The sequence below is a fragment of the Pseudanabaena sp. PCC 9330 genome, assembly GCF_055795045.1.
On the sequence record NZ_JAYFES010000118.1, the window covers coordinates 57043 to 99875 of the forward strand.

Below are 42833 nucleotides of genomic sequence, written 5' to 3' on the forward strand. Positions count from 1 at the left end.
GCGCTGCTGCGGCTGGTGCCCGCCATGGGCGGCAAGATCTGGTTTGAGGGGCGCGATGTACTGGGGCTAGGAGCTTCCCAGCTGCGGCAGCTGCGCCGCGACATGCAAATTGTTTTCCAAGATCCCTACAGCTCCCTCGACCCGCGCATGAGCATTGGGGCCGCGATCGCCGAACCCCTCAAAATTCACGGCGTAGTCAAAAGTGCCCAAAATCAACGAGAGCGAGTGGCCTACCTGCTCGATCGCGTCGGTCTGCCCAGCAGCTGTATCAATCGCTATCCCCACGAGTTTTCCGGTGGGCAGCGGCAGCGGGTGTGCATTGCCCGCGCCCTGGCCCTCAACCCTAAGTTCATTATTTGTGACGAGTCGGTGTCGGCCCTCGACGTGTCGGTGCAGGCCCAGGTGCTCAACCTGCTAAAAGAGCTGCAAGCCGAGTTTGACCTCACCTACATCTTCATCTCCCACGACCTGGCCGTGGTGAAATTTATGAGCGATCGCATCATGGTGATGAACCAGGGCCGGGTCGAAGAGATTGGCCCCGCCGAACAGGTCTATCGCCAACCCCAGACCCCCTACACCCAGCAGTTGATCAACGCCATTCCGGTGGGCACCCTCGATCGCATTCAAGAGCTACAGCGCGATCGCACCCAGGTCGCTTAGGGGCTGTCATCAATTCACCGCTGATGGGTGCAGTCTTTTGACCAAAAATGATGCCCCCCTCAGGTAATCTACCGATGGCGATCGCCCCCTAGACTGGGCAAACCACCAGGTGGTGACAAAGTCTTTATAAAAAACATGAAACTACATCCACAGTCTCCGTAGGTTTGCGTAAACTGCGGCGCTATCTGGTTGATTACCCCCTAAATTGCAGATTTAACCTCCGTTTTTTCTCGGTTTAGCCCTCAATCTGGGGATGCGATTATAGCGGCATCGGTTAAGCGCATGCACCTGACAACAGTTCTGTCGCTTACTCTAGGCCACCACGCTAGGGGTAGCCAACTCGATAACTGCCACAGGCCCAGGTAGGCGACTGGGGCAGAAGTGAGACTCTATTATCAAGTTCCCATCTAGCCCCCAGGCTCATTAGCTCCAGACTGGTCAGCAGGTGCTGGTCGTCATTGGCATTGTTTATTGCGGGGCTAGCGCCACGGTTTATGAGCACACCAAACCTTACAGGGACACAACCATGCACATCTACCGCCCTCACCAACCGGCTGTTTGCCTACTCCCACCAAAGAATGTGCCCTCCCCTGGGCCATCTGCTGACCATGCTGATTTAGCCCAGACGCCCTGGTCGACGCCAGAGGGTATCGCCACCGCTGACGATACTCTGACCCGCTTAGCTACAGCGGCGGTTGGGCTTCAGCAATACCCCCAGGCGCTCCAGCTTTTGACCACGCTAATTGACCACCAGCCCGAGAATGCCGCCCACTACAGCAATCGCGGTCTCGTTCACCTGCGGCTAGGCCAAGTCTGGGCCGCCTTGGCCGACTGCGACCAGGCGGTAGATCTAGCCCCAAATCTTGACCAGGCCTACAACAACCGCGCCCTGTGTCACTCGGCCTTAGGCGACTGGGCCGCTGCTCTCGATGACTACGAACGCGCCATCGATCTAAACCCCTTCAACAGCCGCGCCCGAATCAATCTCGGCGTCACCCTCAGGCAAATGGGTCACTTCGATCGCGCCATCGACTGTTTAGAAGAAGCCTTGATGTTTCGCCATCTGCCCGAGTTTGTCTATGCTGAATTGGGCCGCACCTATCATCTGCGCGGCGATTGGAACTGTGCCCTAGCCAACTACCACAGGTCTCTAGACACCGCTACCCTAGGCATAGACAAGGGCGCAAGACCAACAGCTCAGATTCAGAGTCTGGTAGATCGGGTCAAGGCCTGGGTCAATGAACTAGTGCCCCAGGCAATCTAGGGGCTGTCATCAATGAGTCGCGTATAGCCCAAAGATCAGAGGTTCCAGCCCCTAGCCTGCTGTTTGGGACGGGCGTGGCAGGGATTGCTCCACAAGGGTATCGATTGGAATTGATGACACGCCCTAGCACTCAGCGGGTGGTTTTACCCGGTTAGTCTATAGCGTCAATCAATGGCAATACTCTGAGGCGCACTGCCATTGCGGGAGTTGGTGCCGGTAGTAGCTCCGCCAAACCCCGAGAGGTCGGCACCCTGGGTGTTTAACCAGCCTTTGACCGGGTCATCGGCGAGGTTGAGTCGCAGTAGGCCAGAGGCTAACCCACCGAGAAAAGCCGCCGGATGGGTCGTCAGCTCTTGGATAAATGGCGTTAGTTCGTCTAAAAACATAGGTTGATGGCGTTACAAACAGTAGTGAGATCCCAGGCGCTGATCGATAAACCCTATCCAAGCCCAAGCATGGCCAGTCCAGAAGTGGAGTTTTGCCTGTAGGAAAACCACAGCTCCCGAGTTTAACTCGGTGCAGCACTGAGCCTATCCTCAAGGACATTCTAATTTTGGGTTCAGCCGTATTCTAGTCTAATTCTTAGTCGGTCTGGCGTTTGGTCGGTCTGGCGTGATCTCTCTAGTCTCGACCGCTCAAGGCGCGATCGGTTTCGCGTTTTTCTTGTTTGCGCTTGAGGCTCTCCCGCTTGTCGTGGAGTTTTTTGCCCTTCGCCAGGGCAATGGTGGCCTTGACCCAGCCCCGCTGGAGGTAGAGCTTGAGCGGTACCAGGGTCAGCCCCTTTTGCTCAACTTTGCCAATCAGCTTGCGAATCTCATCGCGGTGTAACAACAGCTTGCGGGTGCGCTTGGCCTCGTGGTTATAGGCCTTGTTGGTCATGGTATGGGGAGAAATGTGCACGTTGTGCAACCAGAGCTCCCCATTTTGGATCAACGCGTAGCCGTCGCGCAGGTTGACCTTACCCTGGCGAATTGACTTGACCTCAGAGCCCATAAGCTCTAAGCCCGCCTCATAGGTTTCGAGAATTTCGTACTCGTGGCGGGCCTGGCGATTATCGCTGACAATTTTGTATCCATCACTTGAGTCAGCCACAGCGCATTCTCCCTATTCGACCCTTTGACCCTATTCAACCACCACCCGCCATTCGTGCAGCTCGTACTCGACGCAGTGGTTGGTAATCAGCGGGTCGGCAGCTACAATGGCGCGGGCTTCTTCCATAGAACTAGCCCAAAACACTAGCATACCACCCCCATATTCGGCCCAGTAGCCAGTTTTAGCTCGGTGACCCTGGGCGATCAGGCCTTTGACGTAGGTCATGTGGGCGGGCACAAACTGGTCAAAGGCGGCTTTATCGACAACGCCTTTCTCAATTTTGACAAACCAGGGCATAGAAGCGCGATCGCAGAAAAGTCAGCACTACTAGCCTAGAGTAAATCAGCCTGCAAGTCTTCATCGCTGCCGATGTGAGTGGTTTTGACCCAGCGCAGCCGTTTGGGCCGCACCGCCAGCCGCATCGTCATGGTTGCAATCACCACCAGCCAGTGGAGCATATAGACATTGCCCCACAGCGTTTGTAGCCCGCTCACCCAGACCGACTGCTGCCGAGTGCGCCGCAGTCCGCAGAACATGCCCACTATCGACAGGGTCAACGCCAAGCTCGACACTGGCCAAAACAGCGGCAGGCGATGGCGCCACACCGCCATGACAAAGTCTGGCAGGGCCACCGTGGGCAAACCGTACTGAATCATCCAAAACGCCGCCATGTCAAAGGTTTTGCCCGGCGTCATGCGATGTTGGGCAATCAGCCGCCAGTAGTCAAGGTAGCGCTGGTAGCCTCCTTCGGCCCAGCGGTTGCGCTGGTGCCAGAGGGCCAGGGGCCGCTCAACTCCCTCTTCGCCCACGGCAGGGCTGAGCAAAAACTGAATTTCCCAACCGCTAAAGTGCAGGCGCAGGGTGAGGTCAAGATCATCGGTGATGGTTTCCTCATTCCAGCCGCCACACTGGGCTAGGGCCGTGCGGCGCACAAACTGCCCGTTGCCTCGCAGTTCGCCCACGCCCCCCAGACTGATGCGCTGCTGTTGAAAGTAGCTGTCGAGGGCCATCTCGGCCTGTTGGCCCCGGGTCCAAAGATTTTTGGCCCGATTGACTATGGCCTTTTGCATCTGCACAGCCCCCACCTCGACCTGGGAAAACATGGGTACTACGTGGCGCAGCACGTCTCGGGGTACCCTGGCATCGGCATCAAACACGCCAATCAGGTCGCCTTTAGTGTCAGGCCATACCTGGTTGAGCGCCCCCGACTTGCCGCCGCTGGCCCCGGCACTGCGCCGCAGCACCCGCAACTGCGGAAACCGATGGGTCAAAGCCTCTAGCCGCTGACTGGTGCCATCGGTGCTGTTGTCGTCAATAATCCAAACCTCGTAGCGGCTGGTGGGATAGTCGATTTGGCAGAGAGCTGTGACCAGGGGCTCGATGACGGCCTCTTCATTCTTGGCGGCCACCAGCAGCGACACGTAGGGCCATCCCGCCCCTGACGGCGAGGGCGGGGTTCCTTCCCCGGTGGGTAGAGCCTGGAGTGGCAGCAGCGGACGGGCCAGCAAAATTCGCAGAGCATAGGTGGCGAGCACCGCTGTCAGGCCCAGCACTAGCCAACTGCCCCACGACACCAAATGCAGTAGCACCGTTCCTCCCCAAAGCATTGACAAGGTTAAGGCGGCCTTAGCCCGACGGTTTGCAAACCCTGGATAGTCTTCGATTTCTAGCTCAGCTAGAGGGGTGTAAAAACGTCTAGGAGGCAATGGGTCAGGATAATCAGCCATGAACTGGGGAGAGGCACAATAAAAAACAGGGACGACTGGATTGCCAGCTCGGAGAAGCAGCACTGTCTAAGCGTGCCCCCCGGCCTAGGTCTATCATCGTTGATTTTGTAGATTTTTTTGGTGATGCTCCTGAGACTCTCCTGGGGAATGCTAGCCCTATGGAGAAATTATCGGCTAACTAGGTTGCTAAGTTGGATATCTTATATCCTTAGCGACTAGCTCCGATGATCGCCCCCACGATCCCAAAACCGATCGTTTGTGGAAACTCGACCTAAGGCCAGACCCATGAGTTTGACGTTTGAGGCAATCCAGCCCGCAGGCAAGCAGGATATCAGTGTTTACATGCCTTACTACCAGGGCAACAAAAAGAACGCCCTGCCCTACGCGATCGCTCTATATAAAGAGGGCAATTTGGAGGGAGCACGGCAGATTGAGGGGGCCGATAGCATCTCCTTTGTGGCGACCTGGAATGTGTCGATGCTGCCCGCCGACCTAACCCGCTGTCGGATGCAGTTTGAGGGTGACACCGATCTCAGCTATGAGATCACCATGGCGACCTTTGAGTTTGTCGACTTTTTGTTTGATGTGATTGTGGCCCTGCGCCACAAGCGACCGGCAGACTTTTCCCAGAGTTTTTATCGCAAGCTGCTGCGCCTAGACGATTGAGTCTGTAGACGGTTATGGATATTCCTGGTAGGTAAGTTCTCAGCGACTGGAGCCGCTGTAGGGTAGGCACTGCCCACGCTTGGGGAAACTATTTGCTGTCAGAAGACGCCTAGGACATTGAGTAGAGTTGACCTGGGCAGAGGGTGAGGAGCGGAATGGGGGTGGTATTTTGTCCACTGGTGGCTGTTTACTGGTAGCTATAGCAACATCAGGTTCCGCCGCAATTTGGAAGTCTGGATGTAAGCTATCAGTGCATTACCCCCACGGAGGATTTGCAGCGTGCCCAGTTCAGCAAAGCGGTTAGTGATTGGTTCAACCGAGGCCTATAGCGGCAAATCGGCGGTTTTGCTGGGTATTGGGCTCCAGCTCCAGAAGGCTGGAATGGATATTGGCTTTGGCAAGCCCCTGGGGAGCGCCATCAACGGCGACGGTAAAGACCCTGACCTAGACTTTATTGTTGAAACGTTCCATTTGCCTGCCTCGCGGTACTACCCTCCCTCGGTGTCGCTGACCGAAGCTACGGTGGCCGATCGCCTGATGGCCCATGGCCAAGCGCCGAGCCAACACAGCCTACAGGCCTACACTGAGCACAGCGGCGAAACGCTCGTGCTGCTGGAGGGGCCGGGCAATCTGACCGAGGGCACGTTGCTCAATCTGTCGGTCGCCGATATGGCGGTAGATATTGACGCTGCGGTGCTGCTGGTCACTCGCTATGATTCGCTGCTGGTGGTCGATCGTCTGCTGGCGGCAAAGGCTCAGCTGGGGTCGCGCTTGATCGGGGTGATCATCAACGATGTGCCCCCCGATGCGGTGGAGGTCTGTAGTGATTTGGCCCGTCCCTTTTTGGAGAGCAGAGGCATTCCGGTGCTGGCGCTGCTGCCGCGATCGCCCATTATGCGCAGCATTACCGTGCGAGAGATTGTGGCTCGCCTCAATGCCGAGGTGCTGTGCTGCAAAAACCGCCTCGACCTGATGGTCGAAACCCTCACCATTGGCGCGATGAACGTCAACTCGGCCCTGCGCTACTTTCGCAAGGCGACAAATATGGCAGTGGTGACCGGGGGCGATCGCACCGACATTCAGTTTGCCGCCCTAGAGACCTCCACTCAGTGCCTGGTGCTGACCGGGCAAATTCCGCCCACGCCTGAAATTTTGGAGCGGGCCACCGACCTAGAGGTGCCCATTGTCTCGGTCGACTCTGACACCCTCTCTACGGTCGAGCGCATCGATGAGCTGTTTGGTCAGGTACGGCTCCATGAGCCGATTAAGGTGCGGTGTATTCAAGAGCTGATTGCCGCCCACTTTGACATGGATCGGCTGCTCAGCCTGCTAGATCTGGGCCTGCCGGTGTCGACCAGCTAGCGAGGCTACTCCGGTAGCCGCCGCGAGGCTTTACCTGAGGCATCTGATATCCTCGCCTTCTGATACAATAAAGCGCGTTATTCTCGCATTCGGTGCAGCCTTTGAGTCAGTCCATTGAAGCGCTCGAATCCTCTAAAGTCGACACGTTTTTGCAGGAACTCGCGGCTATTCAACAGTCGGGGTCTAAGCGTGTGGCCATCTTGGGGTCGCGCCATGTGCCCATTACCCACCAGCAGCTGATTGAGCTGATGACCTACGCTCTGGCCCTGGGGGGCAACCGCATCATCACCTCTGGAGCAACGGGCACCAACTTTGCCGCCATCAAGGGGGCTATGAAGGCCGACCCCAACCTGCTCACGGTGATTTTGCCCCAGAGCCTGGCCCGCCAGCCCCAGGAGTCGCGTGACCAGCTTGAGCAGGTCATGCATCTAGTAGAGAACCCCGCCAACGACACCCTGTCTCTGGCGGAGGCCAGCTCAGTGTGTAATCAGGAAATCATCTCTCGCTGTCAGCAGCTGATCTGTTTTGCCTTCCATGACAGCACCACCCTGCTCAAAACCTGCCAAGATGCCGAAGACCAGCGCAAAATTGTGACGCTGTTTTACTTCGATTAGGCTTGGGGGTTGGCTGAGGGAGGGCTCTGGCTGCTGTGCCCAAGGATTTGTCCCCGCCATGAACCCATAGTTAGACAGATTTTTTATCAGGTTTTGCCATGGCGTCTTTGCTTACTATGCCGGGGTTTTTGCTCGTCAGCATTGGGCTGGCTGCAGTGTTGGTATATTTGCCCTTTTTTGCCGTGGGCTACGGGCGCTTTATGGTGGGCTACGATCAGGCCGCGCCTCGGGCTATGTTGTCTAAGCTGCCACCCTACGCCCAGCGGGCTACCTGGGCCCATGAGAATGCCTTTGAGTCGATGATTTTGTATGCTCCGGCAGCGCTGATGGCCTACGTCACCCAGCAGCAGTCGGGGCTGGCGCTGGGGGCTGCGATCGCCTATCTGACCGCCCGCACCCTGTACCCAGTGGCCTATATTCTCAATGTGCCAATTGGGCGATCGCTGATGTTTGCCGTCGCCAACCTGAGCACCTTTACCCTTTATTTCTTGAGCTGCCGGTCGGCCTTGATGTAGTCTATTGGTGCGCAGATACTCGATGGCACCCATGGCTTCTAGCTTCTCCTTTGATATCGTCAGCGACTTCGACCGCCAAGAATTGGTCAACGCCCTCGACCAAACCCGGCGGGACGTCACCAGCCGCTACGACCTCAAAGACACCAAAACCACCATCGACTTGGCAGACAGCACCATTACTATTGAGACCGCCAGCGACATGACCCTGGACGCGGTCAAAGATCTGCTGCATCAAAAGGCAGCCAAGCGCAATCTATCGCTGAAAATTTTTGAGTACGGTGAGGTAGAAGCCGCCAGCGGCACCCGCGTACGCCAGGTCGTCACCCTCAGAAAGGGCATCGAGCAAGAGATGGGCAAACAGATCACCAAACTCATTCGCGACAACTTGAAGAAGGTGACTGCCGCTATTCAAGGCGATGCCGTACGAGTAACGGGCAAGTCTAAGGATGATTTACAGCAAGCAATGCAGCTGATCAAGCAGGAAGATTGGCCCGTGGCAGTGCAGTTTACCAACTATCGTTAGGCTGCCCCATCTGGGGCTGGCTGTAGGGTGCTGGCAGGAGGCCGTTTGACTGTATGGAATTCAGATTCGGTGTCATGCCCAAAAAATTTCTGGGTCTTACCAAGAACCGGAGATTTGCGGCCCTAAACCTCTACCCTTTACGCTGCCGACACCCAGCCTTTGACTAGCGCCGTCGGGATACTGATGTAAGGATTTTGGGTAAATACCCGCAGCAGCTCACCGCTGCCTGCCTCGATCGCCGCCCGCAGCCGAGTTTTAAACTCCGGGCTGAGCCGAGCCTTTTTTTGAATCGCCTTGGCAACCACCTGGGGGCGCTGGTGGGCAGGCACCTGGGGGGCCTGGGTCGCCAGCTGTTTTAGCAGCTCTTCCATCTGCACCACAATATCCCAGTCAGAGACCGTATCCATCCCGTGATCATTGTGCTGCACTGCCTTTTGCTGACCACCCGCTTCAATGGTGTCGGCAAAGTTGCCAATGTTGGCACCGCGTAGGTCGTACTTAGATGCACCCGTCATGATGTTGTTCTCCAAAACAGAAACTGATTGCACGTAAACGTTTTTACGGCTCATGGCTTTGAGCAGCTCTAGCAGCTCATCGTTTTGTCGCTGCACCGTGGCGATTTGCTTTTCTCTCATCTGCAGCTGGTGGCGATAGTAGTCGCCCCGCCCCAGGGTGCTAAAGAGCTGCTGTACATGGCGCTTTTCAAGCGGTATCTCGGGTTGAGCTTGCAGGCTGGGTACTCCCACCCTGACCAGCAGGTCGCCGTTGTCTTGGCGCTCGACCGATTGCAGATAGATATCTGGCCCTGGAGCCACACTTGTGGAGGGCCAGCTAACGCGATAAATTTGCAGGCTGTCATCGTCACAGGCGGTGACAAGACGCTCGTAAAACAAATGTAGCGCCGACCGAAAGCAGGTGGTGTAGGTGTTGGCTGGTTTGGCGCAAGGGTCAGCCTGCTTGACACACGATCGCACGTAGATATGGTCGCAAGTCACCCGTTGCAGAGTAGCAATTAAGCCAATATCAAGGTCGGTAACCATAATGCCAGTCAGATTGGCACCGGTCAGGCGGGCCTGGGTGAGGTTGGCCTCCGTCAGTTTGGCACCTTTGAGGTTGGCACCAGTGAGGTCAGCCCCGGCAAGGTCAGCCCCAGTGAGATTGGTCATGCTGAGGTTAGCGCCGTGTAGATTGGCCTGTCGCAGGTCGGCCTGGGTAAGATTGGCGCTGAGCAGATCGGCTTCGGCCAAGTTTGCCCCCACCAAATTGGCATTGCAGAGATTGGCGCTGCTGAGGTGAGCCTCTCGCCCATCGGCCAGGCTCAGATCGGCCCCCCATAGATCGGCGGAGTACAAATCGGCCCGGTGCAGATTGGCTGCGCTGAGGTTAGCCGCACTGAGGGCAGCAGCACACAGAAAAGCTTCACTTAAGTCGGGCTGAATATGAGGATTTTCACTACGCCAGCGGTTCCAATTTTCGATGTTTTGCTTTAGATGCATGAGGTGGGTTGGGCTGCCCATGAGACACACCTCCCCTTTTTTACTAAAAAGCCCTGATGGTGAGAGTGGGTGGTCGACACCCTAGACTCGATGCAGTGGAATGAGATGCAGTGGACTTGGACGTTGGTAGAATGAATCGGGGGTAGGGCAATAAATTAAATCATGAAGTTGTGAGTTTTACCCTGCTGCCCACTCCTTACTGATCAACTTGGCAAAGCTACCCGTACAATGGTCTGCTGGCCAGGAATGCTTTCGATGATCACCTCCCCCCGGTTGATCTCGACGAGGCGTTTGGCGATCGCCAGCCCTAGCCCCGTGCCGGAGGCCTCGGCCTCTGGATCAAACTGGAGATAGGCACCGATTTGGGCAATCTGGTCGGCGGTCATGCCCTGGCCATAGTCGATCACATAGAAGGTCACCTTGCCATCGGCATAGGAGCCAAACACCTTCACCGGGGTGCCCATGGGGGAAAACTTGAAGGCATTGTCAATGAGCTCTTCGCAGACCTTGCGCAGCTGCGCCTCAGACATCGGTACAGTCAGCGAATCTAGGGAGATCTCTAGGTCATCGTCGCGCAGATACTCAGCGGCCAGGGCTTCGGCGATCGCAATAATGACCTCGTCGGCACCCTCAGTGTGCTGGCGGTGGCCCTCGGCAGCGGTCTCGGGGTTGAGTCGAGCCAGCTTGGCAAACAGCATCACGTTTTGGGTTAGTCGGTTTGCCCGTTGGGCATTGCGCTGAACTGCCTTGACCAGGGTAATCACCTGCTCAGGGGCAAGGTGGTAGGCCTGCTCGATCAGCGTCGTTGAGAGCGTGATCACTTCACGCATGGGCCCCCCCAGCTCCCGGGGCAGGGCGGTGCTGATGCTGTCGCGGAGGGCGCTAAGCTGCTGCTGGGTCTGCTGCTTGACGGCGCTCTGGGCCCCCAGGCGAGTGTGAATCATACGCAGCAGGTCGTCGTGAGTAAAGGGTTTGGTCAGATAGTCATCGGCACCCAGATCCATGCCGCGACGAAAGTCGGTGCGATCGGCCTTAGCGCTGAGAAACACAAAGGGCAGGGTGGCGATCGCCGCATCTTGCCGCACTTGCTCCAGCACACCGTAGCCGTCGAGCATCGGCATCATGATGTCGCAGATTACCAGGTCGGGGTGAAAGTCGCGAATCTGTCGCAGCCCCTCTTTGCCGTTGGCAGCGCTGTCGACGATAAAGTCTTCGGCGTTGAGCAGATCGACGATGCTATCGCGCACCCCGGCTTCATCTTCGATCACCAATATCTTGGCCATGACGCTCACTCCAAATTTAGCCAGAACTTAATTACCCAGAATTGACTAGCTAGAACCTAACCTCAACGAGGCCAGTGGACTACTAATGCGCCTTACCCTCAATCTACGGGTGTCAGCCTAGGTCTGAATCGGCAAAATACCTGAGGTTACTCAAGAGATTTGGCCCTACTCGCCATAGCAGCTCAGCTAAGTAGGCATAAACACTGAATTGACTAACAAGTTATGTTGCGCGCCCCTGGCGAGGGGAAGTTTTTTCGGTAATTTCCCGGCGGACAGGGGGCTTTGGAGGGGCTAGATGCTCTGATTTGCCCGGAGCTGGCTGACCACCCTGCCGAAGTCGCCAGATTGGGTATCCTTATGGAGCCTACCGTCACTGCATTTGGTATGAGTTTATCTGGCCCGACCCAAGAAGTTCAGTCTCTCCGCAGCCGGTTGCTCAACCTCATTAATCTCAGGCCTGGGGAGGAAGAGCGCACCCTGCTCATGTTTGCCTCCTACACCGCTACCTCCATGGGCATTTTGTGGCTGGAGGTGAGTTCGGCAGCGCTATTTTTGGGCGAGTACGGGGCGGCTAGTTTGCCCTGGATTTATATTTTCAGCGCCGGGGTGGGCCTGGGGCTGAGCGTGGTGTACTCCTGGTTGCAGCGGCTGTTTCCGCTGCGGCGGGTGATTGTGATCATTGCGCTGCTAATGGCGGTGCCAATTTTGGGGTTTCGCTGGGGGCTGTCGGTGGAGTGGTTAATGGCTCCCATGGTGTTTTCGATGCGGCTGTGGATTGAGGCGATCTACGGGCTCAACGACCTCAACCTGTCGGTGACCGCCAACCAGCTGTTTAACATTCGCGAGATCAAGCGGGCCTTTCCCATTATTAGCAGCGGCAATCTGGTGGCCGATGTGATCAGCGGTTTTTCGGTGTATGTGCTGCTGCGGCTGGTGGGGCTGCCCAACGTGCTGCTGCTGTCGTTTGTGGTGATGGTGATCGGGGCGGTTATTTTGTACCACCTCAGCCGCAACTATGAGCATGCCTTTCCTGACTCGCCCCGTCGCCAGGCAGAAGATGCGGAGTCGACGGAGAGCTTTCGATCGCGCCAGCGTCTTCAGGGGCCAATTCGGCAGTACGTGGTGCTGCTGTTTTCGTTTTTTGTGCTGGCCCAGATGCTGCTGTTTTCCATTGAGTTTCAATTTTTTAGCCAGCTAGAGACCAGTCTGGATGTAGAAACCATTGCCGTTTTTTTGGGGGTGTTTAGCGGTCTGTTGGGGCTGATCGAGCTCTGCACCCAGTGGTTTACCTCTAGCCGCCTGATCGAGCGAGAGGGGGTGTTTAAGGTGGCCCTGATTTTGCCCTCGATCATTGTCGTTATCGGGCTGACCACATTGATCAGCAGCTATCCGGTCCGCATGGGGGCGACAGCCATATTTTTTGGCCTGGTGGTGCTGAAATTCTTTGATGAATGGCTGCGCTACACCCTGGTGGCGACGGTACGACCTATTTTGTTTCAGCCGATTCCTGACCGGGTGCGCAGCATGGTGCAGTCGTGGGTAGGTGGCATTGCCGAACCCCTGGCTATGGGGGGTACAGGGGTGGCGATTTTGTTCACCATTGCGCTTTGCAATCGCCTGGGCATGACCGAAAAACTGACCCAGGCGCGGCTATTTTTGCTGGGCACAATAGTGGCGGCGGTGGTGTGGTTTGGCATTTTGGCGATGCTGCGATCGCGCTATCTAAACCTGCTAGTGCAGGGGGCAGAGCGCGGTCTGCTGGGCTTTTCTGACGCCAACCTGCGGGTGCTCAAGCGGGCCTTTGTCGAGCAGCTAGAGCAGCCGGGGCTAGAGGCCGACAAGCGATCGTGCATTGAGCTGCTCAGCCACATTGACCCCAAAAATCTGGGCGAAATTTTGGCTCCCCGCCTGGGAGAGCTTTCCCCAGGGCTGCAGCGGCAGAGTCTGGAGGCCATGCTAGAGCACCCCAACAGCAGCTATATCGAACCGGTGCAGGAATTGCTCAGGGTGCCCCACCAGTCACCGGATATTTTGGCTCTGGCCCTACGCTACGTCTGGCTTTCTCAGGCGCAGTTTAACATTGACGACCTGCGCCCCTACCTACAGCCCGAGGTCGATGCGGTGGTGCGGGGCACGGCGGCATCGCTGATGCTGCGCAAGGGCAACAGCCAGGAGCGGGCCGAGGCCACGGCGACCCTGCGCAAGATGCTGGTGCACGATGAAGAGCGGGAGCGGGTGATGGGCTGCCGTGCCCTCGGCGAGGCCGACTACATGGAGTCGCTGAGCATCTACATTGACGACCTGCTGCAAGACCCATCACTGCGGGTGCGGCGAGCTATTTTAGAGGCGATCGCCGCCACTCAGTACAAAAAGTACTACCCTTCGCTGCTGCGGGCATTGCAGTATAAATCGACCCGCGAAGCTGCCGTGGGTGCCCTCACCCGCTTGGGCAATGAGGCGCTGCCGATGCTTCAGGATCTAGCTCTAGATGGCTACCGGCCCGAGGGGCTGCGCAACCAAGCCTGGCAAGTCATCGGCAACATTGGCACCCTGCCCGCCCTAGAGTTTTTAATCGAGAACCTGGTCACCACCTGGGGCAACACCCGCCGCCACATACTGCGCATTTTGCTCAGCCTCTACCAAGAGACCGGGGTCAAGCGATCGCCGCTGATCGACGGTGCCCTCGATCGCATGCTGGGCCGCAGCGGCATTGAGAGCCTGCTCAACACCGAGTTGGCCTTCGCCGGACAGCTCTTGGCCGCCCAGATCGATCTAGGTCCGAGCCAGGTGGTCGGCACCGAGGCTGACCTGCTGCGAGAGGCCCTCATCGATCTACAGAACGACGCTACCGAGCGCCTGTTTATGCTGCTGCGCTTTATCTCACCGGCCAACGCTGTGCAGGCCGCCCAGGTCAGCCTCAACGGGCCGGTGTCGAGCTGGGCGCGGGGGGTCGAGATTCTAGACAACGTGCTCGATGTCGCCTGTAAACGGTCGATCTTAATTTTGGTCGATCGCCGCCCCGCCGCCGATAAGCTCAAACTGTTATCCACTTCTACAGAGCTAATTTCTTACACACCGCTGCCCGCCCGCGATCGTCTGCGCCAGCTGCTCGACCTGCGCTATTTCATGTCTGACTGGGCGATCGCCTGCTGTTTTCATCTGGCGCGGGTGCAGCGGTGGAACCTCACCGCCGAGCACACCCTCGCCCTGGTGCAGCACCCCACAGGGTTTGTGCGCGAGGCGGTGATCGCCTACCTATCGGTGGCCTCGCCCCGCGCCCTGCGAGAGCTGCTGCCCCTAATGCGGCAAGACACCGATCGCCTGGTGCTAGCCCAGGTTAAACAACTGATCTCCGTCTATAATTTGGAGCCGAGCTTCCCCCGCTAGCCCGGCCCATTGACCGCGCCGGGGCCAGTGTTTCTACCGCCTTTCTCAGCTCAACAGCAGCTATGCTCAACAGCGTCGAACGACTACTCTTTGTCCGCAATGTGCCCATCTTTAAAGAGCTGCGGGATGACTTTTTGGTGCGCCTGGCCTCGGTGATGGAAGAGGTGTTCTACGATGCTCGCTACACCATCATCACCCAGGGGCGAGAGGGGCGATCGATGTACATTATGGTGTCGGGGCGAGTCAGCGTCCGCCTCGGCGAACAGGAAGTCGCCCAACTCAGCAAAGACGACTGTTTTGGCGAAATGTCGGTGTTTGACGCCGAGCCGCGTTCGGCCTCGGTCACCACCCTAGAGCCCTGCACCTGTCTGGTGTTGACCCAGCAGCAGCTCTACGATGCGATCGACGAAACCCCCGGCATTGCCGTCAACGTCATTCGCATGCTGTCCCGCCGCATTCGCGAACTCAATCAAGACCTCAACCAGGTCAAGCAGCAGCTGGCCCAAGCGCCCGTGCCCCAGCCCCTTCAGCCCCAGGTGTATCGTCCTTCCGCCTACACGCCGCCCTATAGCCCGTCCCCTGCTCAGCCTGGCTACGGCCTGGCCAGCGACCTTTCCCAGTTCTAGCCGTGGCGTGACCAGGGGGCTCAACTGTCTTTTACGGTAGTTTTACGGTGAAGTTTACGCTATGGCTGGGACCATCTGCTAGGGGCTTTTCTGAGCGAATAGCCCCTAGCAGATGGGGGGCAGGCCCAGTGAGGGTGATGGGATAACGCCTGCTGGACTGGGAAGCTTAAAGGAAGCATCTCCCGGAGCCGCTACCCATGACCGCTGAAATCGGCAAAACCGAACTGGGCACCCTGGGCGAAACCCTAGTGGCCAACTGGCTGGAGAGTCAGGGCTGGCGACAGTGCGATCGCCAGTGGCACTGCCGCTGGGGCGAGCTAGATTTAGTCATGGCCCAAGGCCCTGCTAACGGGAGCGGCCAGCTTGCCTTTGTGGAGGTTAAAACCCGCAGCCAGGGCAACTGGGATGCCTACGGTCTGATGGCCATCACCCGTAGCAAACAGACCAAGCTCTGGAAAGCGGCCCAGCTCTATTTGTTAAAGCAGCCCCAGTGGGCCGAGGCTACCTGCCGTTTTGATGTGGCCCTAGTGGCTTGCCATCGCCGAGGGCAAGCGTCGGCTACCAGGGCAGCAAGCCTAGCTCTGGAGGATGGTCGCCACCTGGTGCTGCAAGACTATATCGAACGAGCCTTTGACGCGCCCCAGCGATAGAGAGGGGCAAATTCTTAAGTAAATAATAACGCCCTATTAACAGCAATCGGGAATTCATCGCCTAAGCTGCTATGTAGAGGTGTAGTTGTCGTCCTGCCTCTATCCCTAGCGTCTGTTATCTGGCCAGGGGGCTAGAGTAGGTACGCTGCCGTACTCCTAGCTCGTTGTTTCTCTGGGAATACCCAATGACCAAATTTGCAATTTACGCCTGTCCGACCGGAAGCCTGGCCGAACAGATCAAGCGGTTCCTGGCTGATCACCGAGAAACAGCAGCCCCGATCGATCAAGGCCCAGACGCCTGCTGCATGCTGATCGACGGCTTTGAAGAGCAGTCTGGAGCCGCCCCGATCTACACCCGCAGCCTCGATCGCGCCTACAACCGGGGCCTCAAAGCCCGCCCCTCGCCGGTGGTCACCCTAGAGGGCATGGTCACCAAGCCCGAGTGGAGCGGCCTGGCCCTGACCTCTCCCTGGCTAAAGCAGGTGATGGTGAACTTTGCCTGTACCATCAAGTCGCCCACCCGCAAGACGCCCCTCCGCATTCAAGACGAACTGGGCTTGCCCCTAGTCTACGGATCTAACCGCAAGCAAGCCAAGGCCGTATTTGCCGAGGCCAAATCCACCATTGACTGGACTACCCCCACCCAGTGGGAACTGCGGTTTTATCAGCAGCTCACCAACCAAAGCTGGAAATGCCACAGCAGCTGGGATCTAGGCGAAGGCCAGCCCGCCCTGGTCGAGGCATCGGTAAACTAGGGTTTGCAGTTTCTGGCGCTGACCGTTGGCGATCGCCCCTGACCGGCCCATTCCCCACGTCACTCTGGTGCTGGCCATGAGCCTGGATGGCAAAATTGCCGATGTCCAGCGCGGGGCCGCTCGGTTTTCGTCACCGACCGACCTAGCTCACCTAGAGCGGCAGGTAGCGGCGGTCGATGGTGTATTGTTTGGCGGTGGTACTCTGCGGGCCTACGGCACGACCCTCTCTGTGCGTGCCCCAGACCTGCTGGCCCAGCGGCGGGGGCAAGGCCGGCCCGATCAGCCGATTCAGATCGTCTGGTCGCCCTCAGGGAATCTCGATCCGGGGTGTCGGTATTTTCAGCAGCCGGTGCCTCGGGGGTTGGTGACGACCCAGACTAATGCTCCGCGATGGATAGCATCGGATTTATTCAGCAGGGTTTGGGCGATGCCTGAAGCTAAAACTCAGCCCTGGGATTGGCCCTGGATTTTGCATCAGTTTTACCAGCAGGGCATACATACTCTGGCTCTGCTGGGGGGCGGCGGGCTGACCGCAGAGCTGATGCGCTGGGGCTGCATCGACGAAATTTTTATCACCTTGTGCCCGCTTATCTTGGGCGGTGCCCCAGCGCCAACCCCGGTGGATGGCGAGGGTTTTTTGGCGGCGGCAGCTCCTCGGTTGCAGCTCTTGTCTCATCGGGCGATCGCAGATGAGGTGTTTTTGCACTATCGGGTGCTGCCTTTGCCGCCCTTTGGCTCTGAGAAGAGCGCCATTGCTCCAGAGATGTAGAGCATTTCCTCACCGTTCTGGCGATACCGTTCTGGCAATGACGGCAACGGCTAAAACCTACGTCAGGCCCTGCACCCGAGAATAAATTCCTCTACCCTGGAGAATAACCGTTCTCTACTAACTGACCCCCATGGGCTACCCCGCTGTGCCAACCCTGACCGCCACCTGGATTCGCCACATTGAGGAGGTGCCCGAGGCAGTGTGGGATGAGCTGGCCCAGCCCTTAGCGACGCCATTTTTAGAATGGATCTGGCTGCACAATATGGAGCGATCGGGCAGCGTCGGGGCCAATACGGGCTGGCTGCCCTGCCATCTGACGGTGCATCGTGGCACCACCCTGGTGGGGGCGGCCCCGATGTACCTCAAGGGCCACAGCTACGGCGAGTTTGTGTTTGACCACCAGTGGGCCGACCTGGCGGAGCGTCTGGGTGTGCAGTACTACCCCAAGCTGCTGGGCATGGCTCCCTTTACCCCGGCGGAGGGCTACCAGTTTTTGATTGCCCCGGGCGAAGACGAGCGGGCGGTAACCATGGCCATGGTGGAGGCGATCGATGCTTTCTGCGATCGCAACGGCATCTCGGGCTGCCACTTTCTCTACGTTGACCCCCAGTGGCGGGCCACCATGACCCAGCTGGGGTTTTCGGAGTGGCTGCACCACGGCTACGTGTGGCAAAACCACAATTTCCAGAGCTTTGACGACTACTTAGGCATGTTTAACGCCAACCAGCGGCGCAACATCAAACGCGAGCGCAAGTCAATGGAAACGGCGGGGCTGCGGCTAGATGCGCTGACCGGCGACGCCATCAGCAGGCCCCTGTGCGACTTGATGTACGACTTCTATGCCGACACCTGCGACAAGTTTGGCTGGTGGGGCAGCAAGTATCTGACCCGCAAGTTTTTTCAGCTGATTCACCACGACTACCGCCACCGCACGGTGTTTTTTGCCGCCTACCGTGAAGATAATGCTAATCATGACAACAGCCACCCAGTGGGCATGTCGTTTTGTCTAACTAAGGGCGATCGCCTCTACGGTCGCTACTGGGGATCGACCCTAGAAATGAACAATCTGCACTTCAACGCCTGCTACTATGCGCCGATCGAGTGGGCGATCGACCACGGCATTACCCTCTTTGACCCCGGTGCCGGGGGCCGCCACAAAAAGCGACGGGGCTTTCCGGCCTTGGGCAACTATAGTCTGCACCGTTTCTACGAGCCCCGCCTACAAACCCTGCTGACTCGCTACATCAGGGAGGTCAATGAGCTAGAACAAAAAGAGATCGACGCCATCAACGCTGACCTCCCCCTAAAATTGCCCTAGATTTGGGCGAACCGGGCTACGGTGGGCAATTCAGGTGATTAGGGCTGACCGGTCGCGCTAGGATAGGAGACCCTGTGTCTTTCCAGGGGTCGATCGTTGCCCTGTTTTTGCTATGACTCTACCCGCCAGCCCCACCCCTGCCAGCGCCCAACCTATGGATAAAGCCCAGCGCCAAGCCCTAGACGACCAGCTCTCAAAGCGCTACATCGAGCTCGACCCCAGCGGCTATTTTTTGATTTACCTCGACACCGAGCAGGGGCTGATCTGCGCCAAGCACTTCGCCAACATCATCAATGACAAAGGCCTAGCCTGCGATCCAGTTACCGGCAAACCTTTGCCCGTGCGCGGCATTGTTGAGCGTGTGCCCACCCTTACCTATAGCGGGCGTACCGCTAAAGAGATCTGTATGGCCATTTTTGAAGACCCTGCCAACCCCTGTCCCATTAGCTATCTCGACCATGCGGCCTACCTGGGGCGAGAGTTTATGCGAGCCGAAGCGGCGCTTAGCGCGGGCGAGCCCTATGTTCAAGATTAGCAAGCCAGATTAGCGTGAAAGACGATAGATCTGCCTTGGGCTCAAGCCTTGGCCTCAGGTCTAGTGCACCCGCGAAGCCAGGAGCTGCTCCTCAAGGGCTGCAATGCGGTTGTAGGCAGCGGTAAGCTGAGCCGTCAGCCGCTGAATTTGCACATCGGGAGAAAAGTTGGTTTCAGTACTTTGGCGGTCTAAGTCGAGATAGCTGCTGTCGAGCAGAATATCTTTGTGCTCACAGACGCTATCTAACCTGCTAAAGCTTTGCCGGGGGGCATTACCATAGGCAAAGCGCGCGACTTTGGGTTCTTTTTCATCAATATCGCAAGCTTGAGTGGCAATTAGCGCAGCAACCTGATCATTGACTTGATCAATCATCTGATGCAGGGCGTCAATCTTATTCGTCAAAAGAATGACTTGGGTTTTGATAGAGTCCATGTGACGCCTGAGTTTTTAATTTTCATCATTATCCTAGACTCAAGCCAATAGATTACTACCGGTCTACGGAATCACTTAACGTTTATTTGTCTGCATTTTTACGCGGTTACCAGCCCTAGAGCACGGGGAAACCTCGCTACGAAACAGGTTGAAGAGCCCATTGCCGCTGTAAACTTCTGCGTCAGATTGGGTACATTGAGGAACCAAAACTGTGGGCTGACTTGATTGCAGTCAGCCTATTTTTTCGCTGGGGAAAGGTATTTTCTCGCATGCAGCTCAGGTGCAGTCAGAATGGGGCCACCCCCAGGCGTAGCGCCACTAACCCCAGCAAGCACCCGACGGCGGCGATCGCAGCGACCTGCTGCACCACTCGCTTAGCTCGGGGAGACAACGGCAGCTGCGGCTCAGGGGGGAATAACATTGGACACATCGTATTGGGAATTGTGCTCATTAAACTACATTTGGCTATCGAGCCAGATGGCCTTAAGGAAAACCAAAGATTCACGGCTTTGATCTCGGCCTGATGGGCCGCTAAACCATGCCCGACAACGAACGACTCCCGCCCCTAGATTAGGGCCGGGAGTCATTCTCATATAAACAGTTCAGCTAGAAGGTGGGGGTCTGTATAGAAGGTTATGTTAGGGGATGGGCTTGCCCGGTTACGACTTGCCCTGCATAAGATTCCCATGTCTCGGCCCAAATTCCGTAGGAAATTAAAAGAAAATCTAAAACTTTATCGACTCTTGATCAATCTTTGCCGACTTTCTATCCCAGGAGGGGAACTCACCTCTGGGGGCAGGGCGGTAGAGGAAAAGCGTAGCCGTTATGGGTCGACGGGGACAACTCTGGCACGGTGCACCAGGCGATCGCCTTGGCGGTAGCCCACATGACTCACTCGTACCCGCTGGCCTGGGGCCACACCGCCGGCTTTGGGCTGGTGAATCTGAGGGTTAAAGGGCACCTCAGCGCCGACGGCTTCGATGGGCACCACGCCCCAGCGATCGATCAGCTCTTCTATAGGGCGCACCAGGGGCAGCAGCCGATGGGCGGGCAAATCGTCGCGCTGGGCAGCGGCGTGGGCGGCAGTGGGCCACTGCACTAGCCAAGACTCTAGCTGGGCGATCGCCTCTTGCTGCACCTGCTGACGCACGGTTTTAGCCTGGGTGGCGAGCTGGTGTTGGAGGCGATCGCACTCTTGACGCAGGGCGTCTACCGGGTCGGTCGAGCCTCGGTCATTTGGGTCTTCAGCCCCAGGGCCAAACCGATTGATTAGCGTTTCGAGGGAGATGCCCAGAGCTTGGCTCAGCCGTTGGAGGGTAGTCAGTCGCAGTTGCCCCACCTGCCCCCGACGTAGGGCATCAATGGCCGATCTGGAGCTGCCGCTAACCTGGCTGAGCGATCGGTAGCTGGCAATGTTGGCCTGGGTCATCAGCGATCGCAGGGCAGCACTATAGTCAGCCCCAGGAGATCTAGCGTCAGACGCTTTACTTACCATCGCCCTGCCTTCTTAAGGGTACTGCCGTCTAAAACTGCAAATCTAGCTCCTCTGGAGGACGGTTTTGCAGATCTGAGAGGCCACCCTCGGAGGCACCCTGACCGCGCAGGCCTTCGCCCAGCGGATCACGGGGGCGCGGGGCGGGGGTCGCGGGGGCGGGGGTCGCGGGGGTCGCGGGGGCGGCAGGGCGGCTGCCAGCACCATTCTCTGGGCTGATGATGATTGGCTGGTTGGGCCGGGGGTTGAAGGTTTCAAAGGTGACGGCTCTGACCAGGGGAGGATTTTGGCCATCGGTGACCCGCAGCGTCACTGTGGTAGTGCCCGCTGGGCTGAGGGGCATGGCTAGCGATCCCTGCAATCCTACGGTGCCGGGCGAGGGCAACAGCTCAACTTTAGCCGTCGACCCGCCCTCTACGCGCCAGGCCACCTGAAACCCCGGAATCGGCTGCCCTGGCTCTACGGGTACCAGATATTTGGGGTTAGCCTCGCGCCCGTTGATCGTGAAAGCGGCAATGCGTACCGGGCGCGGCTCAATGGTGACTACCTCACTTTGCTTGGCTGCTGGCAGTTCGCCATCCCCCAGATTGATCGGCACAGCGGTCAGCTCAAACTGATACAGGCCGACATCGAGCATGCCGCTGGGCACCCCCTGACAGATCAACCGCTCTTGCATCTGACAGAAGGGCTGGAGCGCCTCTGGGAGGGTCACCTGGCTCGGGTTGGCCGGGTCGCGCAGGGTGAAGCGACGCCCCCCCAGGGTGCTGCCGTCGGGGCGTTTAACCACCAGCAGCAGATCTTGCAGACCTTCAGGGTGGGTCACAATCCAGCTGACCCGAATGCCAGCCTCGGTCACCGCCGGGGCCATGTCAGCGGTGCGGGCCGAGAGCTGAGTGCCTGCCTCAGAAAAAATTACCTGGTCAGGAGCCAACTCAACTACCGTGGGCCGGGCAGGCCCCGCCAGGGTAACCAGACTGCTGCTGGCCTGCACTGGCGGCAAATTCAGCGTCAGCCGAGGCATTAGGGTGAGCTCAAAACGGTACTGGCCAGGCTCTCTCAGGTCGAGGCTGACGTCTCGACAGGTGAGCAACTGAGGCGTTTGGTCGCAGTAGGGCAGCAGGTTGACCGGCAGCCCCTCAGATAGGTCGTAGCTTTCTGGGCCGTAGGTGAGGGTGCCGTCGGGGGCGTAGCCGCGCAGCACCATCGACTGTAGCTGGCGGGGCTGACTCACCTGCCAGCTCAGCAGCGGGGTTTCACCCTGGGCGATCGCATACTCACTCTGCCCCGGTGAAATATCGACGATGTGGGGCTGGGCCGGAGTCCGCAACGCCAGCCACAGCAGACCGCCCAACCCACCTAGAGCACCGATTCCAGCGGCGATCGCCAACCGTCGCTGCCAGCGGGGGCGAGGTAGTGGTGGGGGCAGCGGAGCCAGGGTAATGGCGGCCGCTGTCGCCGCTGGCTCTACCGACGGGTGGCCCTGGAGTTCTGGCTCATTCCACTGTTCGATCTGAGACCCTGCCATAGCCGTTTTTGTCCTCACATTCCAGGGCAGCATAGCGACTTAGCTGCACCACTGCCAACTGCCTCGGTTCTGCCGCCAATGGAGACATTCTATCTAGCCCCGACCGCGATCGAGGTATATCGCCAACGATGCCTTGGGGCTACTCGTCATCGCCACTCACTACCAAAACTGTAGCTACAGCGATCAGGTAGCGGGCTTGGTCACACCCATGCGAATCTCTGAACAAAATGAGGCGACTTGCTCCCGATCGCCCACCTTGACTACGCTGGTGCGCATGCGCAGGTTGGGGTTTACAAACCACAGTCGCTCTTCTATCTGCCCTGTCTCGGTGGGAGTGATAATCGTCAGCACCTCGTCTTCAACCCGGTAGCTTCCCTGGAGCGCCGTTGGCCCACTAGCCTGCACCAAAACCCCTTCGCTAGCGTCGGTGGGGGCCATGAACACGATGAGCGCAGTGCCCTGGATCTTTTGGGCTTGCCCTTCAATTTGACCGTCTTGGTGAACCCGCAGACCGCACACAATTTGACTGCGATCGTGACCAAATGGAGCGCAGGTCTGGGCTAGTTCGTCATCGCTGGCGGGCAGCAAATCAATCTGCAAATTCGACTGTCCTGCCTGCGAACTCTGCACTGCCAGATTGTGGATAGTGCGCTGAGAAAACCACTTGCCGGTCAGCGACTCAAAAAAGTTCACAATGTCCATTGGATATAGTTTGCGTTTTGCCAAGCTGTCACAATCTCTAATTCTACGGCGAAGCGTTCCTTTTTCTAGGGCAGATACCCAGCAATACTATGGCAAACGCATTCTTAATAGGCATTGAAGTTGGTCGAAACTTGTTTGGTTGTATCGGGCGTAGCGTTTGCCAGTAGATAGTCTCGAATGGCGATACCTTGCGCTGACTCGTGAGCTCGCATCTCTCCCAAAACAGAAACGGCGAGTGCTGCACTTATGCGCTGCACTCACCGTCGGTCGGGGCCTCTGGGGGCTGAATCTAGCGGTTTACCGTAAAGGCGACACCCGGATTCGAACCGGGGGTGGAAGTTTTGCAGACCTCTATAAACCACCGATTTGCAGTACTTTCAGCCGAGTGCTTCTACAATTTACCCCAATGGCAGATCGGCCCCCGAAAGCGCCCTCGGTTAATTTTCTTGTCGCTGGTGGGGAGTGATGGGGGTAGGGTGATGGGTAAATGGCCGGGCTCCAGGCTGAGAGCCTATGGAGTCAACCAATGGGCGATCGACAACTGGGTAAATATTTGACGCTGACGGAGTTCTGCACCTGCACGCAGACCTACCAGCGGTTTCCCGATCAGATTGATCCGTTCCCCAAGAATTTGGAGGAGACGCTGCCAGCCCTAGAGGCATTGTGTCAGTACATTGTTGATCCAGTGATTGAGGCGTTTGGGCGCGATCGCTTTTTGCTCACCTATGGCTTTTGCTCGGTGGATCTGAAGCGGTGGCTGGCGAAGAAAGACCCAGCAACAGGGAAAAAGCACGGTATTGCTACCCCAATCCTGGATCAGCACATGGCCCACGAGGTGAATCGGAATGGGCGATACTACTGCGATCGCCTGGGGGCATCCTGTGATTTCCGCATCCTCGGCCTAGCTGGTAATGAACTGGTGAGTTGGATCATGGCTCAAGGACTGCCATTTGACTCGCTGTATTTTTATGGGCGCAATCGCCCTATCCACATCAGCTATGGCCCCCAGCAGAAGCGTGCTATCTGGGCGTTTACTGAGACGGGAGTACCGATCAAACGAAATCTAGATGAAATTCTAATCTAAAGGATCAATATAATTGAAGTAGCCAATGCCACTTCAAACATCTCACACAAATGTCAGATCAGCCAGCATTATTGTCTGAAGAAGATATCAGAACAAAGGTTGTATATACCTGGTTAGTAGATCATGGCTTTACGCCTGAAAGCATTTCGGTTGAATTTTCGTTTGAGATTCGTCTTGGAAGAGGGATTTATTCTGTTAGCAACAATTCTCCTCACTCGCCAATTTTCAGACCCCGTGCAGATATCTTGGTGCGTAGCTCTGATGGAAGAAATCTTCTAATTATTGAAGTTAAGGCACCTGATGAAGAGCTAGACAATGATGCAAAGGAGCAAGGCATCTCATATGCTCGTCTTCTCAAGACTGGGGGCATTGCTCCATTTGTTATAGTCACGAATGGATTTCAAACACAAATCTTTGACAGTATAACTGAAGAATCTATAGAAGATTCATATATCCCCCAAAATCATCAATATGTCCAGAACGGATTTCGTGTGTGCGTTGATGATATTGCATTACGTTCAGAAGCTTTAAGAAAATTTATTGCCCTCTCTTTTGATAACTTGCTGGCATTCTGCAACTCGCAAGTTTCACATCGGATGAGTTTACTAAAGAGCGAAGATCTTTTTAGCGGAAACAAGTATATTCCCCAGCTATACATAGAAAGACAAGATGAAAAACGACATTTAAAGCAGCTGCTATTAAGACAAGATTGTTCATCAGTTATTGTCTTTGGTCATCCTCAAGTAGGAAAGACAAACTTTATTTGCAACTTCATTGAAGAGAGGCTACAAAACGGTTATCCATGTCTATTTTATCCAGCTATTGGCATGAGAAAAGGGGTTTTAGAGGAAATTAGGGATGATTTTGGATGGGATTTATATGAACCAAATTCTCATCATGAAATGATCAAGAATATTTCACATATTCTAGAAAAAAATCAGCAAAGACTTGTAATTTTTATTGATGGATGGAATGAAGCGAACGAACTTATCGCAAAATCTATTGACCTAGATAGCCTAAGGATATTCGACTACAATTTTCAGATCGTCATAAGCATTACAGCTAATTCTGCAAAGAGGTTGCTGATTGACAATGCAGGCAATCCTTCTAATATCGCAGATAGCTCTTTTCTAACAAGTAACTCAATTCCTCTATTAGAGAGTAACCCAAATTTACTGTCTTCTAAGTGCAGTGTTTTAGAAATAAAAAAGTATGGGCGAAGAGAAGCTGAGGAAGCTTATAAGGTTTATAGTCAAGCTTACGAAGTGAGGATTCCTAATGGGCATGAACAGGTTTATGATCCGTTTCTTTTAAGAATTGCAATGGAGCATCACGCTGAATTAGAGTTGCCAGAAAGGTTGGATGAGGATTCTTTACAAGAGAGAAGTATTGTTTCAAAAATTAGAAGAGCAAAAGGAATTAGCGAGGAGGATGCAATTGTTCTTTTGACGGAACTTGCTAAAGAGATGGCTGAAAACGGATCTCCTATTAGCCAGATCAGAATTAGAGAAATTTGGAGGATTTCTGCTGCCGATAAGATCCCAGAAGGTTTTTTTGAATCCGCTCTTTTAGCAAAAGTTAGAAACATTGACGGGTTTCCATCTCTAGATTTTTATTATGAAAGAGAAAGAAGCTTTATTGTATCCACATGGGTAATGGGTTGGAGAAGGAGTTCTCCATCAGCTTTTCGAGATTCTTGGGCTAATGCTTCAATTTCAAATTCTAGCCTTGTAAAGCTTGAGGCTCTTGATTGGTTTTTAAGGCAAAAGTCAAGTATCTCATATCTAAAGGAATTAGCCGCCAATATCAATTTTTCCCAAGAAAAACATTTCCGAAAAAAGGTGCTATCCGCAATACGACAAAATCCAGAATGCTGGATAAATGAAAATGAGAATTGGGTTGACGAAGTTGCAGAGACGGCGATTCTTGATTCTGAATTAGAGGTGAGAGTAGAAGCTGCAAAATTGTTTTTACTGTTTAAGGAAGACAGCGATCGATTAAGAAGCATTTTCATTGACGAGGAGTGCCGAGAAGAATTTATTAGAGCTTTGTTAGAGACTGATTCAGAATATTGTTTTAAGATAGGAGGTATTGGGCAAGTTACACTAGAAGTACTGAATGAAGTTCACTTTGAATTTGGTGTGGGAGATGATTCTGAAGTAACTGATATTTTAAAAAGAATTCTTCTGGTTGAGCATGGAAGTCTTAGAAATTCAGCTGCCAAAGTCTTTGGCCATATCGCTCCTGCATCATTCTTTAGAGTTCTGCTTCAGCTAATTCAATTTCCAAGTTTGAAGCAAGTTTCCACCGAAGATTTCATCGAAGGTGTTGAGCTGGCATTTGATGCACTCATGGATATATATCATGGTTACATGTGTCCAGGTTATCTTGAAAGCTTCGAGGATGCTCCCAGAGAACATGTTGAGCATTTTCTTGAAATTCGCAAAATCTGTATTCCTATAATAAATTTTTATTCGCCAAAATCATGCTCTCATAATTTACTAGACTTTCTTAAATCTATATCACCATCAGATAGAGTTCTGGCTTTTTACACAGATGAAAAGGATGAAATTGACAACGAGATATGGTTGTCAAAGTTCAAGCATCAGGATCCAGGCATTACTCAGCTAAACCTTTTTGAGAATGCTATAAATGAAGATGATTTAAATTGAAACGGTTTTTGCTTTAAGTTTGAAGTTAAATTGGCTTGGTGGCTACATTATTTAAAGTAAACATGCATTCTTTCCTAACCTTTTACGTTTTGTCCCAATAGTCGTTGTTATTCTTTCGTTTAACTACACGGTGCCCACGTAACTCGGCTTCATGCTCTTTCAGGCAATACTCCCACCCCCGACGGTCAAAGATGGCTTTTACATCGTCCAGTAGACCCCACTTTTGCTCTTGCTGGCTGAGCTTGGCAAACTTGGCGTGGTTCGGATAGCCGGAGGCTAGAGTCTGGTCTTTTTGGTGGAGCAGCGGCGGGTTGTCGGGATCGTAGTCGCGATAGCGAACATAGAGATCCTGAAGGGTGATCGCCATGCTGGTTTTCAACGCCGGGTGCGGTTCCTTATCAAATTCTGGAAACACCAGGTAGGTAATCTGTGGTTTCTGAACATGGAACTTGACCACGGTAGCTTCTTCAGGTCGTCCAATGGTGCGGGAGGCACACCCTTCGTAGAGGCGCAGTAATGGATCGAGTTGGTCTAGAGCAGAGACATGCACCCAGAGGGAGTTGGGCCGCTGCTGGCCGATCGCACTCTGCCGACAGCGCTGCTCGATCATCTCCGTGCGGCCTAGGGCCATGAGCATCAGGTCGGCGGCGGTGCAGGCTTGTTGGTAGCTGCCGAACAGAGCCTTAATATCGGCCTGCACCGAGGGCGAGAGGTCTTTGAACTTGGGGCGGTGGCCAAAGTGGCTGAGTGCCAGGTACACCAGCAGGTCATTGCGGCGCTTGTCGGCGATCGCATCCCACTCCCCTGCATCCGTGGCTTGCAAGACAACGGTGAACGCCCGCCGAATGCTGCCAAAGGTTTCCTGGAGGGGGGATAAGGTGTCGATGCCCAGTTCTTCCACCGTGGGCAGGCGACCGCGATTAGTGTAGAAATCCATTAGGGGTTGGAGGCGATCGCGGTATTCCTCAAACTTACTGACCTTGAGGCGAATGCGGGGAGCCGTGGCGCGGGAGCGATAGCGGGAGGCGCGGAAGGCTTCGGCCTGGGCCTCGTCGCGGAAGACGAAGTAAATGCCTAGAGCGATGGGGATCGCGTCTACGCCAAGCACCTGGTCGATGTAGGCTTTGAGTTCTTCCTGCTCGTAATATTTCTGGAATGTGTTGCGGCTAGTGATGATGCCGTCGCCGTAAGCGATGACGCCTCGGGTGCGATCGTCGATCAGCACTTGGGCAGCGACGATAAGTACCGTCTGGGCCAGACCCCAGGCGTTGATCAGGGCTTCCCTACGCTCGACGGTGTCTTCGATGACGTTGATGACGTAGCCCAGGTTGACCACGTCGGCTGGTATATGGGGAATATCGGGGCGAAAGTGAGGATCCCAACCGGTGCTGGTGAGGCCCAGTCGGTGGATGTATTCGATGTCGGCCCCGTGGCCGCAGCCGTAGTCGAAGTAGGTGGTGTCAGTGGGGAAGAGACCAGCTTCCACAGCGAGGCGGACGGGTTTGGAGGCGGCGACGCGGGCGATCGCAGCTTTATGCCGCTGAATCTTCGGCTTGGCCTGTTGAGCAGACTTGATTGGGCAAGCCAGGGCATGGTTATGGATTTCGATGCCCTGCTGAGAGAGGCGACGTTCCCAGTTGAGTTGGGTGCCAATTTCGCGGGAGTTATCTAGCAGACCCATGGCCACCTGCTGCTGGGTCAGATGGGCGAAGCGGCTGTAGTAGGGATGATCAGCGGTAATGAAGGTTTCTTTGCGGTGAAGCAGCGGCGGGTTGGGGGCATCGCTATAGTCGCGGGTTTCGACGGTGCCCGTAGCCCAATCCACAATAGTGCTGGTACGCAGTAGGGGGTGGGGTTCGGTGTCGAACTCGGGGTAGTAGAGGTAGGAGAGTTTGGGCTGGTCGAAGTGGAACTTGACCAGGGTGAAGGGCAGTTCCTTTTTCAGCAGGTTGCAGGCGCACTGTTCTTGGTGCCGCAGGGCGTCAGCTAGAGATGGCAGGGCCGATTGGTGAATATAGAACGCATTGGGAAGACACTTGCCGATGGGGCTGCCCTGACAGTGCTTGACCAGCTCCGCTTGGGGTAGGCTAGTGGCGGGTTGCAGCGCAGTATCAACACTTTGAGTCATTTTTAGTACACTTGTATAACGCCCTAACAGTCATTCCCTAACCACCACTGGATTAAAAGCACTAGATGGCGAAAGAAAACCCTATATATAGCGTTTGACTCCCCCTTTGCCGGTAGAATGACGCTACCCAGAGTTTATCGCTGCTGTAATGCTTGGCCTAAATGAGAACGCTCAGCCTATTTGAGAATGACCGCCTCTCCCTCGATCGCAGCATTGAGCTATCGGCTGAGTCGTTGCGCCACTATGGTTCTTTGTATAAGCATTGGGCGATCGCGTTCTCGGGTGGCAAAGATTCTTCAGCCACCGTTACATTAGTTGCCGATTTGATCGAGCGGGGGCTGGTGCCTCAACCCGAGAGTACCACTGTGCTCTATGCCGATACCCGCCAGGAGCTGCCGCCGCTGCACAATGCTGCTATGGCGCTGCTAGACAAACTTAAAGAGCGGGGCTTTGATACCCGCGTGGTGCTTCCCAAGCTCGATCACCGCTACTTTGTCTATATGCTGGGGCGGGGTGTGCCGCCGCCGTCAAATACCTTCCGCTGGTGTACGCCTAAGCTCAAGGTCATGAGTATGGAACAGGAGCTAGAGACCCTGCGCCAAGAGCGGGGCGAAAAGTTTCTGATGCTGACGGGGGTGCGGGTGGGCGAATCTGCCGCCCGCGACCAGCGCATCGCTATGAGCTGTAGCCGCGATGGCGGCGAGTGCGGCCAGGGCTGGTTTCAGCAGACCACCTCTAACGCCGTGGCCGATACCCTGGCCCCGCTGCTGCACTGGCGGATCTGCCATGTGTGGGACTGGCTGGTGCAGGCGGACGTGGAGCTGGGCTACCCCACCTTCGATATTGCCGAGGTCTACGGCCACGCCCCCCAAGATGACCTAGGCGAAACCGAGTCAATCAACGCCCGTACAGGCTGTATTGGTTGCCCTTTAGTTGAAGAAGATGCTGCTCTGGAAAGGGTATTGGCAAACCCCAAGTGGGCCTATCTAGCCCCACTACGGCAGTTGCGCCCGCTGTATTGGGAGGTCAAGAAGCCACAATACCGCCTACGGAAGCATGGGGAAACTAATTTTGGCGGCGAGTTATCAAGAAAGCAAGGGCGGCTGGGGCCTTTACATATGAAAGCTCGGCGTTTTTTGCTGGAGGAGGTTCAGAAGATTGAGGCAGACGTTAATCGGGCTGCTAAAGCTCTAAACAAGCCGGAAATCAGCCTGATCAACGAGCAAGAGCTTCAACGTATTGAAGAGCTTATTGCGGCAAACACTTGGCCCGAACGATGGGATGGCACTGAACCCACAGGCGACCAGCTACTTCCGAAAATTAGCTCAGATGGCAGTGTTCAACCAATATTTTTGCGTGGCAAAGAGCAATCTCTGCCGGAGGTAATTATTGATCTAATGCGATCGCACCCCGATCCAATGACGGCTCAACAAATCTATCAAGCACTACTAGAGTCCGACAACTATCGGTTTTCAGCCTATGATCCGGTTCAAGTTGTGCGGAGTGTTGTGAGACGGCACTGCGAAAATCTAGAACTTAACTATGCAAAAAAATTAAAGAAGTATTTTGTAATGGCCGAGCCCGGCTATTACACACTGATAGACAGTATGAAGATCACTGAGCATCACCAGAACTAGCTCTCACAGAAAAAGATATCATGCTTTCGATGTTCTTTAGACCAGAATTGCTAGCGAGATAGCCAATTCCCCTATGTAGGTGCAGGCGAAATTGTTGAGCTAAGGTTTCGCGGCTAGTGTCTAAATTATCGTCATGGCAGCGCTGTTTGAGAGCGAGGATAAGTTCATCTGCTATTGCACCCCCAAAAACCTGCCAGGTCATTTCTATGTTGCTATCGGTGGTAACCATAACTAAGGATGGCTTAGATGGCTCTGCCAGCGAACAACAAAAAGCCCAGCGACAGAGGATGTTCCACTGATCAATTTTGGTGGTGCGTTTAAGTTTAGTGAGTTGGTCTTTTGCAGATTCAGAAACTCGCACGCGCTCGACTGGAGGTTCTATCACCAGAAGTACCCCGCTTTGATTTTGGTTTGACGATTGGCTGCATCATATACCAGCATAAACTCTTGGGCAACGACGTTGTTAGTGCGGAGGGTAGCAACTTCGGCTTGGCCAATTTCAGTATCGGTAGAAAGTAAAATTACTTGATGACTAGCATCGGGGAAGTACCGCTCCAATAGATTTTCACGGTGAGATGAGTCGAGCCGACCGAGAGGCGTATCAATCGCAATCGGCAGACGCCGCCCCGAGGCCCTTGCCAACCCCCACAAAATGGCAACCGCTAAAATTTGCTTTTCCCCCGCTGAGAGGCGCTGTTTTGGGACAGGTTTACCTCCGTCGCCGTAGAGGGATAAACTGAAGGTTTCTGGATCAATGACAATTTGCTGTACCAAATTGTTTTTATGAAGCAGATAGAGAAAACAGTCTCGAATACTGTTTTCTAGATCAGCGAGTTTGCGTAGAGTTAGATTCTGGCGAAACTGGGCCAGGGTAGTTTGGGCTTTACTGACTGTATCCAGAAAATGAGCGATCGCCTGTCGGTTCAAAATCTGGTCGCTGTATTTAGTTAGGTCCTTATGAGTAGAAATAATTTCTTTTTCTAGCTCGTCGCATTTCTTTTCACACAATCTTGACTGTTCTTGAAAGACATCGAGATTGGCTTGGGCTGTAGCAATATCAGTTTTGAGTTGAGTATAGACCTCTGGTGAGGCAGCTTTGGCCAACAGGCGCTCAGTGTTATCAAGATTGGTCAAGGTTTGCTCAAGGGTTTTGAGTTGCTTCTGGGCGGTTTGCTGCTGGTTGGGCAGTAACGTGTTCAGTAGCAGACTGATGTGGTTGATAGTGTTGGCGTCTACCCCTAGCCAAACATTACTAGATTGAATGGCTTGTTCTAAAGAAGTATTTTCCTGACTCAAAAAGGCTTGAACGGATTGTATCTGTTTAGAACTCAGGCCAGCCGTTGCTAAGACATCCAACAGCTTTTGATCGCGTTCAGCAATAAGGTCTTGAGACATTTCAATTTGCTGTCGGCGCAGTTCCTTTTGGCCTTGAGCTTGGGCTTTTTGCAACAGGGGCTGAATCAGCAGCAAAGGCAATTCGGCACTGGCCTGGTGGCGGAGCTGAGTACGAATATCGTCGGCAGTGCGTTGTAGAGAGGCGAGCTTGGCTTCTAATTGGGGGCGATCGCTGGCAATGTCTCCCCCCTGAGTTCTAAAGTTGGCTTCAGCGGCTTGTAGGTCGGTTACAGCCTGTTCGACTTGCATTTTGAGGTGTCCAAGGCGAGTTGCTGCTGCCTCCTGGGCGGCTTTTTGCTCGGCAAGGCGGTGTTCAATTCGTTCTAGGTCGTGGAGTTCTTGGGTGTTAGCGAGAGATTTTTGTTTGCGCTGGGTGAGTACATCCAAGTCTAGGGCCAGACGATCGGCCAGTTCTAGACCTAGCATGGCGCGAATAGCCTCTACCACCGGGGCCGGAGGCATAGCTTGTTCGGCTAGTTCTTTAATTTGCTCACCATCAAAAAGAAAGAGACTAGAAATGCCTAGGGGCAAGACGGTTTCAATCCATTCGTCCCAGGTTTGAACCAACACATCGTCAGCCCAGTCATCGACAGAAACATCTAAAGTGTCTTTGCCACCTTTGGGTTGGCGGCTCCAAGTGCGCTGCACTCGAATGGTTTTGGGAATACCGTTGAGAATGTACTCAAAGGCGAGTTCAACGCCAGCAATTGCATCTTCAGGGGCCGCATAGTGAACGCACTGGCTGAGGAAGTCGCTGTAGCTGAGGTTGCGCCGAGTGGAACACTGCGATCGCGCCCCGTATAGCGCCAACCGTAGCGCATCGAGAAGAGTGGTCTTGCCGCCCCCATTCATGCCGCCAATTAAGATAATGGAGCGATCGCTGGCATCAGCCTGAGCCGGGCTAAGGTTGAGGGTCTGTCGCCCTCGATAGGAGCCAAAGTTTTGCAGAACAAGCTCAAGCAGAATCATGGGGTCAATACAACGGGGCTTGACAGGGGGAGGAAACTCAACCCTTAAGACGATTGGGACAGCGCTCAGCGCTGTGGGCCGGGTTGCGATTCTAAATTTCGACTAAGTTGTGGCACGTGGAACCCGTAGGCTAGGGCGTGTCATCAATTGTGGCCAAAAGCACGGTATATCAAGCCTTGCCACGCCCGACCCCAAGAACAGGCTAGGGGCTGTAAACCTTGATTTTGGGCATTTGGCAGCTAATTGATGACAGCCCCTAGTGCTAACCCTACTCATAATCTGGGGGTGGGATTTCGGCAGCCTTTGGCGTGGCGAATTTGACTGAGGCCCAGTCGGTAAGGGTTTTAATCTGCTGCACGTCGCCTGCCTGAGCAGCGGTTTTGAGATCATGGCGATGGTGGGCCTGGGCGATTGCATCGTCGCGAGGTCGCGAGCTGCTGTCAAAGCACTTTTCGAGCGCTTCAAAAATGCCGACTCGGCGGCCCATGGTGGCGTACTGCCGTTCCGTGTCGAGCAATTTGGTCATCAACTCTAGGTGCATGGAGTCCTCCTGACAGAGGTCTTCCAGCACACTCCATTCGTCGCTGCCTAGCAGGCTTTGGTCGGCCCCAGGGCGGGGATCTTTGAAAATTTCCCCAGTAACCTGGCGGTAAATGCGGGGTAGCGAGTCGTCAAACTCGTGTTTGTCTTCACGCCAGATGCGGCGAATTTCGCTAAGCTCGGCGGGGGTGATCAGGGTGATATCGTTCATGCCCTCGGGGGCCTGGGCGCGAGCAATTTTCTGGGCGGTGAGTAATTTTTCGAGCCATTGCTCGCGCCAGTAGCGGGTGTAGGGACCGGGGATGGGCAGGGTTTCGTTGGTGCTATGGCGCTGAAAGAGTTGCACTTTTCCGGACATGCGGCGAAAGTCGCGCCGATAATGATCGTCATATTCATCTAGCTCGTTACGCAGATCGAGCAGGGGTTGCATCCAGGTTTTTTCGTCGTCATTGAGGATCATCGCTTCCATAGAATGATCACGGCTGACCAGGGTACACACCCAGCAGCCAAAGCGAGAATCGCCGCAGCTAGGGGTCGAGCCATCGACCACAAAGGCACATTCGTTATCTGGGGTGGCCCCCTGGTACATCTCAAACAGGGCTTTGTTGCTGTAGCCCCAAGGGTTGGCGTACTGCATTAGGTACAGCCACACTTCGTCGTCGCGCCAGTCTTCAATGGGGCTGTAAATGAGGGTGTTGGGCAGGTTGCCCCGGTACAGCAGCGATTGCACCTGACTGTGGGGCAGGTGGTCGCCCACGTTGCCGACGACGTGCTGAGCCATGACGTTGGCGCGGCGAGGGCTTTCGGCTTTGCGAGTGCCCAGTACCAGCAGCACTTCGCCATTGGCCCGCACGACGTCTTTAATAAAGCGGTTGGCGGGCCAAATTTTTAGCCGCTCGGTACACCAGCGAAACATGTGGCGCGGGGCCGGATACCCTTTGCCGATGAGGTTGACCCAAAAGGTGTCTTTGACCTCGGGCTGTAGCAGGTGCGCTTCGAAGGGTAGCCCCTGGGCTGGGGCGGTGGTGTTGATGCGATCTAGGGACTGGCGCACCCAGGCGGCCACGATGGGGTTTTCGACCAGGGTGTCGGTGGAGCAGATGTAGACAGGTTTGGTGAGCTGGTCGGGCGGCAGGGCGGCGAGGGCGTTCCACACCAGTTGCACTACGCAGGTGCTGTCTTTGCCGCCCGAGTAGCCAATCACCCAGGGCAGGGAGTTGAGTCGGTAGAGTTCCTGAATTTCGGCGGTTAAGGCTCGAATATGCTCAATCAGCTCAGGAACCGTTCGCTGAGTCGAAGGTGTTGCGGGGCTGGGCAAAACAAGAACGGGCAAATGAACCTCCACTTGCCGGAACAGGTTCACTCGCTCCTTGGCATGTATTTCACCAGTGCTTTCATTACTTCATGGGGCTGGAACTGCAATGGCCTATCGGCATTGGGAGCGCTGAGGAAGTCTGTCCACTCGAAAATCTCGGCAAAGCCAAGCTGGTGCAGAGCGACGACAATGGAGCTGACAGACTGCTTGCTGCCAATGACAAGGATTTTGACGGGTTCGCGGTCTGGATGGGGGTAGCTGTGGAGTTTGAGGGTGAGTTCGAGGTGAACTGGCCCAGCAGATTCGGGGTTGAGGATGCGGGCACTGTAGCGGGCTGTGGGTGCTTGGTCTTGCATAGTCTTGTCAACCACTAGGACGTTGCAAGGCAGCTTATCCTGCCTAAAGGTTGACTGTCAACCACTAGGATGTGTCTGGATGGCAGAAATTCTGAAACCATGAACGCATGGGAAAAGCAGGCAAAGCGCTCAAGCAGGTTTTAGAGGATTACGGCATTAGCCAGTTTGGCTTGGCGGTGGCTATGGATGTGGAACGCAACAACGTCTACCGCTGGGTCAATGAGAAGCGCGATCCAACGGCTGAAACCGTGGTGGAGATTGTCAGGGCGCTAAAGTCTCTTAGCCCTGATGCAGCGAAGGCGTTTACGGATGCCTATCTTGGAGACGAGATTTAAACAGCGATTTCCCAGTTCTGTAGATGCCACTCTAAAGCTTCTAAACTTGGTAAATACCGCTGATCATTAGGCAGTAGTATTTCCTCAGCATGGAAATCTTCGATTTTGAGAGATTCTTTTGGTGGTTCTTCAGTGAATCGGTTTTCTGGAATAACGATTCGATAGCTTTCACTAATTCCGAACCAGCCGTGGTCAAAAGCCCAATGATGATTTTTGCACAGTGCTAAGCCGTTGACTAAAAGATCACTGCGGAACTCAGAAAATGGTTGAATATGTGCTCCATCAACTAAATTCTGACCATCTTGGCTCACAACGCGAATTTTACAAAATGCACAGCGCTGATCATAGAGTCTGGTGATATTTCGCCGAAAAGCTCCGTTCCGAGCGAAAATCTGATCTTCGTCCTTCAAGTCTTCAATGCTGTAGGTCGATCCACCTGATTCAAACAAAGATCGTTGAATGGTTTCAAATTCATCGTATTTAAATGCCTCTTCAATTTCAGACACTTTTTGCGGAAACCATGCTTGAATTAAAACATTGGTCAGCTCATTACGATGTCTTTCATCACATAGAAGCTGAAAAAGTTCACGATCTAGGTAGGCATATTTTACCGCTGACCTCAATAGGGGAAGTGTCCGAAACTTTGCTTTGGCCTGAACTGCCGCCTCAAAGCCGGGGTTTGGCATCAGGTGCCAAAACTGGTCCCCCGTCAGGTGAAAAAATGGCAGCGCAATATTCGAGTGATGATCGCTGGCGACAAACCGATGCCAGAACTTGAGGAAATTCGCCGTCAGCTCCGGCGATAGGTAGATCTCGTTGCGGCCAATGTAGCCTTTCTCAAATAGATCCAGCACCGTCAGCAGCAAGATCGGCTTGTGGGGCGCAACACCACGGGCCTTGTCTACCCGCAGCTTGGCAAACCTTTTAGCATAAAACAACAAATCTTTTTCCATAGGGCTAGGCGATGTTCTTCCCAGCCTATAGAAACTTAGACAAATCAAAATCGGTACTGGCTTTCTGAGTTTGCTTTCTCAACTTCAGCAGCAATAGAAACTGATCTGAGTAGTCTACGCTGCCGCTTAGTTCAGCCGTCAAAATTTCTAGACCACCATTTACATATTGCTCAAAAATTTCGACTCGTAGATAATCATGCACTTCATCATCGGACAAGATTTCTGGATCGCCAGTATGGGCCAAAGCGATTAGCTTGATAATTTCTACGCTGCGAATCTGCTCTTGAAGAACGGCATCCGGATCTTTTCTGGAGTAGTTGCCCAGCGCTACTCGACGAGAGTTCTGAAATCCCAAGGCGGCTGCAAAGGTCACAATATCGGCATAGGTACGAAAAGGCCCGATCGCACCATCGCCGGAGCGCAAATTTCGCACCAGTTCTGCCTTGTCTTCTGAAAAGTGAACCCTTGCCAATGCCATACTAATTGATCAATAAAACTTCTCTAAATCAGAAAAATAGTAGCTAAATCACTCCCATCCCTCAGCGCCCTTACCAACTCCGCCTTATCTTTCGCAATCCGAATCCGACTCTCTGCCATTAATTTCGCCTGGTCAAATGCAAAAGTTTATGAAGCTTGGCCTAGAAGTTCAGTAATTCTAGACTTAATAATTGGAAGGTCATGCTCAATAACTGCCCAAACTTCACCAATATCTACCCTCATATAGTCATGGATCAAAACATCTCGAAAGCCAGCAATTTGCCTCCAGGGAATATCGGGATTAGAGTTTCGAAATTCTTCTGATAGTCGTTTAACGGCCTCCCCCATGACCTCGAAGTTGCGAATTACCGCATCCTGTATCATACGATTTCTCATAAAGGCTTTTCTGTCATCGGATACATAAAGCTCAATTTGATTAATGCATTCCAAAATGTTGCTTAGGTATAGCGCATTTCCTCTCACAGTGGCACCGCCTCCGCCATAACCTGATCTCTAATTCGCTCATGGAGTGTTCGGGGGGTAGCAACATCTACAGAACGTCCTAAAAGATCTTCCAAGTCTTGCATCAAGGCAATCCGATCCAGCAAGCTATGGCCTGGCTCCATATCTACAAGCAAATCAACATCGCTGTTAGCAGAGTCATTGCCCCGTGCCACAGAGCCAAATACCCGGATGTTAGACGCACCATACTGTGTCGCGATCGCGATCACCCGATCTCGATTCGTCCTTAGAGATTGCATTAAGTTGCCCATGACTACTTCTCAAACACTCCATCAACCCTGGCGATGCACCTCCACAATTTCGGTGAACTCAAACTCGTCGGGGCTCTGGCGAATCAGCGGATAGGTTTCGCCCCCAATCCTCATTACATCCCCCTGTACCTCATCCTTAGGCGAATTATAGACCAGCACATATTCTCGCCCAATGCGGGGCAGCATTTCCTCTTCTACCTCGCCGCGCCACTGGGTCTTACTCGCCATTACAATCAGCTGATCAGCCAAGCCTGGCAGCAGCTTGGCCACCTGCCGCCGATAGATCTCATCCAGGCTGCCAAAGGGCGAATCCATCACCAGAGGAAACGTGCTGCTGTCTGGCCCCATCACCAGCTTATTTTCGCTCCACTGGCGGATGCGCTCCACCACGCTGCCAATAAATGACAGGCTGAGAATCTGGTTTTCGCCGGTCGAGGCCCCTACCAGTACCTCTTGATTGCCCACCCGCTCCACCAGGTTGAGCTCGTACTTCTCGCTGATGCGCGGTATGTAGGCTTTGAAAGAAATCTCGCCATAGAGGGCGCTGAGGGTATCTTGCAGCTCTTGGCGAAACAGAACGTCTTGATTTTGCTTGAGTTCTTTGAGGCGATCGATCGCATCCTGGGCCGCCTCAATGCGCTTCACCGCCAGCTGTTGCTTGCTCTGGTTTTGCTTGCGATCGCGCACCTGTTTCCGCAATTGGTCAATCTCAGTAGCCAGCAGGGCAATTCGCTCCTGGTTGCGGCCCTTTTCTAAAATTAGGCGCTCACCGGTGCGATCGACCTCGTCAATGCGCTCCTGAAGCTGGCGAATGTCTTCGCGGGGGCTGGTGCGTAGCTGGTCGCGCAGGTCTTCTAGGTCGATTTCGATCTGCGAGAGCTTTTGCTTGCAGTGGTTGATGGTGCCCTGCTCTTGATCAACCTCGCGCCAAAAATCCTCCTGCTGGTCGCCCTGCTGGTTGACCCAGCCCTCCAGGCGATAGACCGTCGATTGCACATCGGCCAGCCCGGTCTTGTGTAGCCAGGCTTCCACCGCCTCGCGGTGGGGGGTGCCGGGGTGCAGCTCCATGCCGCAGATGCAGCGCTCAATCTCTAGCAGATCCTGCACAAACCGGGGTTTGACATCGGCGGGCAGTTCTCCCCGTTCTTCGCGCTCTTGCACAATGGTGCGAAATTTGTCGATCAACGAGGGCAAGAACACCGTGTAGCCCCGGTTAGAAATCGCCTGCTTGAGAATCTTTTTGGCGTCTTGCAGGCGATCGCGTAGTTCCCGCTCCTGCTCCGTGAGTTGATCCATCCGCCGCTGGAGCGATTCAAACTCCCCCGACTCGCGCAGACGCAGGCTGTACTCCTGCTTCAGGGTGGCCTGGTGGGCCAGTTCCTGATCTATTTCGGCCTGGCGAGTTTCTAGGGCGTCGTGGGTCGCTTCTTTTTCGCGGCGCTGGGCCAGCAGGCTCTTGGTTTCGGCGTCGCCAATGCCCGAAAGCTCATCTTCCAGGGTTTTACGGGCGGCGTTAAGGTGCTTGATGGCATTGTCGAGTACCTTAACCCCCAGTAGCTTTTGGGTGGCCTCGGCGATCTCGGCCCGGTTGTCAGTACGCACCAGCTGTTCAATGCGCTCGCCGTCAAAGAAAAAATACTGGTGCAGGCTCTTGGGCAGCATGCGCCCCACCACATCGTCGGGATTTTTTGAGGCAGGCAGGGTAGACCACCGACCATCGTCGCCCACAAACTGCATCGCTACCTCGCTGGGCGATTGGGTAACCTCTTCTCCCCGCTTGGTGGCTTGGCACGATCGCCGCACCCGGTACTGCTTGCCGTCGTGGTCAAAGGCCACCTCCACCCAGCAGACCACCGTCTCTTGATCTGCCGCCTCTGCCAGTGCCCGCCGATTCACCAGTTGGTCGGGGGAGGCTAGGGCAGCGGTAAAGCGTTCGTACAGCGCCCAGGTAAAGGCGTTGAGCAGGGCGGTCTTACCCGAGCCATTGTTGCCGTGAATGACGGTAATATTGCGGTCAGCGGTCTTAGCAAAGCTCAGCCCGTGCTCCCCATAGAAAGGGCGAAAATTATAGAGTCTGAGGCTCAACAGCTTCATTGCACCGCTTCCTTCACAATCCGCAGAATGTCGGCATTGACCAGGCCGCGCTCGTTGCGATCGAGCCGGTCTTTCTCAATTTCGAGCACCTGCTGAATAATCTGTCGCACTTCTGGTGGGGCGGTATCGATGGGCTGGTGCACGTCTTTAGCTGTCAGTTTACTCATCCAAATGCGTCTCTCCTGTTTATGCCGCCCTGTGGCCTCGACAATTGTGCTTCTATGGTAAGAGCTACCACCATAGATGAGGCAACAAGCTACACCATGACTGGAGTAGAGATATGTAGGGCAGAACTGCCTTACATATCTAGCAGGCCATAACGTTTTTGAAGGTCAAGCAGTTGAACCCTGGCCTCACCAGCATTGTCAGCTAGTTTGGCGAATTCGACAAAGCGCTTGAGTTCTTTCCGTAGCAGGCTTCGCTCCACGGTTAAGGATTCCCCACCGAAATCAGGAGGCATCACAATCATGTCGAAAATGGTGGCCCGATGTTTGCCAGGGGCCAGGCGCAAAACTCGCCCCCGCCGCTGCACAAACTGGCGCGGGTTGCCGCTGCTGGCCATAATCACCGCCGTCTGGGTAGCGGGGATATCGACCCCTTCGTCCAGGCAACGGATGGCGACCAGCCCCTGCAACTCACCCGACTCAAACCGCTGGCGTAGGTCTTCGCGTTCGTCCAGGGGCGTATCTGCGGTGTAGGTATTGACCCGATAGCCCAGCTCTTTGCCTAGCAGGGTTGTGACCGCCTCGACGTAGCGGTAGTTCTCCTGAGATACCTCATCCTCCACACTGCCGTCGCCGCAGTAGAACAGGGTGTGGGAAGTGTCGAGCCGGTTGGCCATCAGCGATCGCAGCGCATTCAACTTGTTAGCTGCCCCGCCAATCAGTCGAGAGCGCTGCATCAGCAAAAATTTCATCGTGTCGTCGGTTGCTCCATCGACATCCTGGAGGGCAGAAAGTCGCCCGATTTTTTGGGTCAGCACCGCGTAGCGAGTGGCTTCCTCCTCTGTTAGCTCCACCAACACAGGGTAGTAACGGTAATGAACGAGGGCACCCTGGGCAATCGCATCAGCCAGGGTAAACTCCGGCTCCAGCACCGGGCCAAAATAGCTGAAGATGCCCTCGGTCCCCGCTTCGTCAAAATAGCGCTCTGGGGTGGCCGACAGCGCTAACCGTAGCCCCACCGTGCGGGGCAGGCTCTGCTCTAGCCGCTTGGCTCCCAGGTTGTGAGCTTCATCACCAACTATCAACGTCTTTTCAGGAAAGTAGGGCAACTGCGACTGCAAACCGTTACCCATTAGCGTTGCATTGGTCGTGAGCACAGTAACAAAGGGATGATAGCCAGAGCGCACGTTATAGAGCTGGCTCGACAGGCGATCTTGCCATTGCCTAACGCTCTCGTAGGCAAGAATGGGCTCCAGGCCAAGCTTGCGGCACTCACGCTCCCACTGCGTGACTAAATGACGGTACGGACACACCACAATCAGCGCCTGCAGCTGAATTTTGTTGTACAGTTCCGCTGCGATCACCAGGGCCGTAATTGTCTTGCCGCTGCCCGTCGCCATCTTCAGCGTGCCGCGCCCTTTATTGGCAAACCAGTTGGCGATGGCTTGTTGCTGATAAGAGCGCAAGGTGATGCTCGGGGGGAGCTTTGGCATGCCCACTCTAAGCCTCTTTAAGGATGAAGAATCATCTGTTTTGTAATCCCCTTGCCCAGTAGCAACTCTGGGTTCTTGGGTGGGCGGTTGGGCAGGGCAGAGTTTGAGGAGCGATCGCGCTACCGCTTCAGGAAATGGCATCACCTCTACATTCTTCGTCTGGTCATTCCATAAATCCTGAAAGTGTTGCACTTTTCGCAGGGCTCGCCGCTGCACCCCTGCATCCCAGGAGGAATAAACCTCGATGCACTCAAAATTATCGATCAATGCACTGACGCTTTCATTGGCTGACCCAGCAAAGGCCACCACATGGCCCTCTACATCGACAAAAACCCCTAGCTTTTCGTGATAAATCCCTCGCTGGCGGAGAGTTTTAGGAATAGCGAGCTTAATCTCCAGTAGGCCATTACTCAGCAACCAAGCCAATGCCGCCAATCGGTCTTGAATGATCTGGGGCAACTCTACCTCCAGCTCTCGCAGCAGAGCCGCTTCAATGATTCGCTCTCGGTGCTTCAGCCCTTGCTCAATGGCCTGCACATCCTCTTCCGACAGTTGGGGCGAGGTGATCAGGCGCATTTGCCCCCCAGAGCGCACAAACGCCGTCAGCCCCTGGGCCACACAAGCCATCGACGAGCTAGAGAAATAGCCAACCGCCCGGTTATAAACCGTAGCCTGCTCCAGGCACGGGATGTAGAAATCTTTGACGATGTTGCACTCGCTGCTGCGATACTCGTCCTGAATCGTTAGATCCTTCAGGCTCACGCAGACTCCTCAGTGGTAGGCTTACCGCAGTTTAGCCAAGCCCAACTTCTGAGGAGACACACACGACGACTTGCTTAAATTTCTTTACACAATGTTTTATAGTTTGCGCCTTGGTTGTCCCAGTCCACAGAGGTACGCCATTGCTAAAGAGGCTGCCACAGAGAGGCTTTGACCAGATGAGGTCAAAGATCCTGTTGGGTGCATCCCAGTTATGCGATGAGCATTAATGCTTATTTTGGGATGACGGTATGAGCGCTAAGCTTTGGGCACCGTTCGCTCTACTAGTCAGCCTC

41 protein-coding genes (1 of these 41 running past the window's edge) are annotated in these 42833 nt (G+C 54.8%); 18 read left to right on the forward strand and 23 right to left on the reverse strand.

The window, feature by feature from the left end:
- Together AC0QKW_RS24380 and AC0QKW_RS24385 are read left to right on the forward strand one after the other, a co-directional pair.
- Positions 1-660, forward strand: partial view of an ABC transporter ATP-binding protein gene (locus AC0QKW_RS24380; RefSeq protein WP_473153712.1) — the final stretch only. Its footprint begins 1332 nt before the window's first position; only the last 660 of its 1992 coding nucleotides appear in the window; its start codon lies beyond the left edge, outside the window; it ends in the stop codon at positions 658-660.
- A gap of 526 nt (positions 661-1186) precedes the next feature.
- Positions 1187-1924, forward strand: a complete 738-nt coding sequence (locus AC0QKW_RS24385) for a tetratricopeptide repeat protein (protein ID WP_473153713.1) — start codon at positions 1187-1189, stop codon at positions 1922-1924.
- Positions 1925-2088: 164 nt separating this feature from the next.
- Here the strand turns inward: AC0QKW_RS24385 and AC0QKW_RS24390 are convergent, their stop codons facing one another.
- The 4 genes from AC0QKW_RS24390 to AC0QKW_RS24405 form a co-directional block, all read right to left on the reverse strand.
- Positions 2089-2310 carry a ssl0294 family protein gene (locus tag AC0QKW_RS24390; RefSeq protein WP_473153714.1) on the reverse strand — a complete coding sequence of 74 codons (222 nt, stop codon included), beginning with the start codon at positions 2308-2310 and terminating at the stop codon, positions 2089-2091.
- A 235-nt stretch (positions 2311-2545) separates the two neighbouring features.
- Positions 2546-3016 carry an SsrA-binding protein SmpB gene (smpB, locus tag AC0QKW_RS24395; RefSeq protein WP_473153715.1) on the reverse strand — a complete coding sequence of 157 codons (471 nt, stop codon included), beginning with the start codon at positions 3014-3016 and terminating at the stop codon, positions 2546-2548.
- A 30-nt stretch (positions 3017-3046) separates the two neighbouring features.
- Positions 3047-3313, reverse strand: coding sequence for a YciI family protein (locus tag AC0QKW_RS24400; protein WP_473153716.1), 267 nt, complete (start codon positions 3311-3313; stop codon positions 3047-3049).
- 35 nt (positions 3314-3348) lie between these two features.
- Positions 3349-4743 carry a glycosyltransferase family 2 protein gene (locus tag AC0QKW_RS24405; protein ID WP_473153717.1) on the reverse strand — a complete coding sequence of 465 codons (1395 nt, stop codon included), beginning with the start codon at positions 4741-4743 and terminating at the stop codon, positions 3349-3351.
- Positions 4744-5034: 291 nt separating this feature from the next.
- On the opposite strand from AC0QKW_RS24405, the gene ebsA reads away from it, so the two are divergent.
- The 5 genes from ebsA to AC0QKW_RS24430 all read left to right on the forward strand — a co-directional run bounded on the left by ebsA (position 5035) and on the right by AC0QKW_RS24430 (position 8423).
- A complete protein-coding gene (ebsA, locus tag AC0QKW_RS24410; RefSeq protein WP_473153751.1) occupies positions 5035-5409 on the forward strand; it encodes a type IV pilus biogenesis protein EbsA in 375 nt (124 codons plus the stop codon).
- 279 nt (positions 5410-5688) lie between these two features.
- On the forward strand, positions 5689-6771 hold the full coding sequence (locus tag AC0QKW_RS24415; protein ID WP_473153718.1) for a phosphotransacetylase family protein: 1083 nt from the start codon (positions 5689-5691) through the stop codon (positions 6769-6771).
- Between the two features lie 101 nt (positions 6772-6872).
- Positions 6873-7385 carry a DNA recombination-mediator protein A gene (locus AC0QKW_RS24420; protein ID WP_473153719.1) on the forward strand — a complete coding sequence of 171 codons (513 nt, stop codon included), beginning with the start codon at positions 6873-6875 and terminating at the stop codon, positions 7383-7385.
- A gap of 98 nt (positions 7386-7483) precedes the next feature.
- Positions 7484-7900, forward strand: coding sequence for an MAPEG family protein (locus AC0QKW_RS24425; protein WP_473153720.1), 417 nt, complete (start codon positions 7484-7486; stop codon positions 7898-7900).
- A 31-nt stretch (positions 7901-7931) separates the two neighbouring features.
- Positions 7932-8423: a YajQ family cyclic di-GMP-binding protein gene (locus tag AC0QKW_RS24430; protein ID WP_473153721.1), complete on the forward strand. Its 492-nt coding sequence runs from the start codon at positions 7932-7934 to the stop codon at positions 8421-8423.
- Positions 8424-8560: 137 nt separating this feature from the next.
- On the opposite strand, the gene AC0QKW_RS24435 is transcribed toward AC0QKW_RS24430, so the two are convergent.
- Positions 8561-9940 carry a pentapeptide repeat-containing protein gene (locus tag AC0QKW_RS24435; RefSeq protein ID WP_473153722.1) on the reverse strand — a complete coding sequence of 460 codons (1380 nt, stop codon included), beginning with the start codon at positions 9938-9940 and terminating at the stop codon, positions 8561-8563.
- A 182-nt stretch (positions 9941-10122) separates the two neighbouring features.
- Positions 10123-11202, reverse strand: coding sequence for a hybrid sensor histidine kinase/response regulator (locus tag AC0QKW_RS24440; protein ID WP_473153723.1), 1080 nt, complete (start codon positions 11200-11202; stop codon positions 10123-10125).
- 384 nt (positions 11203-11586) lie between these two features.
- On the opposite strand from AC0QKW_RS24440, the gene AC0QKW_RS24445 reads away from it, so the two are divergent.
- From AC0QKW_RS24445 to AC0QKW_RS24475, 7 genes are all read left to right on the forward strand, one after another.
- Positions 11587-14589, forward strand: coding sequence for an MFS transporter (locus AC0QKW_RS24445; protein WP_473153724.1), 3003 nt, complete (start codon positions 11587-11589; stop codon positions 14587-14589).
- Between the two features lie 62 nt (positions 14590-14651).
- Positions 14652-15215, forward strand: coding sequence for a Crp/Fnr family transcriptional regulator (locus tag AC0QKW_RS24450; protein WP_473153725.1), 564 nt, complete (start codon positions 14652-14654; stop codon positions 15213-15215).
- Positions 15216-15412: 197 nt separating this feature from the next.
- Positions 15413-15865 (forward strand): YraN family protein, encoded by a 453-nt coding sequence (locus AC0QKW_RS24455; protein WP_473153726.1) that lies wholly within the window; start codon positions 15413-15415, stop codon positions 15863-15865.
- A gap of 185 nt (positions 15866-16050) precedes the next feature.
- Positions 16051-16620 carry a hypothetical protein gene (locus AC0QKW_RS24460; RefSeq protein WP_473153727.1) on the forward strand — a complete coding sequence of 190 codons (570 nt, stop codon included), beginning with the start codon at positions 16051-16053 and terminating at the stop codon, positions 16618-16620.
- 25 nt (positions 16621-16645) lie between these two features.
- Positions 16646-17389 carry a RibD family protein gene (locus AC0QKW_RS24465; protein WP_473153728.1) on the forward strand — a complete coding sequence of 248 codons (744 nt, stop codon included), beginning with the start codon at positions 16646-16648 and terminating at the stop codon, positions 17387-17389.
- 130 nt (positions 17390-17519) lie between these two features.
- Positions 17520-18707 (forward strand): GNAT family N-acetyltransferase, encoded by a 1188-nt coding sequence (locus tag AC0QKW_RS24470; RefSeq protein WP_473153729.1) that lies wholly within the window; start codon positions 17520-17522, stop codon positions 18705-18707.
- 154 nt (positions 18708-18861) lie between these two features.
- On the forward strand, positions 18862-19242 hold the full coding sequence (locus tag AC0QKW_RS24475) for a DUF4346 domain-containing protein (RefSeq protein WP_473153752.1): 381 nt from the start codon (positions 18862-18864) through the stop codon (positions 19240-19242).
- A 60-nt stretch (positions 19243-19302) separates the two neighbouring features.
- Here the strand turns inward: AC0QKW_RS24475 and AC0QKW_RS24480 are convergent, their stop codons facing one another.
- From AC0QKW_RS24480 to AC0QKW_RS24500, 5 genes are all read right to left on the reverse strand, one after another.
- Entirely contained in the window at positions 19303-19674 is a 372-nt protein-coding gene (locus tag AC0QKW_RS24480) for a hypothetical protein (RefSeq protein WP_473153730.1), read from the reverse strand.
- 286 nt (positions 19675-19960) lie between these two features.
- Complete coding sequence (locus AC0QKW_RS24485) at positions 19961-20095, reverse strand: hypothetical protein (RefSeq protein WP_473153731.1); 135 nt, start codon at positions 20093-20095, stop codon at positions 19961-19963.
- Between the two features lie 402 nt (positions 20096-20497).
- A complete protein-coding gene (locus AC0QKW_RS24490) occupies positions 20498-21169 on the reverse strand; it encodes a helix-turn-helix domain-containing protein (RefSeq protein WP_473153732.1) in 672 nt (223 codons plus the stop codon).
- Positions 21170-21197: 28 nt separating this feature from the next.
- Positions 21198-22691, reverse strand: a complete 1494-nt coding sequence (locus tag AC0QKW_RS24495) for a hypothetical protein (protein WP_473153733.1) — start codon at positions 22689-22691, stop codon at positions 21198-21200.
- A 183-nt stretch (positions 22692-22874) separates the two neighbouring features.
- The gene (locus AC0QKW_RS24500) at positions 22875-23393 is read right to left on the reverse strand and encodes a phycobiliprotein lyase (RefSeq protein ID WP_473153734.1); all 519 of its coding nucleotides are present in this window, start codon (positions 23391-23393) and stop codon (positions 22875-22877) included.
- A 526-nt stretch (positions 23394-23919) separates the two neighbouring features.
- Between AC0QKW_RS24500 and AC0QKW_RS24505 the strand changes: the two genes are divergently transcribed.
- Positions 23920-24477 carry a hypothetical protein gene (locus tag AC0QKW_RS24505; protein ID WP_473153735.1) on the forward strand — a complete coding sequence of 186 codons (558 nt, stop codon included), beginning with the start codon at positions 23920-23922 and terminating at the stop codon, positions 24475-24477.
- Positions 24478-24527: 50 nt separating this feature from the next.
- Positions 24528-27149 carry a type I restriction enzyme HsdR N-terminal domain-containing protein gene (locus AC0QKW_RS24510; protein WP_473153736.1) on the forward strand — a complete coding sequence of 874 codons (2622 nt, stop codon included), beginning with the start codon at positions 24528-24530 and terminating at the stop codon, positions 27147-27149.
- 82 nt (positions 27150-27231) lie between these two features.
- Here the strand turns inward: AC0QKW_RS24510 and AC0QKW_RS24515 are convergent, their stop codons facing one another.
- Positions 27232-29277: a DNA phosphorothioation-associated putative methyltransferase gene (locus AC0QKW_RS24515; protein ID WP_473153737.1), complete on the reverse strand. Its 2046-nt coding sequence runs from the start codon at positions 29275-29277 to the stop codon at positions 27232-27234.
- A 161-nt stretch (positions 29278-29438) separates the two neighbouring features.
- Between AC0QKW_RS24515 and AC0QKW_RS24520 the strand changes: the two genes are divergently transcribed.
- Complete coding sequence (locus AC0QKW_RS24520; RefSeq protein ID WP_473153738.1) at positions 29439-30914, forward strand: phosphoadenosine phosphosulfate reductase domain-containing protein; 1476 nt, start codon at positions 29439-29441, stop codon at positions 30912-30914.
- Here AC0QKW_RS24520 and dndE read toward each other — a convergent pair.
- The 4 genes from dndE to AC0QKW_RS24540 all read right to left on the reverse strand — a co-directional run bounded on the left by dndE (position 30892) and on the right by AC0QKW_RS24540 (position 35489).
- Positions 30892-31296 carry a DNA sulfur modification protein DndE gene (gene dndE / locus AC0QKW_RS24525; RefSeq protein WP_473153753.1) on the reverse strand — a complete coding sequence of 135 codons (405 nt, stop codon included), beginning with the start codon at positions 31294-31296 and terminating at the stop codon, positions 30892-30894. The two genes, AC0QKW_RS24520 and dndE, sit on opposite strands and share 23 nt — an antisense overlap.
- Positions 31296-33278, reverse strand: a complete 1983-nt coding sequence (dndD, locus tag AC0QKW_RS24530) for a DNA sulfur modification protein DndD (protein ID WP_473153739.1) — start codon at positions 33276-33278, stop codon at positions 31296-31298. The genes dndE and dndD overlap by 1 nt, the downstream gene beginning before the upstream one ends.
- A 268-nt stretch (positions 33279-33546) precedes the next feature.
- Positions 33547-35151, reverse strand: coding sequence for a DNA phosphorothioation system sulfurtransferase DndC (gene dndC / locus AC0QKW_RS24535; RefSeq protein ID WP_473153740.1), 1605 nt, complete (start codon positions 35149-35151; stop codon positions 33547-33549).
- A gap of 26 nt (positions 35152-35177) precedes the next feature.
- Complete coding sequence (locus AC0QKW_RS24540; protein ID WP_473153741.1) at positions 35178-35489, reverse strand: hypothetical protein; 312 nt, start codon at positions 35487-35489, stop codon at positions 35178-35180.
- A gap of 107 nt (positions 35490-35596) precedes the next feature.
- Here AC0QKW_RS24540 and AC0QKW_RS24545 point away from each other — a divergent pair, with 107 nt between their 5' ends.
- Positions 35597-35824 (forward strand): helix-turn-helix transcriptional regulator, encoded by a 228-nt coding sequence (locus AC0QKW_RS24545; protein WP_473153742.1) that lies wholly within the window; start codon positions 35597-35599, stop codon positions 35822-35824.
- Here AC0QKW_RS24545 and AC0QKW_RS24550 read toward each other — a convergent pair.
- From AC0QKW_RS24550 to AC0QKW_RS24580, 7 genes are all read right to left on the reverse strand, one after another.
- Positions 35821-36777, reverse strand: coding sequence for an HNH endonuclease (locus AC0QKW_RS24550; protein WP_473153743.1), 957 nt, complete (start codon positions 36775-36777; stop codon positions 35821-35823). The genes AC0QKW_RS24545 and AC0QKW_RS24550 overlap by 4 nt on opposite strands.
- Positions 36778-36802: 25 nt before the next feature.
- Positions 36803-37255 carry a DNA phosphorothioation-associated protein 4 gene (locus AC0QKW_RS24555; RefSeq protein ID WP_473153744.1) on the reverse strand — a complete coding sequence of 151 codons (453 nt, stop codon included), beginning with the start codon at positions 37253-37255 and terminating at the stop codon, positions 36803-36805.
- Between the two features lie 146 nt (positions 37256-37401).
- Entirely contained in the window at positions 37402-37737 is a 336-nt protein-coding gene (locus tag AC0QKW_RS24560; protein WP_473153745.1) for a HepT-like ribonuclease domain-containing protein, read from the reverse strand.
- The gene (locus tag AC0QKW_RS24565) at positions 37734-38027 is read right to left on the reverse strand and encodes a nucleotidyltransferase family protein (protein ID WP_473153746.1); all 294 of its coding nucleotides are present in this window, start codon (positions 38025-38027) and stop codon (positions 37734-37736) included. The genes AC0QKW_RS24560 and AC0QKW_RS24565 overlap by 4 nt, the downstream gene beginning before the upstream one ends.
- 21 nt (positions 38028-38048) lie before the next feature.
- Positions 38049-40121: an AAA family ATPase gene (locus AC0QKW_RS24570; protein ID WP_473153747.1), complete on the reverse strand. Its 2073-nt coding sequence runs from the start codon at positions 40119-40121 to the stop codon at positions 38049-38051.
- Complete coding sequence (locus AC0QKW_RS24575) at positions 40118-40288, reverse strand: hypothetical protein (RefSeq protein ID WP_473153748.1); 171 nt, start codon at positions 40286-40288, stop codon at positions 40118-40120. The genes AC0QKW_RS24570 and AC0QKW_RS24575 overlap by 4 nt, the downstream gene beginning before the upstream one ends.
- A 131-nt stretch (positions 40289-40419) precedes the next feature.
- Positions 40420-41778, reverse strand: a complete 1359-nt coding sequence (locus AC0QKW_RS24580) for a DNA phosphorothioation system restriction enzyme (RefSeq protein ID WP_473153754.1) — start codon at positions 41776-41778, stop codon at positions 40420-40422.
- Between the last annotated feature and the right edge of the window lie 1055 nt (positions 41779-42833).

Excerpts from the sequence above, each read along its gene's own strand:
- AC0QKW_RS24385 (WP_473153713.1), top strand. The coding sequence starts at position 1,187 with ATGCACATCTACCGCCCTCACCAACCGGCTGTTTGCCTACTCCCACCA.
- AC0QKW_RS24390 (WP_473153714.1), bottom strand. The coding sequence starts at position 2,310 with ATGTTTTTAGACGAACTAACGCCATTTATCCAAGAGCTGACGACCCAT.
- AC0QKW_RS24400 (WP_473153716.1), bottom strand. The coding sequence starts at position 3,313 with ATGCCCTGGTTTGTCAAAATTGAGAAAGGCGTTGTCGATAAAGCCGCC.
- AC0QKW_RS24405 (WP_473153717.1), bottom strand. The coding sequence starts at position 4,743 with ATGGCTGATTATCCTGACCCATTGCCTCCTAGACGTTTTTACACCCCT.
- AC0QKW_RS24425 (WP_473153720.1), top strand. The coding sequence starts at position 7,484 with ATGGCGTCTTTGCTTACTATGCCGGGGTTTTTGCTCGTCAGCATTGGG.
- AC0QKW_RS24430 (WP_473153721.1), top strand. The coding sequence starts at position 7,932 with ATGGCTTCTAGCTTCTCCTTTGATATCGTCAGCGACTTCGACCGCCAA.
- AC0QKW_RS24435 (WP_473153722.1), bottom strand. The coding sequence starts at position 9,940 with ATGGGCAGCCCAACCCACCTCATGCATCTAAAGCAAAACATCGAAAAT.
- AC0QKW_RS24440 (WP_473153723.1), bottom strand. The coding sequence starts at position 11,202 with ATGGCCAAGATATTGGTGATCGAAGATGAAGCCGGGGTGCGCGATAGC.
- AC0QKW_RS24445 (WP_473153724.1), top strand. The coding sequence starts at position 11,587 with ATGAGTTTATCTGGCCCGACCCAAGAAGTTCAGTCTCTCCGCAGCCGG.
- AC0QKW_RS24450 (WP_473153725.1), top strand. The coding sequence starts at position 14,652 with ATGCTCAACAGCGTCGAACGACTACTCTTTGTCCGCAATGTGCCCATC.
- AC0QKW_RS24455 (WP_473153726.1), top strand. The coding sequence starts at position 15,413 with ATGACCGCTGAAATCGGCAAAACCGAACTGGGCACCCTGGGCGAAACC.
- AC0QKW_RS24460 (WP_473153727.1), top strand. The coding sequence starts at position 16,051 with ATGACCAAATTTGCAATTTACGCCTGTCCGACCGGAAGCCTGGCCGAA.
- AC0QKW_RS24470 (WP_473153729.1), top strand. The coding sequence starts at position 17,520 with ATGGGCTACCCCGCTGTGCCAACCCTGACCGCCACCTGGATTCGCCAC.
- AC0QKW_RS24475 (WP_473153752.1), top strand. The coding sequence starts at position 18,862 with ATGGATAAAGCCCAGCGCCAAGCCCTAGACGACCAGCTCTCAAAGCGC.
- AC0QKW_RS24480 (WP_473153730.1), bottom strand. The coding sequence starts at position 19,674 with ATGGACTCTATCAAAACCCAAGTCATTCTTTTGACGAATAAGATTGAC.
- AC0QKW_RS24485 (WP_473153731.1), bottom strand. The coding sequence starts at position 20,095 with ATGTTATTCCCCCCTGAGCCGCAGCTGCCGTTGTCTCCCCGAGCTAAG.
- AC0QKW_RS24490 (WP_473153732.1), bottom strand. The coding sequence starts at position 21,169 with ATGGTAAGTAAAGCGTCTGACGCTAGATCTCCTGGGGCTGACTATAGT.
- AC0QKW_RS24495 (WP_473153733.1), bottom strand. The coding sequence starts at position 22,691 with ATGGCAGGGTCTCAGATCGAACAGTGGAATGAGCCAGAACTCCAGGGC.
- AC0QKW_RS24500 (WP_473153734.1), bottom strand. The coding sequence starts at position 23,393 with ATGGACATTGTGAACTTTTTTGAGTCGCTGACCGGCAAGTGGTTTTCT.
- AC0QKW_RS24505 (WP_473153735.1), top strand. The coding sequence starts at position 23,920 with ATGGGCGATCGACAACTGGGTAAATATTTGACGCTGACGGAGTTCTGC.
- AC0QKW_RS24510 (WP_473153736.1), top strand. The coding sequence starts at position 24,528 with ATGTCAGATCAGCCAGCATTATTGTCTGAAGAAGATATCAGAACAAAG.
- AC0QKW_RS24515 (WP_473153737.1), bottom strand. The coding sequence starts at position 29,277 with ATGACTCAAAGTGTTGATACTGCGCTGCAACCCGCCACTAGCCTACCC.
- AC0QKW_RS24520 (WP_473153738.1), top strand. The coding sequence starts at position 29,439 with ATGAGAACGCTCAGCCTATTTGAGAATGACCGCCTCTCCCTCGATCGC.
- dndD (WP_473153739.1), bottom strand. The coding sequence starts at position 33,278 with ATGATTCTGCTTGAGCTTGTTCTGCAAAACTTTGGCTCCTATCGAGGG.
- AC0QKW_RS24540 (WP_473153741.1), bottom strand. The coding sequence starts at position 35,489 with ATGCAAGACCAAGCACCCACAGCCCGCTACAGTGCCCGCATCCTCAAC.
- AC0QKW_RS24545 (WP_473153742.1), top strand. The coding sequence starts at position 35,597 with ATGGGAAAAGCAGGCAAAGCGCTCAAGCAGGTTTTAGAGGATTACGGC.
- AC0QKW_RS24550 (WP_473153743.1), bottom strand. The coding sequence starts at position 36,777 with ATGGAAAAAGATTTGTTGTTTTATGCTAAAAGGTTTGCCAAGCTGCGG.
- AC0QKW_RS24555 (WP_473153744.1), bottom strand. The coding sequence starts at position 37,255 with ATGGCATTGGCAAGGGTTCACTTTTCAGAAGACAAGGCAGAACTGGTG.
- AC0QKW_RS24565 (WP_473153746.1), bottom strand. The coding sequence starts at position 38,027 with ATGGGCAACTTAATGCAATCTCTAAGGACGAATCGAGATCGGGTGATC.
- AC0QKW_RS24570 (WP_473153747.1), bottom strand. The coding sequence starts at position 40,121 with ATGAAGCTGTTGAGCCTCAGACTCTATAATTTTCGCCCTTTCTATGGG.
- AC0QKW_RS24575 (WP_473153748.1), bottom strand. The coding sequence starts at position 40,288 with ATGAGTAAACTGACAGCTAAAGACGTGCACCAGCCCATCGATACCGCC.
- AC0QKW_RS24580 (WP_473153754.1), bottom strand. The coding sequence starts at position 41,778 with ATGCCAAAGCTCCCCCCGAGCATCACCTTGCGCTCTTATCAGCAACAA.